Annotated in this window: 43 protein-coding genes (1 of these 43 running past the window's edge); 12 read left to right on the forward strand and 31 right to left on the reverse strand. The window is 40.8% G+C overall.

What is annotated here, in order from left to right:
- Nucleotides 1-122 precede the first annotated feature (122 nt).
- From R3X28_RS12835 to R3X28_RS12850, 4 genes are all read right to left on the reverse strand, one after another.
- A complete protein-coding gene (locus R3X28_RS12835; protein WP_317664756.1) occupies nt 123-572 on the reverse strand; it encodes a hypothetical protein in 450 nt (149 codons plus the stop codon).
- A 199-nt stretch (nt 573-771) separates the two neighbouring features.
- Nucleotides 772-1950: a hypothetical protein gene (locus R3X28_RS12840; RefSeq protein ID WP_317664758.1), complete on the reverse strand. Its 1179-nt coding sequence runs from the start codon at nt 1948-1950 to the stop codon at nt 772-774.
- Nucleotides 1951-2184: 234 nt separating this feature from the next.
- The gene (locus R3X28_RS12845) at nt 2185-2910 is read right to left on the reverse strand and encodes a hypothetical protein (protein WP_317664760.1); all 726 of its coding nucleotides are present in this window, start codon (nt 2908-2910) and stop codon (nt 2185-2187) included.
- Nucleotides 2911-2937: 27 nt separating this feature from the next.
- Nucleotides 2938-3243 carry a hypothetical protein gene (locus R3X28_RS12850; RefSeq protein WP_317664762.1) on the reverse strand — a complete coding sequence of 102 codons (306 nt, stop codon included), beginning with the start codon at nt 3241-3243 and terminating at the stop codon, nt 2938-2940.
- Between the two features lie 227 nt (nt 3244-3470).
- Between R3X28_RS12850 and R3X28_RS12855 the strand changes: the two genes are divergently transcribed.
- Nucleotides 3471-4286 carry an endonuclease/exonuclease/phosphatase family protein gene (locus tag R3X28_RS12855; protein WP_317664764.1) on the forward strand — a complete coding sequence of 272 codons (816 nt, stop codon included), beginning with the start codon at nt 3471-3473 and terminating at the stop codon, nt 4284-4286.
- A gap of 169 nt (nt 4287-4455) precedes the next feature.
- On the opposite strand, the gene R3X28_RS12860 is transcribed toward R3X28_RS12855, so the two are convergent.
- From R3X28_RS12860 to R3X28_RS12875, 4 genes are all read right to left on the reverse strand, one after another.
- The gene (locus R3X28_RS12860; protein ID WP_154364514.1) at nt 4456-4665 is read right to left on the reverse strand and encodes a hypothetical protein; all 210 of its coding nucleotides are present in this window, start codon (nt 4663-4665) and stop codon (nt 4456-4458) included.
- 119 nt (nt 4666-4784) lie between these two features.
- On the reverse strand, nt 4785-5450 hold the full coding sequence (locus R3X28_RS12865; RefSeq protein ID WP_154364512.1) for a DNA-binding response regulator: 666 nt from the start codon (nt 5448-5450) through the stop codon (nt 4785-4787).
- 12 nt (nt 5451-5462) lie between these two features.
- Entirely contained in the window at nt 5463-7403 is a 1941-nt protein-coding gene (locus R3X28_RS12870; protein WP_317664767.1) for an ATP-binding protein, read from the reverse strand.
- 77 nt (nt 7404-7480) lie between these two features.
- Nucleotides 7481-7639, reverse strand: a complete 159-nt coding sequence (locus R3X28_RS12875) for a hypothetical protein (protein WP_317664769.1) — start codon at nt 7637-7639, stop codon at nt 7481-7483.
- 384 nt (nt 7640-8023) lie between these two features.
- On the opposite strand from R3X28_RS12875, the gene R3X28_RS12880 reads away from it, so the two are divergent.
- Nucleotides 8024-8743 (forward strand): hypothetical protein, encoded by a 720-nt coding sequence (locus R3X28_RS12880; RefSeq protein ID WP_317664770.1) that lies wholly within the window; start codon nt 8024-8026, stop codon nt 8741-8743.
- A gap of 88 nt (nt 8744-8831) precedes the next feature.
- Here R3X28_RS12880 and galB read toward each other — a convergent pair whose 3' ends face one another.
- Nucleotides 8832-11513, reverse strand: a complete 2682-nt coding sequence (galB, locus tag R3X28_RS12885) for a beta-galactosidase GalB (RefSeq protein WP_317664772.1) — start codon at nt 11511-11513, stop codon at nt 8832-8834.
- Nucleotides 11514-11920: 407 nt separating this feature from the next.
- Between galB and R3X28_RS12890 the strand changes: the two genes are divergently transcribed.
- The gene (locus tag R3X28_RS12890; RefSeq protein ID WP_317664774.1) at nt 11921-12952 is read left to right on the forward strand and encodes a LacI family DNA-binding transcriptional regulator; all 1032 of its coding nucleotides are present in this window, start codon (nt 11921-11923) and stop codon (nt 12950-12952) included.
- 27 nt (nt 12953-12979) lie between these two features.
- On the opposite strand, the gene R3X28_RS12895 is transcribed toward R3X28_RS12890, so the two are convergent.
- The 3 genes from R3X28_RS12895 to R3X28_RS12905 are packed head-to-tail and all read right to left on the reverse strand — an operon-like array spanning nt 12980 to nt 18683.
- Complete coding sequence (locus tag R3X28_RS12895; RefSeq protein ID WP_317664776.1) at nt 12980-14413, reverse strand: nucleoside hydrolase-like domain-containing protein; 1434 nt, start codon at nt 14411-14413, stop codon at nt 12980-12982.
- Between the two features lie 27 nt (nt 14414-14440).
- Nucleotides 14441-16402, reverse strand: a complete 1962-nt coding sequence (locus R3X28_RS12900; RefSeq protein ID WP_317664778.1) for a sialate O-acetylesterase — start codon at nt 16400-16402, stop codon at nt 14441-14443.
- Between the two features lie 10 nt (nt 16403-16412).
- A complete protein-coding gene (locus tag R3X28_RS12905; RefSeq protein WP_317664781.1) occupies nt 16413-18683 on the reverse strand; it encodes a glycoside hydrolase family 3 C-terminal domain-containing protein in 2271 nt (756 codons plus the stop codon).
- Nucleotides 18684-18906: 223 nt separating this feature from the next.
- Between R3X28_RS12905 and R3X28_RS12910 the strand changes: the two genes are divergently transcribed.
- From R3X28_RS12910 to R3X28_RS12930, 5 genes are all read left to right on the forward strand, one after another.
- Complete coding sequence (locus tag R3X28_RS12910; protein ID WP_317664783.1) at nt 18907-21078, forward strand: alpha-glucuronidase family glycosyl hydrolase; 2172 nt, start codon at nt 18907-18909, stop codon at nt 21076-21078.
- 37 nt (nt 21079-21115) lie between these two features.
- Nucleotides 21116-21850 (forward strand): SDR family oxidoreductase, encoded by a 735-nt coding sequence (locus R3X28_RS12915; protein WP_317664785.1) that lies wholly within the window; start codon nt 21116-21118, stop codon nt 21848-21850.
- 20 nt (nt 21851-21870) lie between these two features.
- Nucleotides 21871-23043 carry a mannonate dehydratase gene (gene uxuA, locus R3X28_RS12920; protein ID WP_317665065.1) on the forward strand — a complete coding sequence of 391 codons (1173 nt, stop codon included), beginning with the start codon at nt 21871-21873 and terminating at the stop codon, nt 23041-23043.
- A gap of 14 nt (nt 23044-23057) precedes the next feature.
- A complete protein-coding gene (locus tag R3X28_RS12925) occupies nt 23058-25955 on the forward strand; it encodes a glycosyl hydrolase 115 family protein (RefSeq protein WP_317664787.1) in 2898 nt (965 codons plus the stop codon).
- A 65-nt stretch (nt 25956-26020) separates the two neighbouring features.
- Nucleotides 26021-27667: an SGNH/GDSL hydrolase family protein gene (locus R3X28_RS12930; protein ID WP_154364488.1), complete on the forward strand. Its 1647-nt coding sequence runs from the start codon at nt 26021-26023 to the stop codon at nt 27665-27667.
- A gap of 6 nt (nt 27668-27673) precedes the next feature.
- Here the strand turns inward: R3X28_RS12930 and R3X28_RS12935 are convergent, their stop codons facing one another.
- From R3X28_RS12935 to R3X28_RS12980, 10 genes are all read right to left on the reverse strand, one after another.
- The gene (locus tag R3X28_RS12935; protein WP_154364485.1) at nt 27674-28033 is read right to left on the reverse strand and encodes a hypothetical protein; all 360 of its coding nucleotides are present in this window, start codon (nt 28031-28033) and stop codon (nt 27674-27676) included.
- Nucleotides 28033-28182 carry a DUF5989 family protein gene (locus R3X28_RS12940; protein WP_246200118.1) on the reverse strand — a complete coding sequence of 50 codons (150 nt, stop codon included), beginning with the start codon at nt 28180-28182 and terminating at the stop codon, nt 28033-28035. Before R3X28_RS12940 ends, R3X28_RS12935 begins: the two co-directional genes overlap by 1 nt.
- Nucleotides 28183-29985 (reverse strand): carbamoyltransferase, encoded by a 1803-nt coding sequence (locus R3X28_RS12945; RefSeq protein ID WP_317664792.1) that lies wholly within the window; start codon nt 29983-29985, stop codon nt 28183-28185.
- Nucleotides 29986-30137: 152 nt separating this feature from the next.
- Nucleotides 30138-32060 (reverse strand): RagB/SusD family nutrient uptake outer membrane protein, encoded by a 1923-nt coding sequence (locus R3X28_RS12950; RefSeq protein ID WP_154364480.1) that lies wholly within the window; start codon nt 32058-32060, stop codon nt 30138-30140.
- A gap of 9 nt (nt 32061-32069) precedes the next feature.
- Complete coding sequence (locus tag R3X28_RS12955; protein ID WP_317664795.1) at nt 32070-35186, reverse strand: TonB-dependent receptor; 3117 nt, start codon at nt 35184-35186, stop codon at nt 32070-32072.
- A gap of 750 nt (nt 35187-35936) precedes the next feature.
- Nucleotides 35937-36977 carry a UDP-glucose--hexose-1-phosphate uridylyltransferase gene (locus tag R3X28_RS12960; RefSeq protein ID WP_317664797.1) on the reverse strand — a complete coding sequence of 347 codons (1041 nt, stop codon included), beginning with the start codon at nt 36975-36977 and terminating at the stop codon, nt 35937-35939.
- A gap of 1 nt (nt 36978) precedes the next feature.
- Nucleotides 36979-38112, reverse strand: a complete 1134-nt coding sequence (galK, locus tag R3X28_RS12965; protein WP_317664799.1) for a galactokinase — start codon at nt 38110-38112, stop codon at nt 36979-36981.
- Between the two features lie 257 nt (nt 38113-38369).
- The gene (locus tag R3X28_RS12970; RefSeq protein ID WP_154364471.1) at nt 38370-39584 is read right to left on the reverse strand and encodes an ABC transporter permease; all 1215 of its coding nucleotides are present in this window, start codon (nt 39582-39584) and stop codon (nt 38370-38372) included.
- Between the two features lie 9 nt (nt 39585-39593).
- A complete protein-coding gene (locus R3X28_RS12975) occupies nt 39594-40343 on the reverse strand; it encodes an ABC transporter ATP-binding protein (protein WP_317664802.1) in 750 nt (249 codons plus the stop codon).
- 5 nt (nt 40344-40348) lie between these two features.
- Entirely contained in the window at nt 40349-41566 is a 1218-nt protein-coding gene (locus R3X28_RS12980) for an efflux RND transporter periplasmic adaptor subunit (protein ID WP_317664804.1), read from the reverse strand.
- A gap of 210 nt (nt 41567-41776) precedes the next feature.
- On the opposite strand from R3X28_RS12980, the gene R3X28_RS12985 reads away from it, so the two are divergent.
- On the forward strand, nt 41777-42241 hold the full coding sequence (locus R3X28_RS12985) for an Hsp20/alpha crystallin family protein (RefSeq protein WP_154364465.1): 465 nt from the start codon (nt 41777-41779) through the stop codon (nt 42239-42241).
- A 182-nt stretch (nt 42242-42423) separates the two neighbouring features.
- Here R3X28_RS12985 and R3X28_RS12990 read toward each other — a convergent pair whose 3' ends face one another.
- Both R3X28_RS12990 and R3X28_RS12995 read right to left on the reverse strand, forming a co-directional pair.
- Complete coding sequence (locus tag R3X28_RS12990; RefSeq protein WP_317664806.1) at nt 42424-43494, reverse strand: response regulator; 1071 nt, start codon at nt 43492-43494, stop codon at nt 42424-42426.
- A 173-nt stretch (nt 43495-43667) separates the two neighbouring features.
- Nucleotides 43668-46910, reverse strand: coding sequence for a PAS domain S-box protein (locus R3X28_RS12995; protein ID WP_317664808.1), 3243 nt, complete (start codon nt 46908-46910; stop codon nt 43668-43670).
- 245 nt (nt 46911-47155) lie between these two features.
- Between R3X28_RS12995 and R3X28_RS13000 the strand changes: the two genes are divergently transcribed.
- Entirely contained in the window at nt 47156-47653 is a 498-nt protein-coding gene (locus R3X28_RS13000) for a hypothetical protein (protein ID WP_317664810.1), read from the forward strand.
- A 10-nt stretch (nt 47654-47663) separates the two neighbouring features.
- Here R3X28_RS13000 and ligD read toward each other — a convergent pair whose 3' ends face one another.
- Entirely contained in the window at nt 47664-48557 is an 894-nt protein-coding gene (gene ligD / locus R3X28_RS13005) for a non-homologous end-joining DNA ligase (RefSeq protein WP_154364457.1), read from the reverse strand.
- Nucleotides 48558-48818: 261 nt separating this feature from the next.
- Between ligD and R3X28_RS13010 the strand changes: the two genes are divergently transcribed.
- Nucleotides 48819-49217, forward strand: coding sequence for a hypothetical protein (locus R3X28_RS13010; protein ID WP_317664813.1), 399 nt, complete (start codon nt 48819-48821; stop codon nt 49215-49217).
- Between the two features lie 22 nt (nt 49218-49239).
- Here R3X28_RS13010 and R3X28_RS13015 read toward each other — a convergent pair whose 3' ends face one another.
- The 6 genes from R3X28_RS13015 to R3X28_RS13040 are packed head-to-tail and all read right to left on the reverse strand — an operon-like array spanning nt 49240 to nt 57061.
- Nucleotides 49240-50004: an exodeoxyribonuclease III gene (locus tag R3X28_RS13015; protein WP_154364453.1), complete on the reverse strand. Its 765-nt coding sequence runs from the start codon at nt 50002-50004 to the stop codon at nt 49240-49242.
- Nucleotides 50005-50035: 31 nt separating this feature from the next.
- Nucleotides 50036-52567 carry a cation-translocating P-type ATPase gene (locus tag R3X28_RS13020; RefSeq protein WP_317664816.1) on the reverse strand — a complete coding sequence of 844 codons (2532 nt, stop codon included), beginning with the start codon at nt 52565-52567 and terminating at the stop codon, nt 50036-50038.
- A 60-nt stretch (nt 52568-52627) separates the two neighbouring features.
- Complete coding sequence (locus R3X28_RS13025; RefSeq protein WP_317664818.1) at nt 52628-54313, reverse strand: AarF/ABC1/UbiB kinase family protein; 1686 nt, start codon at nt 54311-54313, stop codon at nt 52628-52630.
- 3 nt (nt 54314-54316) lie between these two features.
- The gene (locus R3X28_RS13030; protein ID WP_282055381.1) at nt 54317-54709 is read right to left on the reverse strand and encodes a hypothetical protein; all 393 of its coding nucleotides are present in this window, start codon (nt 54707-54709) and stop codon (nt 54317-54319) included.
- A gap of 32 nt (nt 54710-54741) precedes the next feature.
- Nucleotides 54742-56712, reverse strand: coding sequence for an ATP-dependent zinc metalloprotease FtsH (ftsH, locus tag R3X28_RS13035; protein ID WP_317664821.1), 1971 nt, complete (start codon nt 56710-56712; stop codon nt 54742-54744).
- A complete protein-coding gene (locus R3X28_RS13040; protein WP_282055379.1) occupies nt 56696-57061 on the reverse strand; it encodes a carboxymuconolactone decarboxylase family protein in 366 nt (121 codons plus the stop codon). Before R3X28_RS13040 ends, ftsH begins: the two co-directional genes overlap by 17 nt.
- Before the next feature lie 232 nt (nt 57062-57293).
- Between R3X28_RS13040 and R3X28_RS13045 the strand changes: the two genes are divergently transcribed.
- On the forward strand, nt 57294-57671 hold the 5' portion of the coding sequence (locus R3X28_RS13045; protein ID WP_154364441.1) for a universal stress protein. Its footprint extends 498 nt past the window's final position; only the first 378 of its 876 coding nucleotides appear in the window; it begins with the start codon at nt 57294-57296; its stop codon lies beyond the right edge, outside the window.

Consider the following 57671-nt stretch of genomic DNA (forward strand, 5'->3'; position numbering starts at 1 on the left):
TGATTTCGGTCTGGAATTTACGGCAGTAAATTCGGGCTACGAAATCCAGCCGTTTAAAGGTAGGAAATTTCCGGTTTTCTAAAAGGGAAGACTGAGTTATAGGTATTGTTAGCAAACGGTTTTTAATCCAATTGCGTCCATTGTTCCATAAGAATTACAAATTCGGATAATTCATAGCAAGCGAAAACCGTAAGAATAGAAAGTCCGTTTTCCGATTCACGTTTTTTTATTAGAGTCCATACGTAAAGTCCAACTGGAACAAGCATCAAAAACCGAAGTTCTCCAATTAATAGCCAATTCATTGAGCTCCATAAAAAAGAAAGAAACGCAAAAAGTCCGATTACAAAATTTGTCCATTTTCCATTTAACCCCTGATAAATTAAAAATCCTAATGTTAAAGCACCAAAACTGAAAAATGATAAATTCAGTAAAAGAGGTTCTTTGAAAAATGAGAGTCCAAAACTTATTGCTAGTCCGATGAAGATTGCCCTTAGAAGATTCGGTTTAGTTTTAGGAAAAAGAAAAAGTCCCACTAATAATCCAATTCCAATAATAATATTTTGGTAGGTCATTTAACTGTTTGCTAACGTTTTAGCTAAGCGTAGTGCGGAGGCAAGGAAACTTTTCATTTCCGTCTGCGCACCAAGCTAAAGCTTATTGTTTAGTTTTATTTTTTATTTGTCCAAAGCTAAATCCATAAGATTTAGCGACCTTCTAAAAATACGCAAACCCAGCGATTAAGCCCTAAGACCGTATTACGTTTTGGTTGTGTTACCCGCTAGCTTTTATTCGTTCAATTGTTTCTTCGTAAAATTCGATTAGCATTCTTATTAATTCTTGATAAACTATAAAATGATTTGAGTCCAAATTCAATCCAAGTCTTTGTTTACAAAAATTATATTTTTCATCAAAACTAGAGTCTGTCAAATGCCCTTGAAGCTGTCTTAAATCGTTTAAAACATATAAAGGAGAAATTAAATTTGGTACATCTTTTATTTTAAGGATTTCGATTAGAAACTTTTCCAAAGTTTTTAAACTCCCTAGTCCTTTAATAGTTTTTTTATTTAAACCAGCATCCACTAAAATCTGTTTTAGCTTTTGAAGTTGAATGTTTTCAACTATTAGTTTATTAAGACTTACATAGGCGTTAAATATTTGGTCTTTTTCTACTAATATGGGAGGTTTATAATGGTCAAATAAATCACTAATCTCAATCCTTGTTAGAGGAAAGAGGTGTTTTTTCAAAATAATATTGTCTAACTCTTCTTTTAATGTGAAAATTTGAACTTCGTTATCTGATTCTTGAAAGGCATCTTCTTCTGAAAATGCATTTTGACTTAAATAAAATTTCGAATATATATCGTGGTCTGAATCTATATTACTAGCTTGAAACCTTTTTAAATGTGGAACCATATCAGAACCTCTAAAATCTTCGTAAAGGTCTCCCAGCCAAGTAAATATCTTACCATTTCTATTAATTCCAAAACCATAATTTAAAAAGCTTTCATTTTTATAATATATGTTTCCGGATGAGAACGAATCAAGGTGTACAGAGTAATCAGGGTGGTTATTATAATAGAGTAAGATATCTTTGTCAAAAAAAACAGGGCAAAGGTAACCAGGGTCATCTGGTCTGTTTAATCCAGGGATTAAATAGTAATCTTCTGAGGAATATTTAAAATCTAATCTTTTGAACCTATTAAATTTTTCGTTTTCATAACTAAATTTAATAGTTCTAAATTCACCTTTATTTAATTTTTTTAATGATTCTTCTATAATGTCTGTGAAATATTTCTTAGGTCTAAGGCAATCTTTTTTTCCACAGTTAGGGCATTTAAAAAAGGGAATATTAATAGCAACCGATTTTCCGTCTTTATTCTCTGATACTTTATGGAAAAACAAACTTCTGTAATCCTGACATTTTGGACACTCTAAAGGATGCTCGGACATAATTTAGGTTTTTTTAGCTTGCGGGTAACAATTGGCTAAACGTACCAAGGTACGTTTATTCCTTTTTTACTAGTATTAATTTAATGTGTTTTTTAATTCTTTTAAAGTGTTCGTTGTGATAGGTTTATACTCCTAAGTTAAAAAACAAATTACAAATGACCTTACTATTCATGTGTTTAAAATAGGTTCTAAGTGCTTTGCTTTGACAAATGGCCTTTCTAAATCATTTTTTCATCAATCCTCCTCAAAAAAGAACTCGTGCAGTTCAATAAGGCTGCCCCGTTTGATCTGTACCAGGTCTTTGGTGGTTTTTAAGAATATACCAAGGGAGCGTTCGTTGTAGATAAATTTCATTTCATCGGAATAGTCGGTTACCACGTACATATCGCCAGAGAGTTTGTAAAAGGGGATGGCCATCTTACTTTTTACCTTTACCCCTTTGTTTACTATTTTACCTTGGGTCAATGTTTCCTCTACATGTGTGTTCACCCATTCCCCGGAGGCCACCCGTACGTAGGCGACCATCATTCTCGTCCATTCGGGTTTGTCGATCAAGAACCATTTGATCTTATTGAAGTCGATACCGTATTCGTTGATCCAACCATGACTGGTAAAGCCCAATAACACCTGTTTTTTGCCATCCAATTCCGGATTGTCGGCGGGTATAAACTCCTGTATTTTAAAAGTAATGACAGAGGTTGAGGACATGTCTTTCAATTTTTTGCCATCAAAATCCATGGTTTTTAGGGAAAAACTGTTCATTTCAGGATTGTTGGCCAATAACCATTCGGTAGCGGTAAGTTCAGCGCGCTCTTTCATCTGTTCTATCGCCGCAACACCGGCACCAATGGCCGCCAAGGCACCAACAGCGCCTGCGACCACGGCACCTTTGTCCTGGGCATGGTTGTGTTTAGGTAGCAATAGAAATAAAATCGTAAGTAGTATAATCGGTTTTTTCATGGGTTGGGTATTTGGTTTTAATATGTTTTAATCGGTACTGTCCCGGTGGTCTATATAATCTATCATTTCCTTGTTTCGCTTAATCTGTTGCTCGATCTTCCATCTTTTGCCCAGTTCCAATATTTCGGCATAGGTCATGGTTTCCAATTCCTTTTCCTCGATTTTTAATCGTACCAAAGAACCGCCGAGTAGTCGAAAATCTGCGGAATCAAGATGTTTTTCTATGGCTTTTAAGTCCTTATGTGAAGTGTTTTCATTGAATTTCCGGTCTAATGGGGAGGTGCAGGACAATAGCAGTGCGGCAAAGGCACTTGATAAAATATGTGCTTTCATAGGGGGTCAATGTAAATTCCAGTATAAAGCTATGGCCATAAAAAATGAATTCCTTACAGATTTCCGTAAGGGATTTAACTTTTTTTGTTTTTGGACTTTTAAAAGGGGATCGGTTTATGGTCTTTTTGGTTCTTTGCCCATGGCCAGAAAGGAAATAGAGGGCCGCGTTACGGAAAACCGTAAAGCGTTATGGCAGACATTGGTTAAATTTGCGATGTTGGTAAACCATGGGTATGTATAGAAAGGCGATTCTCTTATTATTTCTGTTTTTTTCAATGGCAACCTTTTCACAAAAAGAGGGCCTGGAACTTATTTCATGGAATATTCAGGATTTTGGGAGAACCAAAAATTCGGCGGAATTGGAACAGATTGCCGAAATTGTCAGGGATGCCGATATTTTGGTGATACAAGAGGTGGTTGCGGGTTATGGTGGTGCCCAGGCCGTGGCCAAACTTAGCGATATCCTTAACCGAAAAGGGAGCAAATGGGATTATGTGATCAGTAACCCCACGAACAGTCCCAAATATGTTACCGAACGTTATGCCCTAATCTGGAAAACCAAGCATATAAAAATAAAAAACAGGGGTTACCTGATTCAGGAGTTGGATGCCCTTATAGATCGGGAACCTTTTTTGTTGGATGTCTTTATAGATGGAAAAAAAGTTACTTTGATCAACTTCCATTCCAGACCGCACGACCATGACCCGGAGACGGAAATTGCCGCCCTGACCGATTATATTGTTGGTAATGACACTACGCCCATTATTCTGGCGGGCGATTTTAATGTTAATGAGAACCATCCCGTTTTTGATGGTTTTAAACATAAAGGGTTCATGGCGGCCCTAACCGACCAAAAAACGACCTTGAAAAAGGCATGTAATGGGGAAGGCTATTTAAACCACGCCATTGACAATATCTTTTACTCTAAAGATATTCGAAAGGTCGATAGTGGGGTGTTGGATTTTGTGCGTTTTTGTGATGATTTGGATACGGCCAGGAAACTCTCGGATCATTTACCCGTTTATTTAAGGTTTGGGTTGTGATAGTGAACTAAATATACCTTTTGTACTTTGAAAAAAGGCCATGCTTACCAAATTGATGAAACCCCCTATTACCTTTTCGGTAAGCCGGCCAGTATAACTTTCGTTGTTTATCGTTTTACAAATTGAATGAACATTTATTCTGCCCCCGCTATCCATATGCAATCCGCACTTAAGACGAATGACATTTTTTTGAGCAGGATCTACAACCATTTGCAGAACTTGGATAATAGTCCATCGCTTTTACAACGGCCGCATGGCAATCTGTAAACACCCCTAATTCTTTAGTATCCAAAGCAAGGGAAAGCCAATAGCAGCCTTCTTTATGAACCTCATGGTCCCCATTGGGCTGGGCGGTCATGTTTACGAAGTACTTTGTCATTCCGTTAGTATTGAAATTAACCATGCCAAACTTATGACCATTAAAAAAGAATCCCTTACAGATTTCCGTAAGGGATTTAAAATTTTTTGTTGTTGGGGATGATAGTGAGGGGTGTAGTTTTAGATCCTACCCTGTTTAATGAGCTTGGCGATCAGGTGGTGGGTGTTCTTGGCCCCGAATTCATCGAACAACCGACTTATTTTTTTATCTATGGTACTTTCGCTATTGGGTGAGATTTTGTTCTTCTTCAATCTTTTTGAAATCTCTTTCTTGGTAAGTCCGTCGGCAAGGTCTTTAAGGATCATAATGTCGTACTTGTCCATCTCAATAACATTATTGGCACTGTTCAAGTTGATCTGGGGAGAAACAAAGGTTCTGTTCTGCCGAACTTCCTCCATGGCCATTATCAGTTCATTAAGGCTATTACGGCCCTTGCATACATAACCATTTATCTTGAATTCAGTAAACAACGGATTTATTTCTATGGGGTTGTCTATCATGGAGTTTACGATGATCTTAATATCGGGGTCTATACTCCTGACGGCCTGGATAAGTTCTTTGCCAGAAGTAAGCCTTCGCTCTACATGGCTTTCCTTAAACGAAAGGTCGGTAATAAGAAGATCGTACGGTTCCCCTTGGGCATGGGCTACCTTAAAACGGTTAAAAGCCTTGTCGCAATACAATTCTTCTTGAATGTTCTCTATTTGGAATCTATTTTCCAGGGCATCTACGATTCCTTTATTGGTATCTTGAAAATCTTCGGCAAGCAGTATTTTTTTGAACATGGTCTGTACTTTTTAATTCGGAATTTCGATTAGGGCCTTAAAACCATCACCCTTCTCCGATTCAAAATTAATACTTCCATTTATGGCATCAATACGCTTTTCTGTATTCCAAAGTCCATTTTTATTTTGTATGGCCTCTTTTGATGCACCCACGCCATTATCCATATATTCGACCCGGAATATCTTCTTGGTCTGTTCAAAATCTATAGAGACCATGGTGGCCGAACTATGTTTTTGCATATTGGTCATTAACTCCTGAAGTACCTTGTACAGGGTTTTCTTGGTCAGTGCCGGAATTTGGTCCCAGTTGATTTCCTTGCTGCCCGTAACGATCAATTGGGCATTTTTACAATAGGTGCCCAACATTCCGAATAAAGATTCCTTAAAACGTGGTCCGGTATCCACATCATTGATCTTTCTAGAGAAATTTCGACTTTGGTTGTATAAAACCTCTACGATATCGAGGACTTTATCGGGCTCGGACCCATTTTGGAGCAAAAGCATGGCGTGGTTGAGTTTACCCCCAAAATCGTCATGTAATTTTCTGGAGAGTGCAGCTTCGGTTTCATAAGTGGCCTGTAAAACGGCGATTTTGTTTTTCTGTTGTATACGTCTGCCCCGTTGTATTAAAAAATAACCTATAAACGTAGAGGATAGTAGAACGAATATCAACCCCGCATAGGACATGATCTTTTTGTTCCGTTCTTCGGCAACCTCCAAGGCACGTTCCGCATTTTCCTTTTCCAGACGTAAGATGGATTCCTGTTTTAAGGTATCATCGTACTTGTATTTGGCAAATTGGGTTTTTACCTTAAGTTCCTGTTCATAAAGACTGTCCTGTAGAAAAACATAGCGGTCCCGAAAGTTTACGTTATCGGGTTGTAGCTGTATTAAATGTTTTAAGGCATCCTGTTCCGCCTTGGGAATGTTCATGGTCTTCGACAATTGAATAAGGGAATCAAAATACAGGCTTGCTTTTTGACGGTCAATCGGGAGATAATATTCCCCTATATGGGTGTAACTGGCCAATTGTCCCCTATAGTCCTTGTTTTTCTTGCGTATACCCAACGGATGCGTGAATGCCTCCGCCATTACCTCTTCATTGGCCAACCAACGGGCATAGGCAAGATTGTCGAGTACCCGGGCATATTCGGTTTTGTTCTTTTGCAATTCGGGGTCGTTCAAAATTTCGTTCAGTAAACCAATGGCCTCCTTGGGTTTGTTGAAATCGATATAAGTAGCGGCCAAATTGTTTTGATAGATCAATCTGTCCTTGTCCGATTGCGTGCTGGAAATGGCCTTTAAATGATATTTTATCGCTTCCTCATGGTTCAATAATTTCCGGTGATCAGTGGCAAGCACATCATAGGATGAAGAAATATATTTGGTGTCCTTATTTTCATTTAAATATTGAAGTGCCTCGGTAATGGTTTCCTTACTCCCAAAAAAGTCGTTGTGGGTCTTTTGGATGATGGCCATATTATACAGGTTTTTACCTACCCAACTGCTATCGTTGATCCGTTTCTTATAGTTTTTGGCGTTATTGTATTTGTAGAATGCCTTTTGTGGCTTTTGGGCGATATAATCATAATAATAGCCCATTAAATAGTATTGCCTGCCTAGGATGGCATCGTCATTGGTTTTTAAGGCATGATCGATAAGTAGGTCGCTGAATACCTGGAGGCTATCAAATTCTTTCAAAGAAAGGTGAATCAGGTTTTTTTGATATAGCGCCAAGGTATATAACGTGTCCTTTTCGCGCTCTTTTAAGAATCCCAAAGATTTGTTTACGGCCGTATATCGCTTCTTCAAAGGATTGTTCTTATCCTTTGCTACGGTATAGTAAAAAAGGGCACTATCGTTGGCCACTTCTGTATTCGAAGTGTTTTTTCCGTAATCGGTAGTACAGGAAATAAAAAGTGAGATACAAGCTAAAATCAATACCCTATTCAAAAGAAATACTTTTGCGATAAAAGTATTCAAAAATGGGCTATACCCGAAGGTATGGCCCAAATAAAAATTGAATCTTTCTACTCGTCTTCTGGTGGAGGTGGTGGAACATTACCATCATCACCTTCGACTGCCTCTAGATTGTAAAGTGCATCCGATTCGGCAACGGAATCAGGGTTACAGGAAAACAAGACGGTATTCATTACGATGACCAGTACGGCTATTAAGATTTTTTTCATGATTATTGTTTTAAAAACGGGCATACCAATGGCTGTCCGAATTATTGTTTCAGTGAATTTTGCGATGATCGGTCGCTCTTGATTTTAAAGGGGATATCCCTTCTGTCCGGGAAGGGGAAATCTAGATGCGGCAGGTTTCAACCTACTTCCCGGTCGGGCCGAACCCTGACCACATTGTCGATTTCCATAAGAATGGTTTTCTAGAATTCCGATGTTAGCAAAGCATCGCTGTAACCATTCGTTGAACAAAGTAAATAGAAGGGGGCTTTTGATTATAGACAAAGGGCCGACTTGTGTTAGACAGTTTTTCGACACCCATAAAATCAACGGTTCAGAGCTCTTATCCCGGTAATTTGTCGACAGGAAATTTGTACTTTTAAGGCGATGGATGAGATAAGGATAGAAGAAATTGTTCGTAGGGTATTCGATAAGGCGAAATTCGGATGTGTTTCGCATTCCCGATATGCATTGTCAAAGTATGTAAGCGATGCAACCGGACTCAGTTCCAAAACCTTGGAAAGGGCCTATGATCGCTATATAAACGGGGATTTGGAACAGGGTAGTCCAAATGCGGACAGTGTTGATCTTTTATGCCGGTACCTAGACTATGAAAACTATGCCGAATATGTGAGCAAGAATGCTTTACCGACCAAGGAAGAGGACAAAGGGGCATCTGATAAGGGGGGCGTTCAAATGAAATGGATCCTGTACTTGATCGGTATGACCATCGGGGTATTCTCAATAACATCCTTAGTACGGATGAACCAAGAACCGAAGTGTATGGCATGGGACCAAACCCATTATAAGGAAGTATCATGCAGTGCGGAACCCTCCACCCTAAACGGAATGGCCGTAGTACCTTATGACAAATCAAAATTCGTGAATTTGAAGAAGGTTGAGGTAACCATGTCAACCCCATTTTTTTCCGAAGTAAACCAACGGCCCCTAATCTGGTACCATAAAACCAAAGAAGGCGAAATAGAATATTTTACGGCTCCCGGACTTCATCCTGTAACTGGGAAAACGCTCGATGAGATTACACCTTATATTATCCAGAAATATGTGCCCATGCATACGAATCATGAGGATTCTTTTTTAAAGTAAGATGCATCACTAGATGGATAACGCTATGAGGCACAAGGTTTTGTCCTGTGAACGGCGAGGCCAGCCCTGGGGCGTATTTTTTTGGTGTCTACGGCTTTTTTTGAATAGCAGTCAATTCTATTTGGGATGCTTTTAATCCATCGGATTCCATCGTCACTGTGATTTTCCCGGTTTTCCCTGCAATGGAACGTACGACAACCAAGGCCAAACCATTAAAGGCTTTGCGTTGGGTTGAAGGGAATTCGTTCATATCGGTTGGATCTCCATTATCAGTGGCAATGATCTCTCCTGGTCCTTCCACCTCAAATACTATGGTATTATCGGCTGTCGGTACGATTAAGCCATCGGTATCGGTTAGTTGTATGGTGATAAAGGAGAGGTCTTTTCCATCGGCATAGATTTCATTCCTATCGGCAAGAGCGGCTATTTGGGCAGGTTCCCCTGTGGTTTTTACGGTTGTCTGGGACCAAAAACTCCCTTTTTTATAGGCAACTGCTTTTAATTCCCCCGGCTGGTAGATGACATCGTCCCATCGTAAGCGATAGGTAAAAGCTTCTTTTTTCTTACGTCCCAACGATATTCCATTCAGGAACAGCTCAACTTCATCCCCTGAGGTAAAAACATGTACAGGGGTGGTCTTACCGATACGATCAGGCCAATTCCAATGGGGTAATATATGCACCATGGGCATATCGGGATGCCATCTAGATTGGTAAAGGTAATAGCGGTCTTTGGGAAAGCCTGCCAAATCAATGATCCCATTATACGAACTCCTGGATTCATAATAGGGGGTAGGTTCGCCGAGGTAGTCAAAACCGGTCCATACAAATTCACCGGCAGAGTAGGGGTGCTTGTCCAGGGAGGCAAAGACTTTGTCGGCACTTGAACCGAAATCAACGGCATAAAGTTCGTAGGCACTGACCTGTTTGATGTTGGAGTCACCTCCCATACCATCGCGGATCGGGGAACTGGTCATATCGGACACGGGAAACAAGTAAACCCCACGACTACTCGCGGCAGAAGCTGTTTCGCTACTTAGAATCACTTTGTCGGGGAATTTTTCGTGAAAAGGTCCGTATTGGGGTTTGGTCTTTATCCGATTGGTAACTGTGTCAAAAATAGGGTCTTGCCGAATGCCCTCCCCTTGGTAATTAAGACTGATGACATCCATCGCCGAGGCGAACGGCATATCTGATTTTGCCCAATTCATGGCACTGGTCGTTGGCCGGGTGGGGTCCTCGTCCTTGATGATAGCTGACAAGGTTTTTCCAATTGTAGCACCTTCAACATCGGTATATTGCTCTCCAACTTCATTGCCGTAACTCCAAATTACAATGGAAGGGTGGTTTTTATCCCTGCGTACCATGGCTCGGGCATCTGCTTCGTACCAATCGGGGAAAATCAAATGGAAATCGTGGGGTGTCTTTTTTCTCTTCCAGGAGTCGAACACTTCATCAATCACCAAAAACCCCATTTTATCGGTTAGTTCCAACAGCTCTGGGGCTGGAGGATTGTGGGCCATTCTGATGGCATTGACCCCCATATCCTTTAAAATACGGAGTTTGCGTGCTGCGGCACTGACATTGAAGGCGGCACCGAGGGCACCTAGATCGTGATGCTCATTGACCCCTTGAAGCTTGATTAATTCGTTATTGACCATAATCCCTTGATTGGGGTCAAATTTTATGTCCCTAATGCCGAAATCGGTTATATAGGTGTCAATGTCGACCCCATTTTGGGAGATATGGGTAATGGCCCTGTAAAGATGGGGTGTCTGTGTAGGTAAAGGCCCCCAAAGTTTTGGGTTTTCCAAGGTGGTAGAAGCGTTTATCGTCGCAGTGTTTCCTGCCTGGATCTTGGTCGTTACCTTTTCCATGACAGCCGTTTGCTTCCTAACGGTTCCGTGGTTAATGGTGTATATTTTGGTTATGGTCTCGATTTCGGTATCGAAACCCGAACGATTCTCTACTAGGACCTTTAACCCTATTCTTGCTGATGCCTTGGAAACCTTTGAAGTGGTTACCGTAGTTCCCCAGTGGGCAACATGCACTTTGTTCGTTTTGGTCAGCCATACATTGCGATATAGGCCACCGCCAGGATACCAACGGGCGGAGTGGTTGGGATTGTCCAATCGTATGGCCAATTGGTTGATGCCTTCGAAATTGATATGGGGTGTTAGGTCTAATCGAAAGGAATTATAACCATAGGGCCAACCGCCCACTAAATGTCCGTTTAGCCAAACCATGGCATAGGACATGGCTCCGTCGATGTCTAAGTAAATAATTTTGTCCTTATCTGTCTTGTAAATGTCTATTTGTCGTCTATACCAAGCAATGCCGTTACTGGGCAAACGCCCCATACCACCACCGACCTCGGTGTTAGGGCCCTCTTGAAACGGACCTGCAATGGCCCAATCGTGGGGTAGGGTTACGTTTTCCCATCCGTTGTCATCAAAATTGGATTGCACCAAGGGGAAATTGGTACCGGGATGTCCTTCGGGGCGTATATGATGTTTTGATGGGTCTTTTATAAAAGCGTTGGCCGTGGGTAAGATGTAAGGTTTTAAGGCTTTTTTAGAGGCTTGAAGTTTCTCGGCTTCCGTGGCAGGGGTATCCGCTGCTTTGCTGTCATTCACAGTGAGAACTTCAGGGCGCAAATCATAAAATAGGCTATCCGCAATTTCCGGTGAGTCATACTTCATGAATTTCCACCCTTCATTGATGGAAATGCGCTCACGATTGAACGATTCGGAGGAGTCTTTACAGCTCATGAACAAAAAACCTATGAGGAATAATAGGACTAAGGGTTTTCTGTTAGGTTGATATCGGTTTTTCATCTTTCTGGTATACTTATGTATTCTTTTTTCCTTTTCTATGAAGAAGATTTAGAAGTCAAGTTCCACTAAGATATTGTTTCCCGACCATTTATAACAATCGGTTGCTTAAAGAATTAAATTTTTTTATATTAAGAAATGGAACCCCGTCATATAATATTGAATGTAACCTAAGCGCAGCCCTGACTTTTGTAGTGGATAGGACGTTTAAAGTTAAATTATAATTTGTTTTAAAGCTGTATATTTGGATTTTATTTTAATCATTTATGGCTTGGTTTTGATTCGAAAAAGAATGACTTTCCAAAAAAAAATACTGCATTGCCTAAATTGAATTATTGAATACGATGAAAAAGCCAAAGAAGGAAGTTACCATATATGATATTGCCGAAAAATTGGGTCTAGCCACATCAACAATTTCCAGGGCGTTGAAAGACCATCATAGTATCGGTAAGAAAACTACTGAGAAAGTAAAAAGAACTGCGGAGGAAATGGGTTTTCGTCCCAATATAATGGCCGCTAGTTTGCGTAACAAAAAAACAAGGACCATCGGCGTTCTGATTCCTAGGATCAATAGACCGTTTATGGCATCATTGGTTAGTGGCATCGAAGGGGCCTTACAGAAACAGGGTTATAATGTGATCATCATCCAATCCAACGATTCTTATGAAAATGAGGTAGAGATGATGAAAGTCCTCTATAACAATAGGGTGAGCGGAGTTATTTGTTCCGTAGCCATGGAGACCCAAGAGAATGACCATTTTCAACAATTTTTGGAAAATGGGGTTCCGATAATTTTTGTTGATAGGACACCTAAGGATATTGCTTGTACCCATATCACCATTGATAATTATGCGGCGGGGTACGAGGCTACCGAACACTTAATTGAACAAGGGTGCAAACGCATCGCCCATTTTTCGGGATCTAAATTCAGAATGGTGTACAGCGAACGGGAAAGGGGATATATAGATGCCTTAAAGGATCATGGTTTGAAGGTCGATGCCGATTTGATAATACCCTTTAAAACCTTGAGTTACGAGGAAGCCGAAACGATAACCAGTGACTTGCTTGATTCCAAAAATCCGCCAGACGGAATTTTTGCCTCCAATGATACAACGGCAGTGGCTGCGATTCAAGTGGCTAAGAAAAAAAACGTGAAAATACCTCAAGATCTGGCGGTCATCGGCTTTAACAACGATCCTATTTCAAAAATCGTTGATCCCGCATTATCAACGATTGACCACCCTGCATTTAAAATGGGGGAAACAGCGGCAGAGAAAATCCTAAATCAGCTACAAACTAAGGTGAAGAGTGATTTGAAGGAGATCACGGTATTGAATACCGAATTGATCATACGGGAATCCTCAAAGCGCAAATAACCCCCCTATATATTTAAATGATCTCTGTTATTTGGGTACAATGGTCACAATGATCCTTTTGTACCGTGTTAGGGCCGGAGTTCCCTTATCGGTCAACTTTAGGATAAAATGTGCTGTCTTTTTCTTGTCCACTTCAGGGGCCGTGATATATGCTCCATGTGCATTTTCTGCCCCATTGATCTTAATCTCTTTCTTGTAAGATCCAGCCTCTGGATAGTTGAACCACAGGAAACTGAGATTGTCCCCATCGGGATCTGTTGACTGACTGGCATCCAAACCAAAACCTTCGCCAGATTTTACGGTTATACGATCGGGATGGCTTAGTACAGGTACCGGTGCATGGTTGGCTTCGTTATAAGAACTTAAGCACCAATCCATACGTGCGGCAAAATCATTCTGGAAGTCCTCACGCCAGCGGGCAAGGGTTATTTTAAAATCGTTGAATGTAACGGTATCCTTTTTTACCGCCCTACCATATGCGCTGGGTATATATGGGGTGTAATGGTCGTTGGCATTCGTATATATCTCCCTTGTCTCCGGTGCAATTGGGACAATGGAGCCCCCTTTTTTCGTTTTTGAGAAATCGGGTTTATACAATTCGTATCGTCCTCCCCAAGCCCCCCATTCCGGATGTTCCGGGCTGTTGAGTCCGTTAGGTATCAACGATAGGAATGAAGGAGTGTCACCTTCAACACCCCAAGATACATCTGGATATTCAGTACCTAGGGGGCCATGACCCTGTTGTATGTTATCGGCTATCCAAGTGTTGGTAATCACCTCATTGTTCAAACCTTTGAAGAAGCTATTGATGCCCGTCCATGTGGCACTGGCATAATGATCGCCCGGACTTACAACAAAGAAGAGATCGGGAAAATTGTCGCGGATCCAAATACCACTGTCGTCCTGGTCGGAAATTGTGTAAACCCTCAGTTTTGAGATCAATTTTGCAGCTTGCTTTTTAGACTTTGTCTTTTGGATCTTGTAAAGCGATTGTGCTAGGGTGTTCGCACCGCCCCACGCTGATATCCATAGGGGTCGATCATCATCTTCCTCTAAGACTTTAATGATCCAATCCGACCCTTCGGAATCTTGGTCTTTGCCAACACCGAGCATTCCATATTTGGGCAGGCCACTTTTTACTAGGGATAGGAGTTCTTTCTCCGACGGAAATCCCTTTTCGTGTTTTTCAAGGTTGGGTTGTACTTTTCCGTAAGCGTGTATGACCTTTTCAATGAATTGTGGGTCAACACTTGTTTTGTGCCAACAGGAGGTCGTGGCGACCATCCCTTTGATATCCATTTGGTTCGAATACAATAATAAGCGTACAAACGATTGGGTGTCATCGGGGTCAGCCTCGATATCTGAAAGTATAATGACCCTACTTTTCTGAGGGGCCTGGGCTGTAAGCGATTGTAGACAGGACAATCCTATGATTGTGGCAAAAACGAAAAGAATTCTCATGATTTTGATATTGGTTTTACTATTTACTTATTGTTCCTCAATGCGAAAAGGCGATGCCGGCAAACCTTCCTTGTTATATAAATTCGGATTGTCCGGATTGTCCGCCCAAGCATAGCGAACGTATTTCGGTGTCGGAATGTCATCATTCCACACTACGACCTTATCGCCTTCTATTTTGGCCTTTGCCCAAATAAATTGCCCGTCTTCTCCGGCTATGGCGAATTCACTCAAGGCTTTGTTGTCATTCGTGGTTAACCCACTGCCGGTATGATCGAAGGAAATAATCACCTTGTTCCCTTTTATTTCATGTTCCCGGTACAAAGGACCAGAGGATACAAGGTCTTCGTTATAGGCTAGTTTTAATCCGGCTAGCGCCATGCGCTCCCCGACATCCTTTTTATTGTCCGGGTGGATATCGTTCCATTCCCCTAAATCGATATTGACCGTCATGGCCGTGTTGGGAACCGAAAGCGCCTTGAATTGTGATTCCCTCAGCTCGGCCCAACCGCTTTCACAAGGCAAGTAGGATACCTCCATGAAATTTGGAAGCTGTGCATAGATAAAGGGTAGGTCAGGGGTATCGAAGGCCTGTCGCCAACTTCCTATCAAAGCGCGCATGTAACCTTCGTATTTTTCGGGTTGCCCGGCATTACTCTCTCCCTGATACCAAAGAATACCTTTTAGGGAGAATTGCGTAAAGGGCGCCACCATGGCATTGAATAGGGCAGTAGGTTCGTTCTGTGGGTTTATTTTTCTAATTGTAGTATCCTCTGTGTTTTTTGGAAAGGTAGATTCTTGGGGTTTGAAGACCTCCCCAACTTTATAATCCCAATACCCTTTTAGGTCTACCGTATCCTGGTCTGTGAAAATACAGTATGGTTTAACGGTAACAAAACCGCCTTTATGATTATAGTTGGTTACCCGGATCACAAACGTATTTTTACCGGCTTTCAGAAGGTTTTCAGGAACGGAATAACGTCTTTGAGGATATTGATAAGTGGTTTTACCGACCATTGTACCATTAATGTACAGCTCATCCGCATCAACGATACGTCCTAGAAAAACACGTGCTTTTTTCCCTGCCATGGATGGGGGAATCTCGATTTCCCTGCGGTACCAGACCACACCATTCAGGTCTTTGATACCTTGGTCTTCCCAATATCCGGGAATATTGATCTTTCGCCAGTTTTTGGGTGTAAAGGTTAGGTCGTACCAAGTTTTTTCCCCGCTCAAACCTTTATCCAATGGTATTGGGGATGATTCCTTGTCCTGTTTAGGGAATGCTATTTTTTGACGATTGACAAAGGCCGAATCCTTATTTTCCACAATTATTTTCTGGATATCGGGGTAGGTCTTGAATCCCTCTTCAGCGATCCAGGCTTCAATAGGTGTGCCCCCTACACTGGCGTTGATCAACCCAATCGGAATATGGTATTTTTCATATATTTTTTTGGCAAAAAAGTAGGAAACAGCCGAGAAAGGCCGTACTTCCTCGCCAATGGCCTTTTGCCAATTACCGCCTTCCAGATCATCCTGAACCCCCGATAAACTGGTTGCCCTAGGTACTGCGTAATACCGTATTTTTGGATAATTGGCTGTTTTTATTTCATCGGCATATCGCACATCATGGATATTCAATTGATGTACCATATTCGATTGCCCAGAGCACAACCAAACATCCCCGATCAGGATGTCCTTGATTTCGATACGGTTCTTGCCGGAAACGATCATGGTATATGGTCCGCCAGCTTTCATTTTGGGCAATTTCAAATTCCATGTGCCATCATTCGTAGCCTTGGTCTTGTATTGCCGGTTGTTGAAATGAACGGTTACTTTTTCATTGGGACTGGCCCAACCCCATACAGGAATCTTTGTATCCCTTTGTAATACAACGCCGTCACTTATTAATTTAGGGAGTTTAACCTGGGCAATTAGCGTATGGGATAGTAAGAATGCCAATGCGACAATTAAAACCTGTAATCTGTTCATTGTACTATAATTAATTTATGGTAATTGTTGTTTTGGCCATTGTTGGGGCACCCAATTCAGAACTTCGTTCCATCGGACTTGAACCCCCGATGTATATGTTGAACTCACCCGATTCTATGCTGCGTGAGCCATCATTATGAACGATCATGAAATCTTCCGGGGTCAATTCAAATGTCAAGTTGGTAGATATGCCGGGTTCCAATGTGATTCGCTTGGTACGTACAAGTTGAAAATTGGGAACGACGACCGTTGCTTCCATATCCGATATATATACCTGAACCACTTCATCGGATGCTATGTTGCCTGAATTGGTAACCTTGACCTCGACAGTAAGGTTTTCCGTTTTGGCGATTGAAGGGGAAGACGCTTTTATGCCATCATAGGTGAATGTCGTATAGCTTAATCCAAATCCGAACGGATACATGGGGTCCTCATCCATATATTTATACGTTCTTCCCTTCATGGAATAATCATCAAAAGCAGGTATCTGGTCCAAGGATTTAGGGAATGTAATAGGGAGTCTTCCTGAAGGGGATATCTTTCCGAAAAGAATATCCGCAACCGCCGTACCTCCCTCTTCACCGGGGTACCAGGCAAATAGGACAGCATCGGACAAAGCCTCCACTTCTTGAAGGTTTATGGGACTTCCGCTTGTTATTACCGTTACGATCGGCTTTTTGTCCTCAGGATTTTTGTCCGCTCTTTCCCTTAATTCCCTTAAATATGCAATTTGGTTCTCTGGCAGGTTATAATCCAATCTATCTCCGGCGGTATTGGAATCCAAGGAATCCCCCTCTTCACCCTCGATTTGACTGGAGACTCCCAAGACCACTATGGTGACATCACTGTTCCCTGCATGTCCGGTAGCATAATTAATGGGGTTTATCGATGGTTTATTGAGCATGGCCCCCAGGCGATACTGCAATTGACTGGTCGGACGTATTGCGGCGCTGATACCTTCTAGGATGGTCACCATATTGGGGTTGACACCATAATAATTACCTAAAAGTATTTCCACACTGGCGGCATTGGGGCCTGTTACGAAATATTTTGAAAGATCGTTTCGAAAAGGCAGCACACCATTGTTTTTTAAAAGCACCATGCTTTTTTGGGCGACTTCCTTGGACAAGGCCCTATGGGCTTCGCTATTGACCACATCAAATGGGATGTTATCATAAGGATTGCTTCCTTTGGGATCGAACAAGCCCAGTTTAAACCTTGTTTTCAATACGATGGCCAATTGCGCATCAATGTCCGCTTCGGTTATCAATCCTTCCTTAACGGCATCATCCAAAGAGGAATAGGTACTTCCACAGTTAAGGCTAATACCACTTTTTATGGCCAAGGCGGTGGCTTCGGCGGGTGTTTTAACCCGACCATGCCCCCCTTCGTTGGGTTGTTTGTATAAATCGACCAAAGCACCACAATCGGTAAGGACATGTCCTTTAAAATTCCATTCATTCCGTAAAACATCGGTAATTAGATAATTGTTTGAACAACAAGGCTCACCGTTTGTACTGTTATACGCGCACATAACTGCTTCAACATCAACATCGACCAATGCCTTAAAGGCAGGCAGATATGTTTCCCATAGATCTTTCGGACCCACTTTCGCATTGAATTGGTGTCTCATTTTTTCCGGACCACTGTGTACGGCAAAATGTTTGGCACAGGCAGCGGTTTTTAAATAATCCGGGTTGTCACCCTGTAGCCCTTTTACAAAGGCTTGTCCTAAAATAGCCGTCAAATAGGGGTCTTCCCCGTATGTTTCTTGGCCGCGCCCCCATCTAGGATCCCTAAAGATATTGATGTTGGGGGTCCAAAAGGTTAATCCATTATATTGTATGTTGTATCCTTTTTCGTTCGTGGCATTGTATATGGCCCTTGCTTCATCAGAAATGGCCGAAGACACCCTATAGGCCAAATCGGCATCAAAAGTGGCCCCTAGGCCAATGGCTTGCGGAAAAACCGTTGCAGCCGTAGAGCGGCCCACACCATGGAGAGCTTCATTCCAATAGTCATATGCCGGAATATCCAAGCGTTTGATTTCCGGCGTGCCATTCATCATTTGGCCGATCTTTTCTTCAAGCGTTAATCTTGACAGTAAATCCTGTACCCGTTCATCCAAGGAAAGCGAAGTGTTACGAAAGGCCAGTGTGTCACTTTGTTGAACACCTAAGTTGGGGGTTGTTACCGAGGGATCGTTCTTTTTGTTCCCACAAGCGCCCATACCTAGAATGAGCAAGGCATAAAACACGGTTTTTACGATTCGTTTTTTCATAATTGTTGGTTGTTTTGGTTACGTTGTAATTAGCGTTTATAAAGTTAATTCACTCAAATATTTTTAATTTTAAATGGATTGTCATAGTTTTACGCAACCGATTGCAAATTATGTATTATTTCTTATTTCCACAATTATTATGGAAAATATTATGAAATAATCATTTATGGTCAGAATTTGTTTAAAATTGGTAATAGGTATAAAATTAGCTGAATTGGTTGTTATGAAGAAATTGGATTTTATAAAGTATTGTTTCGTTTCATTATTCTTGCTTTTATCTGGTTTAAATGCCTATGCCAATGATGGTTATAAATTGTGGTTGCAGTATCGTTTGATAGAGGACGAGGGCTTGAGGGAATCGTATCGATCCAATATTCAGGAATTGGTTCCGTTAGGGGATTCCAAAACCATAGAAATCGCCTTTCATGAGCTGCAAGTGGGATTAAAGGGTATGTTGGGGCAGGAGTATTTGTCCGTCAACAGTGGATCTATAAAAAACAGTTTGGTATTCGGACGAAAGGAAAATCTACCCCAAACGATCATCGGTTTCTTTGATAAGGCGTACCATCAAATAAACGAGGAAGGTTTTATTATTAGATCCATTACTGTAAATGGGAAGAAACAATTTGTGATTACGGGGAAAACCGATGTGGGCGTCTTATATGGGGTGCACCACTTTTTAAGGTTGTTGCAAACAAATCAGGCTATTGGCAAACTAAACATCGTGGATTCTCCAAAACTTAAGGTCAGGGTACTGAATCATTGGGATAATCTGGATAGAACCGTGGAAAGGGGGTATTCCGGTGGCTCCATTTGGGATTGGCATCGCTTACCCGATTTTATCGACCAGCGTTATATCGATTATGCACGGGCCAATGCATCCATTGGGATTAATGGAATCGTTTTGACCAATGTAAATGCCAATGCACTCATTTTAACGCCCCAGTATATAGAAAAAGTAAAGGCCTTGGCCGATGTGTTTCGGCCCTACGGCATCAAGGTGTACCTTACGGCCCGGTTTTCGGCCCCTATGGAGATCGGTGGACTGAAAACGGCAGATCCCTTGGATGCCGGGGTTATTTCGTGGTGGAAGGGGAAAGCAGCGCAAATTCATGCTGAAATCCCCGACTTTGGCGGATTTTTGGTAAAGGCAAATTCCGAAGGACAACCAGGACCCCAAAATTATGGGAGAAATCACGTTGATGGGGCCAATATGTTGGCCGATGCCGTAGCCCCCTTTGGAGGAATTGTTATGTGGAGGGCCTTTGTATATGCCGAAAATTCATCGGATGATAGGGCCAAGGAAGCCTATTCCGAATTTGTCCCGTATGATGGTCAGTTTAAGGATAATGTGCTTGTGCAAGTAAAAAACGGTCCCATCGATTTTCAACCTCGGGAGCCTTTTCACCCCATGTTCGGGGCCATGCCCAAAACGCCTTTAATGATCGAGTTTCAAATCACACAGGAGTATTTAGGTTGTAGTACACATTCCGTGTTTCTTTCCACCTTGTTTGAGGAGGTGTTAGAATCGGATACGTACAGAAAAGGTAAAGGTTCCACGGTAGCCAAGGTTATTGATGGGTCACTTTCTAATAAGAAATTAACGGGAATGGCCGGAGTGAGCAATATCGGTACGGATAGAAACTGGACCGGGAATGTGTTTTTACAGGCCAATTGGTATAGCTTTGGCCGTTTGGCATGGAACCCGTATATGAAATCCGCCGACATAGCGGACGAATGGATAAGAGCTACTTTTTCCAATGACAAAGCCTTTGTGCAGCCCGTAAAAGCCTTTATGCTGCAATCAAGGGAAGCCACGGTAAATTATATGACGCCATTGGGTTTACACCATATTATGGCGCCAGGGCACCATTATGGCCCGGGACCATGGGTCGATATATTCGAGAGGGCAGAATGGAATTCGGTTTATTTTCATAAGGCCGACACTTTGGGCGTTGGATTTGATAGAAGTACTACAGGAAGCAATGCCGTAGGTCAATATGCCCCTGAAGTGGCCCGTATGTTCAATGATATCAATACCTGTCCGGAAGAATATTTATTGTGGTTCCACCATGTACCTTGGGATTATAAATTAAAGAATGGGGAATCCCTCTGGAATGGGATGGCATTAAAATACCAAGAGGGTGTTGATACGGTGGAGGCTATGGTCAAAACATGGAATGGCCTTGAGGGTTATGTAGATTCCCAACGTTTTAACGAAATGAAAATGTTATTGGACATTCAATATAAAGAGGCAAAATGGTGGCGGGATTCCTGCTTGTTGTATTTTCAGCGATTTTCCAAAATGGAATTGCCCGAAGGGGTCGAAAAACCAACCCGGACATTGGAATATTTTCAATCCCTGGAGTTTCCTTTTGCACCAGGACATCACTAAAAAAATAAAGTTTACAATAGAATAATTTATAGAATAGATGGGTAAAACAGCAATAGTCACCGGAGGAGGTTCTGGTTTAGGTTTTGCAACTGCAACAAAATTTTGCGAGAATGGTATTAAGACGTATATCGTTGGTATGAATGAGGAACAAACCAAGGAAGCTTGTCTTGAACTTGGTAAGAACGCCGTTCCTGTAATTTTCGATTTAACGAATCTGGAAGGTATTCCTGCGATGATCAAGGAAATAGCCAAGGATGGTGCCATAGATATATTGGTGAACAATGCGGGTATTAATATGAAAAAAGAATTCATTGATGTAACCGATGAGGAGTTTTTTAAAATCATCCAATTGAATGTCCTAAGCATTTTTGCCGTAAGTAGGGAGGTTGTCAAAGTGATGAAAGAACATAGTGGCGGGTGTATCGTTAATATTAGCTCTATGGCCTCACAGTACGGCATTCCAAAAGTAATCGCCTATACCGCAAGTAAGGGCGCCATTGAGGCAATGACCAGGGCCATGGCCGTTGATTTGGCAAAATATGGTGTACGGGTGAATTGTGTGGCACCTGGATTTATAAAAACCAAAATGTCGGATAAGGCATTCAGTGATGAACCTCAAAGGAGGGATAAAGTACTGGATAGGACACCGATGGGCATTTTAGGTACCCCATCAGATATTGCGGATGCCGTCTATTTTTATGCCAATAATGAATCAAAATTCGTTACCGGTACCATTCTTCCCGTTGATGGGGGAAATAGTATAGGATTCTAAAAAGCGGAAAAATGAAACACATGCAACAAACAATGCGCTGGTTTGGTCCTAATGACGCTATTTCCCTAACGGATATTCGGCAATGTGGTGTTTCAGGAATCGTAACGGCCTTACATGAAATACCTGTTGGGGATATTTGGACGGTAGATGCGATTCAAGAACGCCAGCAGACCATAAGGAATGCAGGTATGGAATGGACGGTAGTCGAGAGCCTGCCGGTGCACGAAGACATTAAAAAAGCAAATGGGGCAAGTTTAAGGTATATCGAAAATTATAAGATCAGCTTAAACAACCTGGCGGCTTGTGGCATTAAGGTGGTGACCTACAACTTTATGCCCATTTTGGATTGGGTGCGTACCGATCATGCGTTTAAGAATCCCGATGGCAGTAAAGCGTTGCGCTATGATCAAGTTGCTTTTAACTACTTTGATCTCTTTTTGTTAAAAAGGCCCGGGGTTGAAAACGATTATTCCGATGAGGAAAAACAAATGGCCCTTGACTACGGAAATACCCTTTCACAAGCGGATAAGGATTTGTTGTTTAAAAATGTACTTCTTGGGTTGCCAGGTAGTAAAGTGAATTTTACCAGGGATCAAATTTTGGCATTGCTCGAAAATTACAAGGACATTGACAACCATGCGCTAAGGACCAACTTAATCCATTTTTTGTCCGAAGTTGCCCCAGTTGCCGAGGCGTTGGGTATAAAACTGGCCATTCACCCAGACGACCCACCATTTTCGGTTATGGGACTACCTAGGGTCGTTAGTACCCAGGAGGACTTAAATCGTATTTTTAATGCTGTTCCCTTGAATGCGAACGGACTATGTTATTGTACAGGTTCTTTGGGTGCGGAACCCCATAATGATTTGGAGAAGATCATTGATGACCATGGAGACCGAATTCATTTCTTGCATCTGAGAAACGTAAAAAGGGATTCCAAGGATATTTTTAGGGAGGCCGAACATCTCAATGGGGATAATCCGATTGAAAGCATCATGGAAAAATTGGTGCTACTGATGCAAAAAAGGAATGTTGCCTTGCCACTTCGCCCCGATCATGGATTTCTGCATACCATAGAGGAAGGAAAAGAACAATACCCCGGCTACTCACTAGTGGGAAGACTTAAAGGACTTGCTGAATTGAGAGGTTTGGAAATGGGGATTCAATATAGATTGAAACACACGCAAAATTAGATTGAAAACTACAAATGATGGCTTTAAAAAATACATGGATTTCCGTCTCGGCATTCTTACTACTTGTTGTAACACTAGGTAATGCCCAAACCATTGATTCCCAAAAATATGTTGTCAACACAGCTTCCTCGGAACGTTTTCCATTGGCGTCCAACGAAAACGTAGCATCAATAGTGGTCGATCAAGATGATTTCCCAGGGGTAGTACGTGTTGCCGGTCATCTTCAGAATGACCTTCAAAAAGTCACAGGTATTTTACCTACGGTCTTTAACGGTATGGCACAAACCGAAGATTATTTGGTCATTATCGGGACACTGGGAAAAAGTGCTATCATCGATCAATGGGCAAAAGAAGGTAAAATAGATGCCGCCCGACTTCAGGGAAAACGGGAAAAATTCACCACCCAAATTGTTGACAATCCTATGGCCGGTGTGCAAAAAGCCTTGGTTATTGCCGGTTCGGACAAACGGGGAACCATTTATGGCATATATGATCTTTCTTCCCAAATTGGGGTCTCACCCTGGTATTTTTGGGCGGACGTTCCTGTTCGAAAGCAATCGGAATTACACGTGCTTCCCGGTGTGCACACCTTAGGGGAGCCTAAAGTCAAGTATAGGGGGTTCTTTATCAATGACGAGGCACCTGCATTGACAGGGTGGGTCTATGAACGCTATGGGGACTTTAATGCCAAATTCTATGAAAAGGTTTTTGAACTTATTCTTAGGATGAAAGGGAATTATTTGTGGCCGGCCATGTGGCCCCCAAGAAAGTTTAATGTGGATGATCCCCAAAATGCCATTTTAGCGGATGAATACGGCATTGTTATGGGAACATCCCACCACGAACCTTTAACACGTGCCCATGCTGAATGGAATACATCGTTAGGGAAATGGGACTATGCTTCCAATGCCAAAGGATTACAGGAATTCTGGAAAGGCGGTATGGAACGTATGGGGGATAAGGAGACCCTTGTGACCATTGGAATGCGCGGTGATGGTGATGAGGCTTTAAGTGAGGAAACGGCAACAGATCTACTGGAAACGATCGTCAAAGACCAGCGTAAGATCATTGCTGAGGTTACCGGGAAACCCGCAGAGGAAACACCCCAGATATGGGCGCTATATAAAGAGGTCCAGGATTATTATGATAAGGGGATGCGGGTGCCAGACGATGTAACATTGCTACTTTGTGATGATAACTGGGGAAATCTCAGAAAACTTCCGGGGTTGGATGATGCACCGCGTAAAGGGGGTTATGGTATTTATTATCATTTCGATTATGTGGGGGGTCCCAGAAATTATAAATGGTTGAACACCAACCAAATTGAACGCACCTGGGAGCAGATGCACCTAGCTTATGAACATGGGGTGGATAAGGTCTGGATCGTAAATGTGGGGGATATCAAGCCCATGGAATTTCCAATACAATTCTTCTTTGACTATGCTTGGGACCCTGATCGATGGAATGCCGATAACCTACAGGATTATTACCGTATTTGGGCAAATGATGTATTCGGGGGAATTGAGACCGATGCTATTGCCGATATCATGAAAAAATACACCAAATACAATGCTAGACGAAAGCATGAGTTGATCGATCCCTCGACCTATAGTTTAATCGATTATCGAGAGGCCGATGCCATTGTTGAAAATTATAAGACACTTGGAAGGAAAGCACAAGGCATATACGATCAACTTCCCGAGGAATATAAGGACGCCTATTACCAGTTAGTGCTTTTTCAGGTTTTGGCAAGTGCCAATCTTAACGAACTTTACGTAGCAGCTGCCAAGAACAATTGGTATGCCGAACAGGGTAGGGCATTGACAAATGAGTATGCGAATAAGGTAAAAGCGTTGTTTGATAAGGATATGGAACTGACCGACTATTACCATAATGAAATGGCGGATGGTAAATGGAACCACATGATGTCACAAACCCATATCGGTTATAAAATTTGGCAAGAACCGAAAACCAATGCGATTCCGGAGACCAAGACGATTGACATACCCAAAACATCGGATATGGGTGTGGCTGTGGAAGGTTCTAAAGAATGGTGGCCAAATGCATCCGATGAAGCGATTCTGCCCACTTTTACTTCCTTTGAAAACAACACTTTTTATGTCGATGTCTTTAATCGGGGAACTGAGCCTTTCAATTATAAAATCAAGTCCAAATCGGATTGGATTGTCTTTTCCCAAACAAAGGGTAGTGTTGATAAACAGCAAAGGATAGAAGTAAACATAGATTGGGAAAAAGCACCAAAGGGAACCAACAAAACATTCTTTACGATAAAGGCGAATAAAAAATCCATCCCGGTTTATGTGCAAACAAATAATGTGGATATCGATGGAGCAAAAGGTTTTATCGAGGGTAATGGTTTTATAGCTATCGATGCGGATAATTTTTCAACTACCTATGAGCCTGAACCTTTCTCGTGGAAAGTGGTCGATAATTTAGGTAAGACCGGGTCGTCTATAATTTCGTTGCCCATTAAAAAAGGAAGGGTTGTTTTAAGTGAAACCTCCCCTAGGGTGTCTTATGACGTGCACTTTAGGACGAAGGGAAAAGTGAAGGTGCATGTGCTGTTTTCACCGACCATCAATTATGCCACACGGGAAGGTATGTATTATGGCCTGTCATTCGATGGGGAAGATCCCGTGCGTATCAATTACGACTCAGATCCTAATATTTTTAATTATAACGGGAAGGTCCCCAGCAATTGGCATGCGAATGTCGCTGATAATATTAAAGTGATTACCACGGAATTTGAAATCAATGATGCGGGTAACCATACTTTGAATTACTTTAGGGTTGACGAAGGCTTGGTACTTCAAAGGATTATTATAGAAACAGAGAACAGTCAATTGAAAGAGACTTATTTAGGTCCACCTGAAAGTTTCAGGGCTCAATAAAGCTATTATAGGTTGGGAGCCTATAAAAACACACAGGAATATAAACAGCACTGTAAAAGCCACTTATGTTGAATAAGAAAACAGTATTTAAAATCATTGCTATTTTACTTCCCTTGTTTCTGATTCTAATTGTAGAATTGATGCTGAGGTTTTTTGGATACGGTGATACTTACCGGCTTTTCAATAAAGTTACTTCAGAAAACAATACGGAGTATCTGGTCATGAATTCCAGTATTTCCAAAAAATACTTTAAGCATACAGGCTTCCATTCCGATAATCAATCGGACTTGTTTCTAAAGAAAAAAACCGACAATACTTTTAGGGTTTTTGTCCAAGGTGCGTCAACGGTAGTTGGTTTTCCTTTTTACAAAAACGGTTCTTTTCCTCGAATGCTAAAACATAGACTGGCCTTAACCTTTCCGGATAAGAATATTGAAATAGTAAACACGGGAATTACGGCTGTTAATTCATATACCCTGTGGGATTTATCCGAAAAAATAATAGAACAGGAGCCCGATCTTGTCATTATCTATGCAGGACACAATGAATATTATGGGGCATTGGGTGTAGGGTCCACGGTTTCTATCGGTAATTATCCATCCTTGGTAAGGACTTATTTAAAGTTGAAGGATTCACGCTTTTTTCAATTATTGGAAAATGGGTATTCCATGGTTTTTAAATCAAAGGCAAAAACAAACTATACCGTTGAGGAAACAACCTTAATGGAGGTAATGGCCAAGGAACAGCAAATCCCTATGGACTCCGAGGTATATAATGCCGGGATTGATCAATTTAAAGACAATCTTGATAAAATCCTGAAAAGATATCAAGACAAAGGCATTCCCGTGATTATTTCCACTGTTGTGTCAAACGAAAGGGATATCAAACCCTTCATAAGTGCTGATTTGAATGAAGATGGATTTGAAGACGCATTGAAAAACAATAGAACAGAAGTTTATAAAATTGCAAATGAAAATGCCCTTGCGGCTTATAAATTGGGACAATTTTATAGGGACCACCAACAAGATTCAGCATGCAAGTACTTTCATATTGCAAAGGAATTGGATTTTCTTAGGTTTCGGGCTCCGGAGAAAATCAATGATGTAATTATTGAATCATCACAAAGGGAAGGTGTTCATCTGGTAGATGCCAAGAAAGCATTGCGTGCACATTCCAACAGTGGTTTTATCGATAGTGGATTGCTGACCGAGCATGTACATCCAAATGTAAAAGGTAATTTTATTTTAGCCGATGCTCTTTATAACAAAATCAAAGAACTGCAATTATTGGATGATTGGGATAATTTCATTGCTTATGAGGAAGCAATCAATGATATTCCCATAACACGTATAGATTCCATTAAAGGGAAGTTGATCATAGATGATTTAAAACAATCATGGCCATACAATTTAAAAATGTCCGGAACCAATCCGGTTGCACTGTATAATTCAATCAAAAGTCCGACCTACGAAGAGAGGAAGGCGATTGACCTCTATGCGGGCAGGGAAAAATGGCAGGATGTTATGCGGGAAGCTTACCATACATACGAACGTGATGGTGATTTTGAGAATGCCCTTAAAGTGGCGCAATCTTTAATTTCTGAATTTCCCGAGCAACCAAAAGTATATGAAATGGCGGGGAATATTTGCTTGAAAATGAATAGGGTTGCTTATGCGGATTATTATTTTGAAAAAGGGAAACAACTTAATTGAAAATAGCTACCAAGGGTTTTTGATATCCTCTTTGGTGAAAACGTGGTCTCTTTTTTGAAAATAGGAATTTGATTTTTCCTTTTTGAGGATTTGATTTGCACCGAACAATCGTTGAAAAAAAGATAAGGGAACCAAGAAAAGAAAAAAACAAATGAACAGTAAGGCATGGTTCATTACCAATCCAAGATAATTGGAGAAGGTGTGCCAAATTTTAGCTATGGCTAAAGCAATTTTCATCGAGATCAACGGAACGATCAAGAACACCATAGAAAGGTAAATAAGCCACTCGGTATGGAATAAAACATATAAAACCAGTGGTGCCAACGCTAAAACGACAAGGGTCTCTAAGACTTTTTCTTTTCTCATTAGAACAAACTGTAAATAAATGGCGCCAAGGCAGAGCCATTGGTTAAGAATATCAAACCACCTAAAATCACGAAAATTATAATCAATGGGATTAACCACCATTTTTTACGTTCCTTCAAAAAAAGGAAAAACTCTCTAATAAATTCCATCTACTTTACAATTAAATAATTTTCCAAAACCAATATATCAATTCCTGAGTTTATAAAACAACGGTAGGCATTTTCAGGCGTATTGACAATAGGTTCATCCTTAACATTGAAACTTGTATTGATAAGCACACCGATTCCTGTAAGCTTCTTATAGGTTTGTATTAGGTTCCAGAACCTAGGGTTCATTTCCTTTTTTACCACCTGAACCCTTGCGGAATAGTCGATGTGTGTAACAGCCGGTAATTCCGATTTGGGAATATTCCGTTTTTCTTCAAGACTGAGTTCATTGAAATTGCTTGGCAATTCATGTCTTAAGGATTGTTTTACTTGGTTGGTAAACAACATATAATGGGAATGTTTTCCTAGCTCAAAATAAGTGTCATAATCTTCTTCACATACGGCAGGGGCAAAAGGCCTAAAACTTTCCCTGAACTTGATCTTTAAATTTAGTTGGGACTGCATATCCGTATCAGTGGCATCTGCTAGGATACTTCTATTCCCCAATGCCCTTGGGCCAAACTCTGTTCTTCCATTAAACCAGCCAACCACCTTTTTATTGGCAATATAATTGGCTGTGATTTTCAACAATTCTTCCGTGGATTCAATATATCGGAAACTACATTTATTTTTTCGCAGTGTCCTTTCAATTTCAAGATTTGAAAAATTAGGTCCCAAAAAATTATTAAAAGGTTGTTTTAAGCCGGAAAAGGATAGATCTGACTCTAGATAATCGGTAATCAGTGCGGCTCCTATGGCGCCACCAGCATCACCTGCAGCAGGTTGAATGTAAATATCCTTAAAGATGTTCTGATTGTATAACACCGAATTCGCCACACAATTTAGGGCTACGCCACCTGCCAAACATAAATAATCTGCATGGGTGACCTGCTTTACATGCGTAATCATCCTCACCAAAATTTCTTCTGAGACTTTTTGGGCGGCCAAAGCCAGATCGGCATGCAGCTGTGTCAATTTTTCGGCAGGATCTCTTTTTTCAAAACCAAATAGTTTTTGCCATTTTCTTGGATTTACCATTCGTAAGCCTACGGCATATTCAAAATAGTCCTTGTTTAGCTTAATGGAACCATCTTCCCTTATATCCAGTAATCTTTCTTTGATCGTTTGTATGAATTGGGTTACTTGTTCCGATTGCATAGTGCCGTATGGTGCAAGGCCCATCATTTTGTATTCCCCTTTATTCACTTCAAATCCCAAGAAATAAGTGAATGAAGAATAAAACAAACCTAATGAATCAGGAAAATGTAATTCCCCCAACACTTTTATTCCTTTTTCGCCACAAGCGGTACCATACGAGGTGGTGGTCCATTCCCCGACACCATCAACCGTTAAAAAAGAACTTTTTTTAAATGGCGAAGTGTAGAAGGCGCTGGCAACATGGGATAAGTGATGCTCTGGGAAGACAATAGGGACTTTCGACAGTTTTCTATCTTCATTTAGTTCTTTCAATCTTTTCCTTATGATCTGCTTTGTGAATAGTTTTTCCTTTAGCCAAACAGGCATGGCCTTCGCGAACGATCTGAACCCTTTTGGGGCAAAGGCATAATAAGTTTCCAAAAGTCTTTCGAATTTGAGGAAAGGCTTGTCATAAAATGCAATTGTGTCGATATCCTCAAGATTGAATCCAGATTCCCGCAGACAGTATTTTATGGCTTCTTCAGGAAAGGAAGCGTCATTTTTTATTCTGGTAAAACGTTCTTCCTGAGCGGCGTACATGACTTTTCCGTCTAAAATAATTGCGGCGGCCGAATCATGATAATATGCGGAAATACCAAGTACTTTCATTTGGGTTAGGGTATTCTTTATCAAGGTTGAATTTATAAATAAAAAGGTTGTCTAATGTTTCAAGACAACCTTTTTAAATAAACTAAACTAACTCAACTTTTCACATAATGCCGATTGTCTGCAATAAGTATTATGTTAAATGTTTTGATCTATTAATATCCGGGATTTTGATAGGCTGTTTTTTCAGCTTCGGTCATATCCAATCCGTCTATTTGAGATTGAGGTATCGGTCTTAAATAATGGTAGGCTTGAATGGTCCTGGTTGTTGTTACTGGACTATGGTCAGAAGCGTCATTACCCGCAATTTCATATGAAGCTGCGTATTCAGCCCATTTTTGGGTACGAACCAAATCAAACCATCTAATGCCTTCACCAAAGTACTCTCTGGATCGCTCTGCCAATACATAGTCTATGTCAATAACACTTGGGGTAGCAGCTACCAATGCGGCACTGTTGTCCTCAATTCGTTCTACCTGTTCGCCATTATCAAAGCGCCATTTACCTGCACGTGCACGGATAACATTGATTAAATCACGGGCAGTATAACTACCTGATGCACCTTTCACGGCCGCTTCAGCTGCAACTAAGTAGAATTCGGAAAATTTAGCTATTGGAAAAGGACGTGTAATAGCTCCATTTGGCGATCCCAATTCGGTTTCTACATCATGATCGGTACGGTAGGTTCCTATTTTCCATAATCCTGGGTAGAATCTTCTGTTTATTTCATTTAGGTTTATAACATAGTCAGATCTTCCTGCTACTTCACCGCCGCCAAGATTACCGCCATTCACACTATAATCAACGCTTGAATCGTATTCATCCAAGAATGTGATAACAGCATCACCGGGCGCTATTTGCATACCATTTGCCGCGGTCAAAGTCGGTGTGGTATTTCCACCCTTGTTCCAGTTGCCCCTATAACTGGTTACGAAAGTACCATCATAACGGGAATCCAATTCTTTTTCGGCAAACGTTTCTTCAAAAACATTGATGGTGGGAGCCATACGTGTCCAAGGACGGCCATAACTTTGGGCTGCCTCACGCAATACGGCTGAAGTACCGTCTACACTAATACTTGTATAATTTGATGTTACCATCCATGCAGCAGTATTGGCACTATTATCCGTACTGCTCCATCCTAAACTGGCTTCATTGTAAATTTCACTTTCCTCGGTACGATCGGCATACAACATCATTTCGCTATGTCGGTCGTTGGAGCCTTCATGAACATCATAAAAATAATCAAGTAACTTATAGGGTCCTGGATTATCAATACCCTCTACAGCTAAATTGTAAGCTTGCTGATAGTAATAGCTAGCCCCATTGCCATCAGGGTCTGTTCTGTTGGTGTCTGGATACGTTGGGATATTGTTGGGGTTCTCTAACCACCACGCATACGTCAAATAAGCTTTAGCTAAATGTAAACGAGCTACATTCTTGGTTGCGGAACCTGTTAAACGGGGGGAATCGGGTAGGTTATTAACGGCATCAATCAAATCAGGAAATATGGCTTTTGTATAAACCTCTGGTACTGTATTACGTACTGAGGCCCTTACAGCGGAATTATTGAATGCTAATTCCCCTGAACCTAGATCCAATGGTACTCCACCATAGGTTTGAACTAACAGGAAGTAGTAAAATGCCCTAAAAAACCTGGCCTCGGCAATTACGGAATCGTCCAAGCCTACAGCGGCGGCATTTTCAATAATGCCACTAGCGGTGTTGATGGCAGGGAAGCAGGTATTCCATGCAATACTTGTGGTATAGGTGTCCGGTATTATTTGACCTTCACCAGATAAATCGGCATCCTTAAAGTTATTATCTGCACTTTGGGCAAAGGCATATTCATCTGTCCCTGTTTCTAGGGAGTTGTAATAATATGCTTGTCCATATAAGTATCTTAAATGTTCATACAAATAGGTTAAACCTCCTTCAACACCAAGTTCGGTTTGAAAGAAATCTGGCGTGAATACACCCCTTGTTTCCTCTTCCAGTATATCTTCTGTACAAGAGCCTATTAACAATGCAATAGAGAGAATTGCTATTGATATAGATTTTATTTTAATTTTTCTCATTATGATCTTTTAAAATGTTATGTTTAGTCCTATCATATAATTCCTTGTTGTAGGAGCATTAGCCCCGACTGTTGGAATTCCGTCGGAGATATTGGTGGTATTTACGGCAACGTTTTGACGATTTCCATTGGAATCGACTCCAGAGTTGGTTTCTGGATCTAAACCGGATTCCCTATGAAATGATGAAAACATTACGAATGGGTTCTGTGCAGTTGCATAGATTCGAAGTCTTTCAACCCCAAGATCCTCAATGATTTTTTGATTAAAGTTATATCCTAATGTTATGGCACGTATTTTAAGGTATGAGCCGTCAAAATAACCCAAAGTACTTCCGTATTTTGGATTGTCACCACTTTGTATTCCTCCCGGTGCGGGATATCTGGCATCTGTATTATCCGGTGTCCAATAATCTACGTCCACATTGTTTCTTCTACCGGTCAGTAGATTAACATACCCATTGGAAGAATGTAAAGTGCTTACTATCGTACCACCACTTTGGAAAGTACCGACCATGCTTAAATCTAAATCCCTATAAGCTAAACGAGTGTTGAAACCACCTTGGAAATCAGGGGTGGGATCCTGTATAACCCTATCATCTGAATTTATGGATCTTGTTGGTGATCCATCAGCATTGTAGTCTCCGGTGTACTTTACCTTAATCATACCCACATTGCCTCCTGGCTCATAATCTTGTAGATATTGGTAATCCGGATCGGATTCATTCCAAAGTCCGATTCTTTCGTAATCATAGATAACATTGATCGGTGAGCCAACAAACCATAGTTGTCCAACATTTTCATCCTCTCCGGTCGCTAAAGAAACGATTTTGTTCTTGTTGGAGTAAAGGTTGATTCCAGCGTCCCATGTTAGACCATCTGGATTGTCTAAAATAGTAGCATTTAAGGCCACTTCTATACCTTTGTTCTCTGTTTTGCCAATGTTACTGGTTACACTGCTAACCCCTGATGATGCGGGAAGACTAAGGTCGTATAATATATCGTTGGTTTTGGTAACATAGTATTCTACAGTACCTGATAAACGATTGTTGAACAATCCAAAATCAAGACCATAGTTAAATGTTTGGGAAAACTCCCATCCCAATTCCGGATTCGGCAATTCGCTCACATAATAACCTGTGGCAAAGGTGCTGCCATAGTTGTAGTTTACTGTGGATAACCTTCCTTGTGTCGAATAAGGGTCAATCGCCTGATTTGAAGTTTCACCATAACCTACACGTAGTTTTAATTGGTTGATGAACTCTTGCGTCTCCATAAACGATTCATTGGCAATATTCCATCCAACCGAAACGGCAGGGTAAGTTACCCATTTATGGCCCTCGGCCAATCTAGATGAACCATCAGAACGTATTGTACCTGTTATTAAATAACGGTCATCATATTGATACATGACCCTCCCCATGTATGATAGTAACCCAGTAGCGGAATAACCGGTGTTGTAACCAGTAATGTCTTCCGAAAGGGCAGAGTCCAGATTGTACCATAAGGAGTTTTCATCCGGAACATTTCGGACTTGTAAATAAGAACTGTCATAATTGGTTTCTTGGGATGAGAACAAGCCCACAAAATTAACCCGGTGCTTATCGGCAAAGGTTCGATCAAAGATCAATTGGTTTTCAATAATATAATCCCTTGTTATTGAAGTACCGTAACTGGCGGAAGACGGATTACTTTCGTTATAGCTGAATACGCCTTCACCTGTAAAATTCCCATCTCTGCTTGAACGAAAGTTCAGACCAACATTAAGTCGGTATTTTAGCCCTTCGACCCATGGAATTTTAACTTCACCGTAGATGTTATTATAAGTACCAAAATCCAATTCCTCATTTTTTTTACGGTCCCCGATTCGGCTAATCTCATTTCTAGTAGGAATCCAACTGTCGTCAGCTATAGTTTGAAGACGAACGGACTCAAGGAAATTTCCGGCATCATCATACGGACTCAAAAGAGGTGATGCGGCCAAGGCATCATAAATACCGACAATACTAGAGGTTTTGTTGAAGTTTGTTACTGAATTAATTCCAAATCGGAACAATTCACCCACTTCTTGATCAACTTGGGCTCTAATTGAATATCTCTGAAAGGAATCTCCCGGTATAACGGAAGTTTCCTTAAAGTATCCCATTCCGATATTGTAGGTTCCTTTTTCAGTACCCCCTTGAACACTCACATCATGGGAGGTCTGGAGACCTGTACCAAAAAGTAGGTCTTGCCAATCCGTGTCATTGGCCAAATCTTCATCACCACCTATGGCGTAAAGAGGTGTGCCACCATTATTGGCGGCAACATCGGCACGTAATTGGGTTAGTTGGGCGGCATTCATCATAGGAAACTTGGAAAAGACTTCCTTGGTCGCGTAGTACGAATTATAAGTGAATTTGGCCTTTTGACCTTTTTTACCACTCTTGGTCGTAATGATGATTACACCATTGGCACCTCTGGAGCCGTAAATTGCGGTAGCGGATGCATCTTTTAATATGTCTAGGCTTTCTATATCATTTTGATTGATATCACTTAGACCACCAGAAAAAGGAATACCGTTAAGTACGATTAGAGGGTCATTACTTCCCGAAAGGGAACGTGTGCCACGAATACGAATGGTTGGGGCGGCTCCAGGCCTGGTGCTTGTGGTTGAAATGTTGACACCGGCTGCCCGTCCTTGAAGGGCCTGTTGGAAGTTACTTGCTTGTACTTCCTGTAAATCATCGGCCTTAATGGAAACAACCGATCCTGTCACCGATTCTTTACTTTGGGTACCATAACCGATAACCACAACCTCTTCCAATGCATTTTCATCGGTTTGCATTATTACATTGATGGTGGTTTGATTATTTACCGAAACTTCCAAGGTTTTGTAGCCTATATAGCTAAAAACCAATATACCATCGGATGGTACATTACTGAGGACAAAATTGCCATCAAAATCAGTGGCCGCTCCATTCTGGGTTCCTTTGAGGACAACATTGGCACCAGGAATCGGGCCATTGGTATCTGATACATTTCCAGATACGGTTACTTGGGCACTTGCCCCTGCAAAGAACAAAAGAAGCATGACCGTAGCCCACTTCGTTTTGTAATATTTGCTTTTGAAAAATAAAAAATTCATCATATTGATTAAGGTTAGAAATAATGTGAGTTATAAATGAGTGTTTGATTACTTACTTGATTTGAGTTCTGTTCTATATTGTCTATAAAGTGTGTTATCTTATCAAAAGTATAAAATACAATTGTACAAAACAACCGATTGTGTTAATAATTTACTAAAAACAATAAAATATGTTTACAATGCGTTTTTTGTATTAAGGTATGGATAGGCTTTTTTCTTCTTTGATTATATGTGTTTGCGGCAGTGTTGTCCCTTTAATGTGTATAGAGATTTAAGAATTGTGTGTTTTAAATATGTGGTAAATAGTGTAGTATGTAGGTGTGTTGTAGTGTATTTTTGATAATTGGGGTTCTATGATGAAAATTGCATTTTCGATTTATGTTTGCTGATTAATGGGACTATTATTGTTTTTAAATATTTTTAGTGGTTTATTTTATTCACAAACGGTTGTTTTAAAAAGTTTCTAAATGTGGTTAGGGTTGATAAAGATCGGCACCAATGAATATGGGGATTAGCTTATTTGATCAATGAACGTTCTGGGCTTCACTTACCCTTGATTCCTTAATTGTGCAAATCCTATTTTACCGGAAATAGTTTGGTGATTGAATGAAACGCTCAAGAACTCCAAAAGTCCCTAAATGGTCGGGCAGTGGTTTTATATTTAATTAGGGAATAATGAAGGTTAAAGGTAATACCCTAACTATTGTAGAACCCTATGTATTTATACATAAGGTCTGATTGTAAATCCTTAATCTATTGTTTCGAATAATGAACGTCTGAAAGAGCCTTGATGGTATTTGCAGCTTGTTCGGCGGTAATATCCCTTTGTGGATTGGCGAACATCTCATACCCGACCATAAACTTTTTCACCGTTGCGGAACGAAGTAATGGCGGGTAAAAGGACATATGAAAATGCCATTCAGGATGTTCCTTACCGTCTGTTGGTGCTTGGTGTATTCCCGCGGAATATGGGAATGAAGTTTCAAAAATATTGTCTAGACGTATAGTGGTTTTTCGTAATATTTCCGCAAATGCCTTTTTCTCTTCGGTTGAAAGTTCCCCGATATGGGCAATCTTTCTTTTGGGAGCGATCATGGTTTCATAGGGCCATACAGCCCAATAAGGTACTAAGGAAACAAAATGTTCATTTTCGATAATAATGCGTTCATTCAATGCCAGCTCTTGTTTAATATAATCTTCCAATATACTGGTTTGGTTTTCATTCCAATAAGCCAATAACCTATCCGATTTTTTCTGTACCTCTTGGGGTATACTCCGCTGCGCCCATATTTGTCCATGTGGATGCGGATTGCTGCACCCCATGATGTCACCTTTGTTCTCAAAAATCTGAACATGGTTTATCCCATCCATAGCCCCAAGTTCATTATACTCCTGTTGCCATAGTGAAATGACATCGGTTATTTCTTCCTTTGACATTAAAGGTAGGGTGAGGGAGTGGTCCGGGGAAAAGCATACGACCTTACATATGCCCGACTCGGATTGCGCATGTAAAAGTCCTTTTGTATAGGTTTCCTCCTTAACATCTTTCAATAGGGCTGAAAAATCATTTACGAAAGAAAATGGTTTTTTATAATCCGGATTTACCGCACCACCCATTCTCCCGTTGGTCGGACACAAATAACAATTGGGGTCGTACTTTGGTTTGGTCTCCAAGGATTGTTTTTCGGTCTTTCCCTGCCAAGGTCTTTTGGTTCTATGCGGAGAAACCAATATCCATTCCCCTGTTAAAATATTGAACCTTCTATGTGGATTTTCGTTAAATTCGGTATTCATTTTATTCGTTTAGGATAGACGTTCCTTTACTTGGACTGGCCTCGAACCAGGTTAATTCTAAATTACAGGCTTTTTTATAGGCTTTTGATGCTGCTGCAACAAAATCGTCAATGGCATCTTCCCGTATTAAATTAATGGTACACCCGCCAAAACCACCACCCATCATTCGGGCTCCCAAGACAGCTTCGTGGTTTTTTGTGAACTCTACCAGGAAGTCGAGTTCCGGGCAACTTACCTCATACATGGTACTCAACCCTTCATGGGTTTCATAGAGTAGTTCGCCCACCCTTTTCAGATTGTTGGCCTTTAGGGCTTCAACGGCTTCTAAAACCCTGTCTTTTTCTTGAATGACATAGGCACATCTATTGTAGACAGTGCTATCGAGGGTGTCCTTGATTTCATTCAACATATCCATAGTGGCATCTCGCAACGATTTAACCGCAGGATGGTTCTTTTTTAGGGCGGAAACCCCCGTCTCGCATTGGGCCCTTCTTTTGTTGTATTCCCCAGAAGCGAGGTTGTGGGATACATTGGTGTTCAGGAGTAGAATCTTGTAAGGTTGTATTTGAATGGGAATATAGGAATACTCCAAAGACTCGCAATCCAATAGGATTACATGTCCTTCTTTACTCATTACCGAGGCGAACTGATCCATAATACCACATTTGGTGCCCGCATAAGTATGCTCAGCGGCTTGTGATAGCTCAACGATATCCATACGGCTGAGCCCAAGCCCGAACATTTCGTTGAGACCGAATGCCAAACCACATTCCAGTGCAGCGGAGGAACTAACTCCGGAACCAATGGGTACGTGGCTTTCCAAGACACAATCGAACCCCCTAAGTTTATCGGTTCGTTTGGAAATTTCATTCAATACGCCCAAGATGTAATTTTCCCATTCTACCTTACTTATCGCAATGTTATCCAACGATAGTTCAAATCCGGTATCATATCCTTTACTGTACACATGACAGATTTTGTCCGATCCGTTTTTTTGAAATTTAAAGGTGATTTTCTTTTCTATGGCCGTGGGGAGTACGAATCCCATATTATAATCGGTATGCTCCCCGATGATGTTAATCCTACCTGGTGATTCAATCGTAAGTTCAGGTTTGAAATATTTTAAAAATTGCATGCCTTTTCGGTGTTTATGCGATGATTTCCAGTCGTTTTCATTTTAGTTTTGATGACAAACGAAAGGCCTCCAAATTGGAACTATAAAGGTAGTGATATTGAAAATGATTTATCTAAGTTGATTTTAACCAATGCACACCTTTTTTTAACCTATTAGCAGTTCTGATTATGTGTTTATGGTTGAATTTTTAAGTATGGATTTTAAGGTTTTACTTCGAAATTTCCCTTGATGAATCGTATTACAGGCCAACTAAGCGATTATTCATATCGCAAAGCATCGATTGGGTTTAGTTTCGCTGCTTTTTTTGCTGGGAAGTATCCAAATGCCACACCTACCAAGGCTGCAAAACCAAAACCAATGGCGATAGAGTAAAAGGCCGTTGGAATGAAGAAATCGGTCACTTTATAGATTATCTGGTTGCCGATGACGCCAAAAACGATTCCCAGCAATCCACCTACTAAACTCAATACTATGGCTTCAATCAAAAACTGGGTAAGAATATCACTTTCCCTCGCCCCAATGGCCAGTCGGGTGCCGATTTCCCGGGTACGTTCGGTTACCGATACCAACATGATGTTCATAATGCCGATACCACCGACGATCAATGAAATACTGGCAATGGCGCCCAATAGAATGGTTAAGATACCCGTGATATTTCCTGTGATTTCCTGAAGTTCAATTTGGGTCATGATCTCGAAATCATCTTCTTCCCCATCTTTGATCCGATGCGATTCGCGCAATAGTTCGGTAGCCTCAACCTTGGCATTGGTAATGTGGTCTTCACTCAAGGCGCTGGCCATGATCATGGTATAACCTCTATGGTGACCATAGAGTCTATTTTGTATGGTCGTGTAAGGTGCCAGGATAATATCGTCCATATCCTGCATGCCACCGGTACCTTCTTCGGTCAAAAGTCCCATAACGGTAAAAGGTACCTTATCTATGCGAATTTGTCTACCTATGGGATCTTGCCCTGGAAAAAGTTCTTCTCGAATGGTCTCTCCGATAACGCAATATTTTTTTGCAGTCCGTACGTCTTCCTCAGTAAAGAAATTACCTGCCTGTAACTCTCGACTGGTTATATAAAAATAGTCATAGGAAACACCATAGACCATTGTAGATTTATATCCGCTGGGACCAATGGCTTGTGCCCCAATGGCCAATAAGGGGGAGAGATTGGGCATGTACACGGAGTTTTTCTGCAGTACATCAAAATCTTTCTTGTCCATGGGTCTGCCCATGCGAACGTTGATTCCGGCTTTATGCTCCGATTTCGTTTGGATCATCAATAAATTTGTGCCTAATCCCGAAATTTGGTTCTCTACCGCCATAGTGGCCCCTTCACCTGCTGAAATGGTCATGATGACCGCACCTACGCCAATGATGATGCCCAGCATGGTCAGTAGGCTACGTGTCCTATTTTTATAAATGGAATGGAAAGCGACCTTGAATATTTTTAGGAATCTTCTCATAATGCCCAATTAGGTGATTACCGGTTTTTCCAATGCCTTAATGGCCGATTCTTTTGTACTCCTGTCTTCGATTAAGGAATCGGTAAGTACGCGCCCATCCCTTAAATAGACCATTCGTTTCGCGAACTGGGCAATATCCGGCTCATGGGTGATCATGAGTATGGTCTTGCCTTCATTGTTCAATTGTACAAAAAGGTCAGCTATTTCAATACTGGTGGTACTATCCAAATTTCCGGTAGGTTCATCCGCAAGTATAAGTGCAGGATTGTTTACCAAGGCCCGTGCTATGGCCACCCGTTGTTGTTGACCTCCCGAAAGCTCATTTGTTCTATGGTAAATACGATCGGCCAATCCCACTTGTTCCAAAGCTTTTTGGGCAAGCTCTTTCGAATTTGTAAATTGTCCGGTCCTGTTATAAATGAGGGGCAGTTCTACATTTTCCAAGGCCGTGGTACGCGATAACAGGTTATAACTTTGGAATATGAATCCGATTTTTTGATTACGTATATCGGCCAATTGGTTTTTGTTCAATCCATTGACGTCGACACCGTCTAAATAGTACTCACCTGAGGTAGGCCTATCCAAACAACCGATAATATGGAGTAAGGTAGATTTTCCCGATCCCGATGCACCCATTATGGCCACGAACTCACCTTCTTCAATGACCAAATCTATATCGGTGAGCGCACGCACTTCTATTTCGCCGTTTTTGAATATGCGGCCAAGTTGTTTAGTCTCTATGACTTTTTTAAGGGGCATATCTTTTATTTTTTTGTTTTTATTCCGTTGATGGCCCTTGTGTTTTCCATTACCGGGGAACCATCTAAATGGCGTTTGATCTCTGAATAGATGCCAGATTTGATTCCTATTTCAATAAAATGGAAATCTAACTTACCCTGGTTATCCTTAAAGAAATAACCATCTATGTGCGAAGGCAAGGTTTTCTTGAAATTGGCTGGAGTATAAAGTTCTTCGTGATTGATGGTGTTGATGAACTTGGTTTTTATGGAATCGGGAAGCACGGCTTTGGCCTTAACTTCCAAAATAGGTTTTATTTCTTTCAACATGGTTTCGTCTGGCCGGAAGCGTAATGCTGAATTGTTGATCAAGATCACATCCTTGGCGGCATTTATGATGAACTCCAGATTGGCTGTCATACCTGGTAACAACAACCCTTTTTCATTGTCTACATCGACCACCACTTGGTAATTGACCACATTGTTTATCTCTATGGGTTGTAGTCTTATCTGGCTTACCGAGCCATAAAATTGTTTATCGGGATAAGTCTGTACGGTAAAGCGCACTTGCATCTGGTTTTTGATGTATCCGATGTCACTTTCATCCATATCTGCCAGGATCTGCATTTTCGATAGGTCTTCGGCAATAATGAACATGGTCGGTGTGGCGAATGAAGCGGCTACGGTTTGCCCTTCCTCCACGCTACGTTCAATTACGGTACCATCAATCGGGGAGGTAATGTGGGCATATCCAATGCTCACTTCAATATTTTCCACCGCAGCTTTGGCGGCTTTTTGTGAACTCAATGCTTGGTTGTAGGCATATTTGGAATCGTTGAATTCTTTGGTGGAAATGACGTTTTTTTCATAGAGTGACTTGTTACGGTCGAACTCGTCCTTGGCTTGGTATAATCGGGCCTCGCTAACCCCTAAATTGGCTTTTGCACTGGTAAGGCTGGTACTTAACAGTTTTAGGTCCATCTCCGCCAATATCTGTCCGGCTTTGACCTTATCATTATAATCCACATATATCTTTTTTATGGTTCCCGAGATTTGGGTGCCTATTTCTACCGTATTGATGGCTTCCACAGTACCAGTGCTTGATACATCGGCCTCAATATTACCTTTTTCCAAAAGTGTATAATTGAAATCCAGTTTTTTTGTGCTGAGTTTAGGCCTTAAAAACAGATAGCCTATAACGGCGATACCCAAAATCACGATAACCACCCATTTGTATTTTTTCATCGGTGTTGTATTTTAAAGACAGATCCATTGCTTTAAAATTAGGGTGTAATACCCATAATCCTAATGATTTATATCAGTACGGAAATTGGTTGGCCGATAAGGGGTCTAAAAATAACGGAGTCATGACCTAGGTCATTTAGAAAGGGCGAAGGCCTACTTAATTTAGCCCCGAATAAAAAAAAGGATTGTTTAACCTAATTACACATTGTTATGTCACTTGTAAAATTTAAAAGAAGGCCTTTCGGAAATCTTGTAGGACATGATTTCTTTGACATGGATGATTTTTTCGATAATCGTTCTTGGGTCAGGGATATGTTGCCCGACACCTTCTGGAATGGTAAAACCACCGAACCTGCGTTAAACATTAAAGAGACCGAGGATAAGTTTGAAATTGAGCTTGCTGCACCCGGTTTCGCCAAGAAAGATTTTGAAATAACCATAGAAGATGGTTGCTTGAACATTTCTGCTGAAAAAACGAAATCAGAAGAAGAAAAAGAAGAAAACTATTCCCGTCGTGAATTCAGTTATAATGCTTTTGAGCGTTCATTGCAATTACCCAAAAGTGTAAAAGAAGAAGCAATCAAAGCCAGGTATAATGATGGTATACTAAGTTTTGATTTAATGAAAAAGGAAGAGGCTAAGAAAAAACCACCAAAAGTGGTAGAGATAGCCTAAAGACCATCGAAAAACGCAAAGCCCTTTCGCCTTAACCGAAAATACGTCCATGTGATTAGGTTTGGCCTTAGGGCTTTTTCGTTTAAAGAACTTCATAAAAACATAGTGTGAATTATCCAATTGGGAATTCTTTATGGGGATACTATTGGGGTCTTGGTCCTCGAAATTGCCTCCCCTGTTTTTTAAAAATTGTCAGCGATATTTTGTAAACGCTCTTTGTCCAAAAGCATTATTCTTCTGGCATGCCCCATGGTAATTAGTCCTTCTTCCCTAAAATCTGACAATGTTCGTATGGCGGTTTCCGTGGCCGTACCGATCATACCGGCAAAGTCTTCCCTAGGTATATCCAATCCTTCATAATACGAGTCTTTTATAACCCCTTTCTTGTGTAGGCTTAAAAGTGCTTTAGCCACACGTTGTCGTACGGTAGAATAGGCCATATTAACCAGTTGGTCCTGAACCTCGATCAGGTTGGTCGAAATGATATCCATGAATTTATGGGAAACGTCCTTGTTGTCATTGATCAGATGGATAAAATCCGATTTAGGAATCGCATAGGCCTCGGTATTATCAATTGCTACGGCTGTTTCCAAGTAGGTTCCCTTAGGGTTCAATAAGGATAACTGCCCTACGAAATCGCCGACTTTATGTATGCCCGTAACGAATTCCTTACCGGATTCGGTCGATTTATAGGTCTTTACACTGCCCTTTTCAATGAAAAACAGGGTATGGGCACCATCCCCTTCCCTAAAAATGAAATCTTTTTTGTCAAACAGTTTGGGGCGATATTCTTTTTCGATATGTTCCAAGTTCAAATAATTGTAGGCTTCTTGGAAAAATTCGTTGATACCCTCAATGTTCTTGGAAAATTCTTTTCTTAGAAAATCATTTTTCCTGACACGCGTTTTAATGGCCTCGATCAGTTCGTGTTCTTCGAAGGGTTTGGTAAGGTAATCGTCAGCACCAAGATTCATTCCTTTTCTAAAATCGGTGCGATCGGATTTTGCCGTTAGGAAGATAAAAGGTATCCCTTTTGTTTTCGTTGTATTGCCAAGGTCTTCCAGCACATCATATCCATCTTTTAAGGGCATCATAATATCACAGAGGATAAGATCGGGTAGGTGCTTTTTGGCCATTTCTATACCTGTAAGACCATTTTCTGCGGTAAGTACTTCAAAGTTATGAAGTTCAAGAATATCCGCCGTGTTCTCGCGAACATCTTTGTTGTCTTCGATCAATAGTATTTTTTTCATGGCTTTTCAGGGTTACATTGTTAGTGTACAATCTTACGGTAAAAGCCTAAAGTAGGATAGACCTTGTTCAGTTCATTTTATGGGCCTTCGCATTCTTGTTATTGATGTTTAAGGCCTATGTATCTTGGTTTTTTCTTATATCATTGCTATTCGTGTTATGTTGACTTAATTATTTACAGGAGTTCTCGATGTTTTTTTGTTTTAAAAGTAACCCAGAATGTGGCGCCTTTGTCTTGCTCGCTGTCCAACCCGATCGTTCCGCCCATTAATTCGGTGTATTGTTTTACGATGTTAAGACCGAGCCCCGTTCCTTGGATGTTTGTACTATTCTGCGCTCTGAAGAACCTTTGGAAGAGCTGGTCCTGTTCCTCTTTGGGAATACCAATACCATGATCCAAAACTTGTATGGTCACCTTTTCTTTTTCTTTGGTCAGGGTCACCAATATTTCTTGTCCTTCTGTCGAGTATTTAATGGCATTACTTAATAGATTGGTCAGTATATGGTGCATGAGTTTAGGGTCGAGATAAGCCTCTATGGGTTTTTCATTTGTATGAACCTTGATATGTTGCCCTCTTTTTCGGTTGGGTTCAAATTCCGTTACGATATTTTTAGTGAAAGAAACCAAGTCCATGATTTCGGGATTGGGTCGTACCCGGCCTTCCTCTAATTTGCCCAAAGAGAGAAAATCGTTAAGGATCACTACTAAGGCCTTTACATTTTGTTTGATCTGTTTTACATATTTTTCCCGCTTGGCCTCTTTGCCCGGCATATTCTGTTTTTCAATAAGTATGGCCGAAGAGTGAATGGCACTTAGTGGGGTCCTGAATTCGTGTGAAGCCATTGATATAAAGCGCGATTTCAACTCGTTGAGCTCTTGCTCTCGTACGAGTGCCTTGCGCATTTCGGTTTCTGCTTGCTTAAGTTTGGTAATATCGTTGTAAACAAAAAGGGTCCATTTAGCTTCATCGTTTCCATCCATCAGAGGAGAGGTATTTACGGTAAAATACTTATTCCTGAACCGGGTTTCAAAAGAAAGGAACTCACCTCCTATAGTCCTTTTTATATCTTCTTTGACACGGTGTAGGCGTTGTTTGGAGAAAATATCGATATCATCAATGCATTTTCCTTCAAATCTATTTTTGTCCATTCCCATCCTATGCATTTCCCCTCCATCTATATAAACGATTTCAAAAGCACTGTTAAAAACGATTATGACCCCTTTGGGAAAATTTTTTGCTATGGCCGTAAACATGGCCTGACTCTCCAGTGCCCTGTTCTCCGCAGCTTTGGTTTCCTTGATCTGGTCTTCAAGGTTAAGGTTGGCTTCCACCATTTTTTGAACAGTTGCCTTCAACTCATTGGTACGTTCATTAACGGTTTGCTCAAGCTCTTTGGCATAATCTTCCAATAACCAATGGCTTTTTGCCAATTGTTGACGGGTTTGGTGTTCTTCAAATGCAATGCTGATCAGTTGGGTTAAATCAGTAATAATATCCCTATCGGCTTTATTCGGTTTTTTTGGTTTTTTACAGTACACACCGAATATGCCCAATACTTTTTGGTCAGATGAAAATATGGGATAGGCCCAACATGAATTCAGTCCGTGTTCAAGTGCTGCGGCGTGGTACTCTTTCCAAAGAGGGTTGGTGGTTAGATCGGTAATGATCACTTCCTTTTTTAAATAGGCCGCAATCCCGCAAGAACCCATATCCGGTCCTATGGGAACATCTTCGATGATGTCGCAAAAGCCTTTGGGAAGGTTGGGTGCCGCCATTTTATGTAGTGTTTTCTTTTTGGGATCCAATGCATAGATCGTGGCAACACAGCAAGGTAAATTACTCTCAAGTACCCCAACGATCGTTTTGCTTATTTCTTCTATGGAATCTTGTTTGGCGATCCTCTCGAGTACCTGGCGTATCTGATCTTTTATCTGCACTTCCCTGATACGTTCGGTCACATTGTTCTGGACGCCTATAAAATGCGTCAATTGGCCATTTTGGTTTCGAACGGGCGTAATAGTAAGTTCGTTGTAAAAAAGTGTGCCGTCCTTTTTGTAATTGCGTAGTACGGTCTGGGCCGTTTCTTGGGCTTCAATGGCCTTTCTTATGATTTTGACCCCTTCTTGCTCCCGATCATCTTTTTGTAAAAACCGACAATTTTTACCTAAAACCTCGCTACGGTCATATCCTGTAAGGGAACAGAATGCATCATTGCAATAAATAACGGGGAGGTCCGGTAGTTGGGCATTTACGATGATGATACTGTTACGGGCCGCTTCCAAAGCACTGTTACGGATATTCAATACATCTTGTATGGCCTTGGTCTTGGTAATATCACGTAAAACGCATAGGAAGGTCTCGTTATCAAGAGGTACAAAGCGTATTTCAAAATCGGTAGGGACATCATCAATAGGTAAGGTAATGATCTTTAAAACCGTGTTTTTGGTTTCCTGCACCTCTGTAAGGGCATTTAAAATCAAGACGCTGGTCTTTGGGGGTAAAATGTCTTTGAAATTCTTGCCTATAAGACTCTCTATAGGCCCAACTATGGGGGAAAAATCAGAAGCGTTCACCTGAAGAATGTTGCCCATTTTGTCATGTACGAAAATAAGATCGGGCAGTGCTTCCAAAATCGACCTGTTTTTGGCCTCACTGTTTTTCAATTCTTCTTCTGCTCTTTTCTTGGAGGTAATATCGCGTACGATTGTCAATAGTTTATTTCCATTTAGCAGAACGGTCCTAGACTCAAAATCAACCATCTTGCCATCTAGTTTCAAGGAATATTCCCTTATTTGGATTTTCTTGGTTCTAATAGCCTCGTTATGGGTTTTCAGTATCTTTTCCGAGATTTCCGGAGGAACTATTTCCTTTATGTTCTTACCGATGATTTCTGATTTATCAACTTTTACCACAGTCTCTTCGGGAGCGAAGAAATCAACGATGTTTCCTGCGTAATCCTGTATAACCGTAATATCTGGTAAGGCATTTAAAAGGGCTTTGTTCTTGGCTTCTTTGGCTTTTAGTTTATGTTCTGTTTTTTTTGAGTTTATAGTATCCCTAATAAAGGCAATGGTTACTTGTTCATCATTGAATGATACAGGATTCAGACTGATTTTCAATGGAAATTCAGTTGCATCTTTCTTTATGCCCCATAGGTCCATTTCATGATAAATAGGTCGTTTTATGGGCTTTTTTGTAAATTCCGAAAAATGTGTTTTATGGGCTTTTCTGAATTTATGTGGTAGTAAGACCTCGATTTTTTTACCCAGTAGTTCGTTATGGTCATAGCCGAACATCTCTTCACAGGCTGTGTTTACTTTAATGATTTTTTCGTTTTGGTCAACTACGAGAATGCCTTCGAGGGAAATATCGAATATTCGTTCAAAAAGGGTAAGGTCTTTCAAGGTGTTTTTCATTATGGATCATTGATGCTTGGTCGACTAAATTTAAATATAAATCACCAACATGTTTTTTCAAATGACATTTATCATATCGAATTTAGGCTTGATAAAACGGGAGGCTTGAAAAATAGTCGTATAAATTTTGATATTATCATTCCGGATTGATGTATATCATTTCAACAATTTGTGTTTAGGGTTACATTAATGCCCGGACAAGGTAGATCGTCTCCTCTTACCTAGAATATTATTATGTACGGATTATGATATCGAAGACTATTGAAAAAGATAAACCCTCTATTTTCTTTAAAACAACCGCCCAATTATCACATGTTGAAAAATGGGTTGAATTCATACAGGAAAATTCAAGGAATACCCAATTGACCGTAATGTTCAAACTTGGGAAATATTACCAAGGGGAAGGGGATTTAGAGATGTTGAGACCTGGATTCAAGGATTATTGGAAGAACTTATTGGGGCCAAAGGCACTTTTCGGATTATTCTTTAATCAAGATATCGGAACTGTTTTTGTCGCCGGACCATATTCGCCGGTGTTTTTACAAGAAGTTGACGGGAAAAAACTTGGGGCAATGTCCGAGGGGATTTATGGTATTCTAAGGGGCTTGGGGCTCAATGATAATGAAACAACCCTGGCCATAACTAAATTAGCCGAGGGTAGGTTTCTTCTTTTATGTAAAACATGGGTTACAAAAGAAGATCACACAAAATATTTTAATGTTAATCCAAATAGGATTTTATAGTAAAAAGCCTTTAATCCTCGGTCCCAATCAGATTCTGCATTTTCTTTTTGGGACTGCTCAAGATCACTGCATTTTGTTGAAAGTCTTTCCAAGGGTCTTCGACTTTCATAATTCTTTTAAAAATGGATTTGATGGTAAAAGCTTGGGAGCTTTTTATTACTTGTAATTCGGCCCATGAAACCGGGAGGGCTATAGGGGCATTTTCAAAAGCACGTACTGAAAAAGGACATATAGCGGTTTGTGCATAGGAATTTCGGAGGTAATCTATAAATAATCGCCCTTGGCGTTGGTCTTTTCTCATGGCAATGGTGAAGTCTTCAGGATACTTTTCTGCCAAATAAAACGCTATTTGTTTTGTAAAGGCACGAACTTCATCAAAATTTTCAACACACATCAAAGGAACTACCACATGCACTCCTTTGGATCCCGTTAGCATAAAATAGGTTGGGAGGTTTAGGGTTTCGCCCAACAATTTTCTAAGAACCTGTGCACCATTCATTACTTGTTCAAAATCATTTCCCGAAGGGTCAAGGTCAAAAATCAATCTGTCCGGGTAGTCAAGCTTGCCCAATCTACTTAAGGTAATATGAAAACTTATAGTGCCTTGGTAGGCCAAATACGTCAGGGTGTCTTGGTCATTACAAAGAACATGGTTTACCCAACCATCTTTCTTTTTGATCTTCACGGTTTTTATCCAATCGGGAAAATAATCCGAGGCATGTTTTTGAAAGAACCCTTTTTGTGCTATGCCATCAGGGAAACGATGCAAGGTCAATGGCCGATCTATTAGGTAAGGGAGCATAAAGGGAGCTATACGTTCGTAGTATTGGATCAGCTCTCTTTTCGTAATGCCAGATTTCGGAAAGAAAACTTTGTCCTTATAGCCTGTTTCTGAAAATACCATGCTTTTAATAGTTTGGGACCGTATATTTTGATTTTTATCCTCAATTATCGACGTTAAGTAAAATCTGCTTATGTTCTAAAGAGAGCAAAAAAAGTAGGTAAAAATACCCTGTTGTGATTGTTTCGACAATGATATGTATCATTGATGTTAATTACGTTTGTAAAGACCCACAGCCTGATGCAGATCATTTTGCGACCAAGTGTAAGTTCGCATTTTTGTGGTAGCGAAAAAACACTGATTGCGATATTAAAATTAATTACCATGAATACGATTATATCAAATCCCAAAACAGAATTATTGTTGGGTGCAAGTCTTACTGTATTACATCAAGAAAGTCGAGAATGGTTGGATACTGTTGATTTTTGGAGGGATGAAGTCAAGTTTTTTGCCACAATCCTCGATAAGCGGGAAGTTAAAAAGTCGGAATATGGACGAATGTTGAACCATCTGGATAAAGTGCACGAAAACCTATTCGATTACCTGACCGAAGATATAAAAAGACATGAAAATCTATTGGCTCGTTTAGAGAGAGGGGAAAAGGGAATTTCCGATGGGGAATATAGGGAAGAGCACAGAAGATTCCATGACAGTATGGTTCTTTTCGAAAATGACATCAAAGAATTCAAAAAGATGGTCTTCGGGTATGTAAAGAAACTATGAAGTAGTGAGGTACATTACCGTTTTATACCTCAATCTCCAACCCGACCGGACAGTGATCGGAACCGAATATATCGGAATAAATCCGTACATCCTTAATTTTGTCCACCAACGAATCACTTACCAGAAAATAATCGATACGCCAACCGGTATTCCGTTCCCTTGATTTAAAACGGTAACTCCAATAGGTATAAGCAACCTCTTCCGGGTATAAATGCCTATAGGCATCTACGAACCCTGAATTGATGAAATTATCCATGCCATCGATTTCCGTTTGGGTGTATCCTGCGGTTTTATTGTAGTTGGATTTGTCGTTCTTTAAATCTATCGCCCTATGCGCCACATTGAAATCCCCACAGGCGATCACCGGTTTTTTCTTTTCTAGATTCTTAAGATAGGCCAGAAAATCGGCATCCCATTGTTTGCGATAATCCAACCGGTCTAATTTTTGGCCTGAGTTGGGAACATATACGTTCACTAAATAAAATGCTTCAAATTCCGCACATTCGATCCTGCCTTCGGTATCGTGTTCCGGGATTCCCATATTCAAGGCAAAGCTTTTTGGTTCGGTCTTGCTTATGATAGCCGTACCCGAATATCCTTTTTTCTCTGCGGAATTATAGGCTTTATTGTACCCTTCCATCGGAGATAATGCTTTCTTTACCTCATTATCTTGCGCTTTGGTTTCTTGAATACAGAGAATATCCGGATTCATTTTTTCGATAGATTCAAAAAAATCTTTTTTGACCACGGCCCGTATGCCGTTCACGTTCCAAGAGATAATGTTCATTGTCTGGGTTTTATTGATTCAAATATAAGATTTATATATCTCGGGGACCAATTCTTCGCTTATACACTTTAACGAATTCATACCAGATCACTGCTAAAAAACCAATTCCGGAACTTATGAAAACCTGGTTCAGTGTCAACGTTGAAAAATCGAAAAACCGGGTAAGGGGAGGAATTAATAATAGAAGTGAGGTTACTATAATCGTAATCGTGATAATCAAAGGAACCAGTTTATTCGTGTACTTTAAGGTGGTAAAGACGGAAAAGTAGAAAGACCGGTTTACAAGGGTCAATATAATATTAGCAGAAATCAATGTTACGAAAACCATGGTCCGGGTCGTAGCCTCGTTAAAACCGGAATGAACCGAAATCTGATAGGTGGCCAAAGTACCCACTGTGATCATTAAACCTTGAATGACACTTGTGGCCAGTTCCGACCAATTAAAAAAAGTGGATGTCAGTGGTCGTGGCTTCATGATCATGGTGTTTTTTTCCATAGGTTCGTTTTCATAGATGATACTGCAGGTGGGGCCCATGATCAATTCTAAAAAGATAATATGCACTGGAGTAAAGATATTGGGGTACACCCAGCCTAAGACCAAAGGGAAAAATACGGTTAAAATTATGGGGATATGGATCGAGATGATGTACTGGATGGCTTTTTTCAAGTTAGTGTAGATTCGCCGGCCCATGGCTATGGCATCCAACATTCGGGATAGGTCATCTTCGAGTAATATGACCGAAGCGGCTTCTTTAGCGGTTTCCGTTCCCTTTTTTCCCATGGCAACACCAATATTTGCTGCCTTAAGTGCCGGTGCATCATTTACACCATCACCGGTCATGGCCACAATTTCCCCATTTGATTTAAGCGCATTGATGATTTTTAACTTGGCGTCAGGGAACATTCGGGTGAATACACGTTTTGAACTTACGGCCGTGCTAAGTTGTGACTCGTTCAAAGTCATTAAGTCCGAACCTGAAATACTTTTTTGGTAACCCTTAAAACCGATTTCCTTGGCAATGGCAGCAGTGGTCAATGCATTGTCGCCTGTAACGATCTTTACTTTTATACCAGCAGAATCAAAACCATGTAAAACCGCTTGGATATTCTTTTTCGGAGGGTCATAAAAAGCCACAAGCCCCAAAAATTCAAAATTGAATTCCTGTTGTTTTTTAGGATAGGAGGTGCCGTGAAAATCAGATTTCCCCACACCCAAGATACGATACCCTTTATTGGCCAGTGCGGTGATAGCGGAATTTATACGTTGTATATCCGTTTCTGAAATAGAAGAAACAGCAATCAAAGCTTCAGCTGCCCCTTTCGCGGCAATGATTCGATTACCTTTACTATTCTCGAAAATATGGGTCATCATGGGTGGTTTTCCCCCCAATGGATATTCGTGAACCATTTTATATGTGGGTCGAGCATCAATGGAAAAATTTTCCCGGTAAGATGCGTGTAGGGCTATTTCCATAGCGTCGAAGGGTATGGGCTCACTGGCCCACATAGCTGTTTCTATAAGTTCTTTCTCAAAAGGATCTAAAAGGCTTTTGGCATCGGTTACTTTTTTAGAAGATAAAGCAAAGATCTTGGCCAAGGTCATTTTGTTTTCGGTAATGGTACCTGTTTTGTCCGAGCAGATTACGGTGGCACTACCTAGGGTTTCAACGGTTTTCATCTGTTTAACGATAATTCCCAGTTTCATTAATCGATACGAGCCCAAGGCCATAAAAGTGGTGAAGGCCACGGGAATTTCTTCTGGAAGAATAGACATGGCCAAGGTCAATGCCTTTAGAAGGCTGTCCAAAATATCACGGGAGTTATAAAAATTAATTCCCCATACAATAATGAAAACGATGGCACCGACAATGACCATCTTCTTAACGAAATTGTTTATTTGCCGTTCAAGAGGGGTTTTCTCCTCTTGAATACTTTCTAAGCTTTTACCTATTTTGCCCAATTGGGTTTTGTTGCCGATCGCCGTAACAGTTGCGATGGCAAGGCCGCTAGCAACGGTAGTGCCTTTATAAACAGTGTTGTCTTTGTTTTGCGGGTCTTTATAGACGGATAACGATTCCCCGGTCAGCAGGGATTCGTCCACAGAAAAATCATTGGAGTGAACAATTGTGCCATCAGCCGCAATGGTAGTACCTTCCTCGACCATTAAACTATCGCCCAATACAACATCCTCACTATTTATTTCTACGACAACCCCATTTCTGATAACGTTGCATTTGGGTTGTGTAAAAGAACGTAGTTTTTCAATGGCATTGCGACTACGCCCATCTTGGTAAAGGGAAATAGCGGCGACCAGTATGATCGCCGCAGCGAGGAAGATACCATCCCCATAATTTCCTGAAACGAAATAGATGATCGATGCAACCAGTAGTAAAAGAACCATGGGTTCTTGTACCAAACTCTTAAGGGCTTTAAGAATACCGATGTCCTTTTTTTCTTCCAAGGTGTTTTTTCCATATGCGGCCCTGGCTTTATTTACTTCCTCCGAAGTCAATCCCTTTATGTCGAAATGGTCTATGGACATAGGCGTTTTTGAATAAGACATTAAAAGTTACTACAATTTACGAATTGCATTCGGCACTGATTCAATACACAAAGAGCAGCATCAAAATTGTTTGTTTCTAAATATGGATATGACCACATAGAATCCTAAAAGGGCCGATATAACAAACCCAATGGCACCCAATAGGGGAACGCCATTGATCATAGGGGGCATTTGGGCCAAGACTAAAATGGAACTGCCTATTGATAAGGCGGCGATGATAACTGCGAACACCAATCTATTGATAGCTTTGTTCGATGCTACCTGAAATTCTTTTAGACCCTTGTGTTCATGTATGACCACAAGTTTCCCTTCTTTGATTTTTTTTAGGATGGCATTGATGTCCTCGGGAAGATTGTCTATAAGCGTGTTATAGTCCTTAAAACGTAGCATATTTTTTTTGACCAACCGTTTTAGACTATATTTTTTTCGGGCCAATTGAGATACGTAAGGTTTAAGGTTTTCTGTAATATTGAATTCAGGATCCAGTTTCAGTCCGACTCCCTCAATAATAATCAATGCCCTGATTAGTAAGTAAAGGTTATGGGAGAGAATAATGTTATTCCGAAATAAAACACTTTTGAATTGCGAAAGGGTCTCACCCAATTTTATATTTCTAATGGAAGTATCACTTATACTTTGTACAAGGTCGTAAAGGTCATCTTCCAATTTAGTGTAGTCCGGAATCTCGGTTTTGACCGCTATTTTTTCCAGAACAGGTATCAGTTTTTTTATGTCCTTTTGTGTAAAATAGAGTAATAGTTCTTCCAGGGCCTCCTTGTCTTTGGGCAATAGATAGCCCATCATCCCATAATCGATAAAGCAGATGCGGCCTTGTTCCGGTAGTACGAAAATATTACCGGGATGTGGGTCTGCATGAAAGAATCCGTGTTCCAATACCTGTTGCAAATAAAGGTCAACTCCTACTTGGCCAACCGATTTGCAGTCTATATTCCATTTTTTTAACGTGTCTGTTTCGGATATTTTTATGCCACTGATGAATTCCATACAGATGATACTGTCGGTCGAGTATTCACGGTACACCTTGGGAACATACATAATTCCATTGTTTTCGAAATTCTTGGCAAAGCGTTCCATATTGTCTATCTCGCGCAAGAAATGGAGCTCTTGGTGAATACTCTTTTCAAATGTGGCGATGATACGCATTGGTTGAAAAGCCTTTGCTTGGGCACTGTATTTTTCCAAGCTTTTGGCTACCTGCTTCATTACGGCAATGTCCGCATTTATGGTTTCCAGGATATTGGGCCGTTGTATTTTAAGTGCGACCAGTTTGCCGTTGAGCAACTGTGCCTTATGTACCTGTGCCAATGAAGCTGCTGCTATGGGTTCGGCCTCTATGAATATGAAATGGTCCATGCCTTTGATCTTGAGGCCATTTTCTATGGCTTCGTAGACGTCAAAATCCTTAAGTTTAGGTACATGATCTTGCAGTTTTTCGAGCTCTTTGATAAGTGCGGGCGGCAACATATCTTCCCTATTGCTGAAAATCTGTCCAAGTTTAACATAAGTAGGTCCCAGTTCCTCCAAAACCATGCGTATACGCTCATATGCGGAAAGGGATTCGGTTTTGATGGTTTTTTCGTTTCTTTTTTTGAAATATGCTTCTGGAAACATTCGTCTAATTCCGCTATTGGCCAATACTTGATCAAAGCCATATTTGGCCAAAACATTAAAAAGTCTGTTATACCTTTTTAATTTACGGTTCTTTGAAAGTTTCAAGTCTTGCATTTTCTACATGTATTCAGAAAGGAACCGGAAGAATTCTTTCTTCAGGTCGGCATATTTTTGTCTTTGTTTTTCCATTTTCTCCCTCAGTTGCATATGTGTTTTTACAAGTGTTACATTCAAAGATTCCGAATTCATTTTACTTCGATTGGCAAGATTGGCCTCATGTTTGTTTATGGTTTCCTTGAAATCATCGATAACCGCACCGTGCAATACGAATTCATTCTGAAAATGTTCCAATTGTTCTAGTATCTCATCATTGGTCCATCGGGTAACCAGTTCACTCATACGGTTGGTAAAGGTTTTTAATTCATCGTCCCAAAATTCCAATTCCGATTTCCAGTTTTCATGTTCAAAATGTAGATTTTCATCATACAATATTTCCTTGATCTTTTCCATTTGAAATAATTTTATATGTATATTATTGAGTTTTAAGTTTCAACCGTTTGAGGAGAAGAGGTTGGGCGCTGTGGTCTCCTTTTTCCCAATAGTTCTTCCAATTCGTCTATTTCGACAACCTCTTGTTTAAGGAGTAATTGGGCCAATTTTTTCAATTCCGTAAGATGATCGGTCAAAAGTTTTCGGGTCCTTTCATAAGCGGTATTTATCAAATTCTGAACTTCTTTATCTATTAATCGTGCCATGTGTTCACTATAGGGTTTGCCCAACAATCGTTCATTTTGGCCAGAAGAGTCATAGAAACTTAATGGGCCTATTTCTTTATCCAGCCCATAGTATGAAACCATGGAATAAGCTTGTTTGGTAACCTTTTCAAGATCGTCCAAAGCGCCGGATGATGCTTCGTTGAATATGATTTCTTCCGCGACACGCCCACCTAATGAGGCACATATTTGATCCATAAACTGAGATTTGGTCACGATTTGCCTTTCTTCAGGCAGGTACCAAGCAGAACCCAAAGATTTACCCCTAGGGATGATGGATACTTTTACCAAAGAATCTACATGTTCAAGATACCAGCTAACAACTGCATGCCCTGCTTCATGGTGCGCTACGATTTCTTTTTCCTTGATTGAAATGATTTTGCTTTTTCGTTCCATACCACCGATTACGCGGTCTCGGGCTTCCATAAAGTCTTCTTGTTCCACTTTGTTCTTTTTCTTTCGTGCAGCGATTAGTGCTGCCTCGTTACAAATATTGGCAATGTCGGCTCCGGAGAAACCTGGACTCAACCTTGCCAATACCTCATTATCAACATTTTTCGAAAGTTTAAGTGGGCGTAGGTGTACCCCGAAAATCTCTACGCGTTCTTCTTTGGTAGGTAGTTCCAGATAAATATGGCGATCAAACCTTCCTGGACGCAAAAGGGCCTTGTCCAATACATCGGGGCGGTTGGTGGCCGCAAGAACTATGACCCCGGTATTGGGGCCAAATCCGTCCATTTCGGTCAATAATTGGTTTAAGGTACTTTCCCTTTCATCATTGGCCTGGAAGGCGTTTACCTTGCCGCGGGAACGACCTACGGCATCTATTTCGTCAATAAATATTATACTGGGCGACTTCTCCTTGGCCCTCTTGAACAGGTCACGTACCCGTGAGGCCCCAACACCTACGAACATTTCTACGAATTCTGAACCAGACATGGAGAAAAACGGTACATGTGCCTCACCGGCAACGGCTTTTGCCATTAATGTTTTTCCTGTGCCTGGAGGACCGACCAGCATAACGCCCTTGGGAATCTTAGCTCCTAGTTTGGTGTAGCGTTCAGGGTTTTTAAGAAAATCAACAACCTCCATAACTTCGGCCTTCGCCTCTTTGAGACCTGCGATATCGTTGAAGCTTACGGGACTTTTGGTGCCCTTTTCGGTAAGAACGGCCGTAGATTTCCCAAAATTGAACAACGGATTTGTGCCTTTACCGCCCCCTCCAAGTTTACCGAGCATATACATCCAAAATAGGATGATGAGCCCAAAAGGTAAAAGCCACGAAAGTATACCGAGCCAACTCCCGCGGTTTTGATATTGTACGTTAATTTTTTCTGAAGAGGCCATTTCCTGTTGGGCACGGTCTAACTTGGACTCAAAGTTGTCAACAGACCCAATGGTAATCCTGTATTCGGGTGCTCTTGCTGATTGAAACCATTTCTCCGAAAAATCTTTGTTACGCTCGTTATTGGTATCTTCGGGAGTTAGGAATATCTCTGCATATTCCTTGTTGACCACAATGATTTTTTGGATTTTATTTTGTGTGATAAGGGAATCCTGGATAAATGCCCAACTTATTTCTTTAGTAGTGGTAGTAGGATTGGAAAAAAAAGTAAATAGCAATAAAAAGGCCAATAAAAGAAGGTATAACCAATTGAAACCAGATCCCCCGGAGGGTGGTTTTTGAATCTTATCTTCTTTAAGGCCTTTTTTATCCTCTGTATTAGAAGGTTGCTTCATTTTCCTCGAGTATTCCGAATTGTTTTAAGGCGTCCATGGCTTCACATCCATAAACCACTGATGGTCCGCCGCCCATAAGAACGGCTACACCGATAGTTTCCATGATTTCCTCAGATTTTGCCCCAGCTTGTATTGAATCATGTACATGGCAGGCAATACAACCTTCACAACGTACGGTTATGGCAATGCCCAAGGCTATCAATTCCTTGGTTTTTGAAGAAAGGGCACCATCGGCAATACTGGCATGGTGTAAATCTGAAAAGCCTTTCATGGTATCGGGTATTTCAATGCCCAATTCTTTCATTTTTCCGTTTAAATCGTTGAATTTTTTTGAATAATCCTGTAACATTTTCTTAGAATTTAGATTATAATTGTTTTTATAGAATACATTCTTTCATTTTGGGAATATCAAAGCTAAATGACCTAGATATGAATTCGAATGATTTAGATCATGCCCATACGAAATTAGTGGGGTTAAAGTCATGTTTTCTAAGCTTTTGGCATGGTGAGCCCATGATGTAGATCATTGGCAAAAAGAAGTGGGCTATGTAGCTTTGATTAAACCAAAACATAGCATTACATTGAAAACTATCCTATACGTTACCGATTATTCGACCAATTCAGTGGCTGCCTTAAAATATGCCTATAATATGTCGATTCATATGGGAACCCGTTTAGTGGTTGCCCATGTTTTCGATTACCCTACCGTACTTGGTACAGAGGGGTTGGATGAACCTTTTCCCCATCTAGAGGAAAATGCCCATAAGATGCACCGTTCCAAGTTAGAGGCATTCTGTGAAGAGCATTTGGGAAGAGGGTACGAAAAACCAAATGTACAATTAGAGCCCGTAGAAAGTAATTCAGTGATTAAAGGGATTATGGCCGTAGCTTCTGAATGGCATGCCTATTTGATCGTAATGGGAATGAAAGGCGGAAGTGCCTTTCGGGAAATACTTATG

Origin of the sequence: Maribacter sp. TH_r10, assembly GCF_033101095.1 — a bacterium.
Taxonomy (GTDB): Bacteria; Bacteroidota; Bacteroidia; order Flavobacteriales; family Flavobacteriaceae; genus Maribacter_A; species Maribacter_A luteus.

What these genes read in the sequence shown, in the direction of transcription:
- R3X28_RS12835 (WP_317664756.1), bottom strand. Translation starts at nt 572, where the DNA reads ATGACCTACCAAAATATTATTATTGGAATTGGATTATTAGTGGGACTT.
- R3X28_RS12840 (WP_317664758.1), bottom strand. Translation starts at nt 1,950, where the DNA reads ATGTCCGAGCATCCTTTAGAGTGTCCAAAATGTCAGGATTACAGAAGT.
- R3X28_RS12845 (WP_317664760.1), bottom strand. Translation starts at nt 2,910, where the DNA reads ATGAAAAAACCGATTATACTACTTACGATTTTATTTCTATTGCTACCT.
- R3X28_RS12850 (WP_317664762.1), bottom strand. Translation starts at nt 3,243, where the DNA reads ATGAAAGCACATATTTTATCAAGTGCCTTTGCCGCACTGCTATTGTCC.
- R3X28_RS12855 (WP_317664764.1), top strand. Translation starts at nt 3,471, where the DNA reads ATGGGTATGTATAGAAAGGCGATTCTCTTATTATTTCTGTTTTTTTCA.
- R3X28_RS12860 (WP_154364514.1), bottom strand. Translation starts at nt 4,665, where the DNA reads ATGACAAAGTACTTCGTAAACATGACCGCCCAGCCCAATGGGGACCAT.
- R3X28_RS12865 (WP_154364512.1), bottom strand. Translation starts at nt 5,450, where the DNA reads ATGTTCAAAAAAATACTGCTTGCCGAAGATTTTCAAGATACCAATAAA.
- R3X28_RS12875 (WP_317664769.1), bottom strand. Translation starts at nt 7,639, where the DNA reads ATGAAAAAAATCTTAATAGCCGTACTGGTCATCGTAATGAATACCGTC.
- R3X28_RS12880 (WP_317664770.1), top strand. Translation starts at nt 8,024, where the DNA reads ATGGATGAGATAAGGATAGAAGAAATTGTTCGTAGGGTATTCGATAAG.
- galB (WP_317664772.1), bottom strand. Translation starts at nt 11,513, where the DNA reads ATGAGCTGTAAAGACTCCTCCGAATCGTTCAATCGTGAGCGCATTTCC.
- R3X28_RS12890 (WP_317664774.1), top strand. Translation starts at nt 11,921, where the DNA reads ATGAAAAAGCCAAAGAAGGAAGTTACCATATATGATATTGCCGAAAAA.
- R3X28_RS12895 (WP_317664776.1), bottom strand. Translation starts at nt 14,413, where the DNA reads ATGAGAATTCTTTTCGTTTTTGCCACAATCATAGGATTGTCCTGTCTA.
- R3X28_RS12900 (WP_317664778.1), bottom strand. Translation starts at nt 16,402, where the DNA reads ATGAACAGATTACAGGTTTTAATTGTCGCATTGGCATTCTTACTATCC.
- R3X28_RS12905 (WP_317664781.1), bottom strand. Translation starts at nt 18,683, where the DNA reads ATGAAAAAACGAATCGTAAAAACCGTGTTTTATGCCTTGCTCATTCTA.
- R3X28_RS12910 (WP_317664783.1), top strand. Translation starts at nt 18,907, where the DNA reads ATGAAGAAATTGGATTTTATAAAGTATTGTTTCGTTTCATTATTCTTG.
- R3X28_RS12915 (WP_317664785.1), top strand. Translation starts at nt 21,116, where the DNA reads ATGGGTAAAACAGCAATAGTCACCGGAGGAGGTTCTGGTTTAGGTTTT.
- uxuA (WP_317665065.1), top strand. Translation starts at nt 21,871, where the DNA reads ATGCAACAAACAATGCGCTGGTTTGGTCCTAATGACGCTATTTCCCTA.
- R3X28_RS12925 (WP_317664787.1), top strand. Translation starts at nt 23,058, where the DNA reads ATGATGGCTTTAAAAAATACATGGATTTCCGTCTCGGCATTCTTACTA.
- R3X28_RS12930 (WP_154364488.1), top strand. Translation starts at nt 26,021, where the DNA reads ATGTTGAATAAGAAAACAGTATTTAAAATCATTGCTATTTTACTTCCC.
- R3X28_RS12935 (WP_154364485.1), bottom strand. Translation starts at nt 28,033, where the DNA reads ATGAGAAAAGAAAAAGTCTTAGAGACCCTTGTCGTTTTAGCGTTGGCA.
- R3X28_RS12940 (WP_246200118.1), bottom strand. Translation starts at nt 28,182, where the DNA reads ATGGAATTTATTAGAGAGTTTTTCCTTTTTTTGAAGGAACGTAAAAAA.
- R3X28_RS12945 (WP_317664792.1), bottom strand. Translation starts at nt 29,985, where the DNA reads ATGAAAGTACTTGGTATTTCCGCATATTATCATGATTCGGCCGCCGCA.
- R3X28_RS12950 (WP_154364480.1), bottom strand. Translation starts at nt 32,060, where the DNA reads ATGAGAAAAATTAAAATAAAATCTATATCAATAGCAATTCTCTCTATT.
- R3X28_RS12955 (WP_317664795.1), bottom strand. Translation starts at nt 35,186, where the DNA reads ATGATGAATTTTTTATTTTTCAAAAGCAAATATTACAAAACGAAGTGG.
- R3X28_RS12960 (WP_317664797.1), bottom strand. Translation starts at nt 36,977, where the DNA reads ATGAATACCGAATTTAACGAAAATCCACATAGAAGGTTCAATATTTTA.
- galK (WP_317664799.1), bottom strand. Translation starts at nt 38,112, where the DNA reads ATGCAATTTTTAAAATATTTCAAACCTGAACTTACGATTGAATCACCA.
- R3X28_RS12970 (WP_154364471.1), bottom strand. Translation starts at nt 39,584, where the DNA reads ATGAGAAGATTCCTAAAAATATTCAAGGTCGCTTTCCATTCCATTTAT.
- R3X28_RS12975 (WP_317664802.1), bottom strand. Translation starts at nt 40,343, where the DNA reads ATGCCCCTTAAAAAAGTCATAGAGACTAAACAACTTGGCCGCATATTC.
- R3X28_RS12980 (WP_317664804.1), bottom strand. Translation starts at nt 41,566, where the DNA reads ATGAAAAAATACAAATGGGTGGTTATCGTGATTTTGGGTATCGCCGTT.
- R3X28_RS12985 (WP_154364465.1), top strand. Translation starts at nt 41,777, where the DNA reads ATGTCACTTGTAAAATTTAAAAGAAGGCCTTTCGGAAATCTTGTAGGA.
- R3X28_RS12990 (WP_317664806.1), bottom strand. Translation starts at nt 43,494, where the DNA reads ATGAAAAAAATACTATTGATCGAAGACAACAAAGATGTTCGCGAGAAC.
- R3X28_RS12995 (WP_317664808.1), bottom strand. Translation starts at nt 46,910, where the DNA reads ATGAAAAACACCTTGAAAGACCTTACCCTTTTTGAACGAATATTCGAT.
- R3X28_RS13000 (WP_317664810.1), top strand. Translation starts at nt 47,156, where the DNA reads ATGATATCGAAGACTATTGAAAAAGATAAACCCTCTATTTTCTTTAAA.
- ligD (WP_154364457.1), bottom strand. Translation starts at nt 48,557, where the DNA reads ATGGTATTTTCAGAAACAGGCTATAAGGACAAAGTTTTCTTTCCGAAA.
- R3X28_RS13010 (WP_317664813.1), top strand. Translation starts at nt 48,819, where the DNA reads ATGAATACGATTATATCAAATCCCAAAACAGAATTATTGTTGGGTGCA.
- R3X28_RS13015 (WP_154364453.1), bottom strand. Translation starts at nt 50,004, where the DNA reads ATGAACATTATCTCTTGGAACGTGAACGGCATACGGGCCGTGGTCAAA.
- R3X28_RS13020 (WP_317664816.1), bottom strand. Translation starts at nt 52,567, where the DNA reads ATGTCTTATTCAAAAACGCCTATGTCCATAGACCATTTCGACATAAAG.
- R3X28_RS13025 (WP_317664818.1), bottom strand. Translation starts at nt 54,313, where the DNA reads ATGCAAGACTTGAAACTTTCAAAGAACCGTAAATTAAAAAGGTATAAC.
- R3X28_RS13030 (WP_282055381.1), bottom strand. Translation starts at nt 54,709, where the DNA reads ATGGAAAAGATCAAGGAAATATTGTATGATGAAAATCTACATTTTGAA.
- ftsH (WP_317664821.1), bottom strand. Translation starts at nt 56,712, where the DNA reads ATGAAGCAACCTTCTAATACAGAGGATAAAAAAGGCCTTAAAGAAGAT.
- R3X28_RS13040 (WP_282055379.1), bottom strand. Translation starts at nt 57,061, where the DNA reads ATGTTACAGGATTATTCAAAAAAATTCAACGATTTAAACGGAAAAATG.